The organism is Streptomyces chisholmiae, from assembly GCF_031845445.1.
Lineage (GTDB): Bacteria > Actinomycetota > Actinomycetes > Streptomycetales > Streptomycetaceae > Streptomyces > Streptomyces chisholmiae.
Window position 1 is genome coordinate 115,344 of sequence record NZ_JAVREO010000005.1, and the last position, 57,671, is coordinate 173,014.

The following is a 57,671-nucleotide window of genomic DNA, read 5'->3' on the forward strand; positions in this document are numbered from 1 at the left end:
GCTAGGCCACTTTTTGACGTGGAAGCCCATGGCTTCTCGTCATCCGTCCGATGGGGCCTGAAGGTGACCGCTAGAGATTCACCCTCTGCACTATTATCGGAATTCAGCTCCTGTTCAATAGATCCGGCCAAGCTTTGAGCCGCCGCTACAGAGTCTTCATCCACCCAGACGAGAAGCCATCGTTCCCCAGGGAATGACCTCTCCTCGACGCGCACAATACGAATGTCCGCATCATTAAGCACGCGAGCGATACGCGCCTCATAGTCGCTTGCCGACATCAGATATATCCGTTCACTAGAGCGAAAGACTCGCACGCCTGGACGAAATTGGCTGCCGTTGCCGAAAGGGTCCTGGCGTCACCTTCCCAATCGGCCTCATTAATCGGGTAAACATCGTAGTCAGCCTGATTTCGCAGCAGGCGAGCATCTACGAGTTCAGCCTCACGCGCAGCCGAGTCAACCATGCCAGTCGGAAGTTTCCGCGGTAGAACGTTGTGGCGCTCGTGATCATCCCCCTGAGTCGCCGCGAAGGTGACAGCACGCGCAGCTTGATACATTGCATAGTAGAATCGACTAATGGCCGACCTGTATTGTGAAGCGAAAAGAAGGGCATCACCTGCTCGAAAGTGCCCTCCCGCTAGAAAGAGACGATCGGAGACAACCTGCCGCAGTAGCTGTGCTGTCGGGAACGGATATCTACCCCCGCCTGCAGGGAGAGCAGATATCGCCGCATTCTTGCTTGTAGAAATATGCAACAGCATTTGATCAGTAAGCGTGACTGACGGCATGCTATAACTCGCCCCCTACATAACTCTCTACTTTGCAAGGAGTAGCCCTCCACCGCGCCCTGCACAAGCCAGCGTGGTTGCTTCGATGTGTCTCCCTGACCATCGACGGAGTCTACGCCCAGGTTTTCATAATCACCAAATCATGCGCGCGCCCGGCGCACTTGAGGCACACCACCCGTGGCGAGAAAAGCTGCCGGAGCGATATCTGAGCGAATATTACCGACGGAGCGTCAGGCGAAGTCTCGCCCATTTCAGGCAAGCGTCATCTTCAGATGATCTATTATCCCCCAAGCTGAAGCCTCAACCTACGTCAAAACGTAACGCCCTCTTCATGTCTCGCTCCGGTCGACGCCCCTAGCAGCGCACTGAATGCCTGCAGGGGAGCAAGGTACATGTGCACGCCTGGGGATCCTAGCGCGGCCGCCATCGCGACTACCCGTTGGCGATCGAGGTTGACTCGAAAGCGTGCAGGTGCATGTTTTCAGCCACGGTCAACTTCTGCACTCCTGTGTTCGTGAATCTCGGTCGCCAGTTCAAAAATTCGTGCGATTCGACCGCCCACCCCCCGCAACCCCAACTCGCCGTGGGCGGCTGCCGCGCCCCCGGGAGGGTCACGCTGCGCATACCGCAACCCCCGCCTCCGTGAACCTTCGTCGGGGGCCTTGACGGCCTCCCGGCCGCAGCGCGAAAGTGCTCGTTAATCCGCATTAGCTCGCCGCCTCGCTGGCGCGCTCGCGGAAACTAATACGCATTAGCAGCGCGACCGGCACGCACGGCACAGCACGGTTCAGGGCGGAAGCGGAGTACTCAGGTGACCGAGAAGAAGAGGCGGGGGCGGCCGCGGCAGGCTGAGGTGGCACGGTTGGCCGGGGTGTCGCAGACGACGGTCTCGTTGGTCCTCGGCGGCAACAAGCAGGGCATCGTGATCCACGAGGACACCCGGCGGCGGGTGTTGGAGGCCGCGCGCACCCTCGGCTATGTGCCGGACCCGGCCGCCCGGCGGTTGGCCGCCGCGCAGAACAACCTGTTGGGCGTGTTCAGCTTCACCGCCACCTTCCCGACCGATCCGGCGCACTCGTACTACCCGTTCCTGGTGGGCGTGGAGCGGGAGGCCGCCGCGCGGGGCTTTGACCTGGTGCTCTTCACCGGTTCCAGCACCGGAGGTGCCGGCGCCGAGGCGCCGGGGGCACTGGAGCGGGTGCGGTTGGCGGACGGCTGTCTGCTGTTCGGCCGGCACGTGCCGACCGGGCCGCTGCGTCGGCTGGTCGAGGACGGTTTCCCGTTGGTGCACGTGGGCCGGCGGGACGAGGTGGAAGGGCTGACCTGGGTCGGCGCCGACTACGTCGCGGCCAGCGCCGAGGTGGTGCGGCACCTGGTGGCGGCCGGTCACCGCCGGGTGGTGCTGGTGCGGGAGGACGACGACGCGCCGGCCTCGACCGACCGGGAGGCCGGCTTCCGGCAGGGCCTGGCGGCGGCCGCGGGCGGCGAAGGAGCCGGGGGCGACCAGGGCGTCGAGGGCGACCAGGGCGCCGGGGGCGAAAAGGGCGTCGAGGGCGCGGTGGTCCGACTGCGGGCGCCGGCCGAGGAGTTGACGGCGGACTGGGTGGTCGCCCAACGCGCCGCCGGCGTCACGGCGTTCGTCGCCGAGGAGACCGACACCGGCGCCGCCTGGCGGGCGTTGCGCGGGGCGGTGGCGAGGGCCGGGCTGCGGGCGCCGGACGAGGTGTCGTTGGCGTTGCTCGGTTCGCCGCCGCCGGATCTGCCGGCGGACGGGGAGGCGACCGGCTTCGACATCCCGCGGGCCGAGTTGGGGGCGGCCGCGGTGCGCGCGTTGACCGATCTGTTGGCCGGGCGGCGGCCCGGCGGGACGTTGGCCCGCTGCGCGTTCCGGCCGGGCAGCACGACCGGGCCCCCGCCGACAGCCACCACCTGAGCCGACCAGCCCGCACCGCGGAGCGAACCAGCGGGCACCGCAGAGCGAACCAGAGAGAAAGGGCACCATGCCGACAGTGACCACCCCCACGCCCTCGACGCCGGCCGCCGGCACCGAGGCCAGGACGGACGTGTTGATCGTCGGCGGCGGCCTCGGCGGGGTCGCCGCGGCGCTCGCCGTCTGCCGGGCGGGGCACCGCGCCGTGCTGACCGAGGAGACCGACTGGATCGGCGGCCAGTCGACCGCCCAGGCCGTGCCGCCGGACGAGCACCCGTGGGTCGAGCAGTTCGGCGTCACCGCCAGCTACCGCGCGCTGCGCGAAGGGATCAGGGACTACTACCGCCGGTGGTATCCGCTGCGCGCCGAGGCGCGGGAGTTGACCGACCTCAACCCGGGCGCCGGCCGGGTCAGCAAGCTCTGTCACGAACCGCGGGCCGCGCTGGCCGTGTTGGAGGGCATGCTCGCGCCGCACCGGGCGGCCGGGCGGCTGACCGTGTTGACCGAGCACCGGCCGGTGGCGGCACACACCGACGGCGACCGGGTGCGCGCGGTGACGCTGCGCGACCTGCGGACCGGGGAGCGGCACACGGTCGGCGCGCCGTTCGTGCTGGACGCGACGGAGACCGGTGAGCTGCTCGAACTGGCCGGTGTGGAGCACGCGTTGGGTGCGGAGGCGCGGGCGGAGCACGACGAGCCGCACGCGCCGGAGCAGGCCGACCCGCTCAACCAGCAGGGCATCACGGTGTGTTTCGCGCTCTCCCACCACGAGGGTGAGGACCACACCATCGAGCGGCCGGCGGACTACGCCTACTGGCGGGCGTACCGGCCGGCGTTCTGGCCGGGTCCGCTGCTGGGCTTCGACGCGCCGGACCCGCGCACCCTGGAGCCGGTGGGCCGGACGTTCGTGCCCAACCCGGCGGCCGACCCGTTGGCGGTCGCGGCGGACCAGAGCGCGGACGCCGGCGACAAGGAGCTGTGGGGGTTCCGCCGCATCCTGGCCCGCGGGATGCACCGGCCGGGCGCGTTCGACTCGGACGTCACGCTGGTCAACTGGCCGCTGAACGACTACTGGGACGCGCCGCTGGTCGGGCTCGGCGAGGAGGGTGAGCGGCGGGCCGTCGCGGGGGCGCGGGAGTTGTCCCGTTCGCTGCTGTACTGGTTGCAGACGGAGGCGCCGCGGCCGGACGGCGGCACCGGCTTCCCGGGGCTGCGGCCGCGTGGCGATGTCACGGGCACGGCGGACGGGTTGGCGAAGGCCGCGTACGTGCGGGAGGCGCGGCGGATCAAGGCGGTCACCACGGTCACCGAGCGGGACGTGGCGATGGACCTGGTGGGCCCGTACGGCGGCACCCGCTACCCGGACTCGGTGGGGGTCGGCGCCTACCGGATCGACCTGCACCCTTCGACCGGCGGCGACAACTACGTGGACATCGCGTCGGTGCCGTTCGAGATCCCGCTGGGGGCGCTGCTGCCGCGGCGGGTGACCAACCTGCTGCCGGCCGGCAAGAACCTCGGCACCACCCATGTCACCAACGGCTGCTACCGGCTCCACCCGGTGGAGTGGAACGTGGGCGAGGCCGCGGGGGCGCTGGCCGCGTACTGCCTGGCGGCGGGCGTCACCCCGCACCAGGTGCGCGAGGAGGAGAAGCAACTGTCGGACTTCCTGCGGCGGTTGGACCGCCAGGGTGTCCAGCGGCACTGGCCGGACGTGCGGGGCTACTGACCCGAACGGCCGGCCGGCCCGGGGCTGTTGACCGGGCGCGCGTCGGGGCCCGGGCCCCGGCGCGACCGGGTGTCCTGCCGGGCGAGGTAGCTCCACCTGCCCCGCCCGGCCGTTTCCACCCACCACCACAACGCGACGACACAAGGAGGTGTCCAGACGATGACCTCTCACCGGCCGACTCATCCACACAGCCGCCAGATCCGCGTCGGCATCGACGTGGGCGGAACCTTCACCGACGCCGTGGCGGTCGACGCCACGACGCTCGAACTGATCGGCCAGGTCAAGGTGCCCACCAGCCACCACCACGAGGACGGGGTGGCGCACGGGATCGTGACCGCGCTGGAGCGGCTGCTGGCCGAGACCGGGCACCGCGCCACCGAGGTGTCCTTCCTGGCCCACGGCACCACCCAGGCTACCAACGCCCTGCTGGAGGGGGATGTCTCCCCCGTCGGTCTGCTGGGGATCGGCACCGGTCCCGGGGCCGCGTTGACCCGCCGGCTCCGGGCGCTCGGCAAGCTGCCGCTGACCGAGCACCACCCGTTCCCGCTGCGCTACGCGCACGTGCCGGACCCGGACGACGCCGAGCAGGTGCGGGCGGCCGTGCGGGGGTTGGTCGACGAGGGTGTCGGGGTGCTGGTGGTGAGCGAGCCGTTCAGCGTGGACGATCCGGCCGGCGAGCGCGCGGTGTTGGCGGTGGCCGGCGAGTTCGGGCTGCCGATGACGGCGGCGCACGAGATCACCTCGCTGTACGGGCTGCGCAAGCGCACCAGGACGGCGGTGGTCAACGCGGCGATCCTGCCGCGGATGCTGGCCACCGCCGACCTGGTGGACGGCAGCATCACCAAGGCCGGCATCACCGCGCCGCTGATGGTGATGCGCTGCGACGGCGGCGTGATGTCGCTGGACGAGATGCGCCGCCGGCCGCTGCTGACGGTGCTGTCCGGGCCGGCGGCCGGGGTGGCCGGGGCGCTGATGCGGGAGCGGGTCAGCGAGGGGGTGTTCCTGGAGACGGGGGGCACCTCGACGGACATCAGCGTGATCCGGCGGGGCCGGGTGGCGGTGCGGCACGCGACGCTGCTGGGCCGCTCGTCCTACCTGCCGGCGCTGGACGTGCGGACGGTGGGGGTGGGTGGCGGCTCCATGGTGCGGGTGGCCGGCGGGAAGGTGGTCGCCGCCGGGCCGCGCAGCGCGCACATAGCGGGCCTGCCGTACGCCTGTTTCGCGGAGTTGGCGGAGCTGCGCGACGCGCGGCTGGTGACGGTCGCGCCGATGCCGGGCGACCCGGCGGACCACGTGGTGCTGGAGGCGGCCGGCGGCCGGTTCGCGGTGACCATGACGTGCGCGGCCAACGCGCTGGGCCGGGTGCCGGCGGGCGACTTCGCGCGGGCCGAACCGGCGACGGCGCGGGCCGCGCTGGCGCCGCTGGCGGCGGCGCTCGGCACGGACGTGGCGGGCGCGGCGGCGGCGGTGTTGGACGCCGGCGTCCGGGAGGTGCGGAAGGTGGTGGACGCGATGCTCTCCGACTACCGGCTGGACCGGGACGCGGTGGTGCTGGTCGGCGGCGGGGGCGGCGCGGCCAGCGTCACGCCGCACCTGGCGGCGGCGACCGGGCTGCCCGGCTCGATCGCCGAGCACAGCGAGGTGATCAGCCCGATCGGGGTGGCGCTGGCGCTGGTGCGGGAGCAGATCGAGCGGATCATTCCGGGGGCGAGCCAGGAGCAGATCCTGGCGGTGCGGGCGGAGGCCGAGGAGGCGGTGGTGGCGCAGGGCGCCGCGCCGGCCGGGGTCGAGGTGGAGGTGACGGTCGATCCGCAGACCAACACGGTGCGGGCGGTGGCCACCGGCGCGACGGAGCTGCGCACCCAGGACCGGGCGCACCGGGCGGACGAGGACGAGCGGTTGGCGACGGCGGCGCGCAGCCTGAAGACGGCGACCGACCAGGTGCGGGTGTTGGGCCGGACGGCCAGCCACACGGTCTTCGGCACCACCAGGCGGCGCCGGTTCCGGCGGGCGACGCGGCCGGTGCGGGTGGTGGACGGCGACGGTGTGGTGCGGCTGCACGCGGCGGACGCGACGGTGGCGACCACCACGGTGGGCGAGGCACCCGAGGTGCTGGCCACGTTGGTGCGGGACACCACCGCCTACGGCGACGGCGGGGTGCGGGCGCCGGCGGTGCGGCTGCTGCTGGGGTCCAGGATCGCGGACCTGTCAGGGGTGTTGGACGCGGCGCCGCTGTTGGCGCTGGCCCGCAGCGAGTTGCGCGCCAGGTCGGCGCAGGAGCCGGTGATCGCCGTGGTGGAGGCCAGGTCGTGAGCGCGCCGACGAGGTCGGCCGCGACGCGGGCGTTGCGCGCGCACGGCGCGGAGCTGGCCGCGCGGGAGGACGTCGAGTTCGCCCAACTGCTGCTGGCCAACGTGCCGTTGCACGCCGGCCGGGACGCCGGGCGGCTGCGCGGCTGGGCCGAGTCGGCGTGGGGCTTCGGCGTCGAGCTGGCCGCCGCGCACCCGGAGGTCACCGGCGACGGGGCGCGGGTGCGGGTGGTGGAGCGGGCCGACGGGCTGGCCGACGGCCGGCTGCTGCTGGCCCGTTACCGCTCGCGGCCGACGGAGACCGTCGAACTGTTCACCGACACGCTGGCGTTGGCCGAGGAGGTCGTCGAACTGCTGGGCTGGCGCGCCTGGTTCCCCGAGGGTGCGGCCCGCCGGGCCGCGCTGGTCCACGAGGAGGGCCACCGGCTGCTCGGCGAGCGCCGGCACCGCCGGGAGCTGCGCCGCCGGCTGGACCACCAGGTGCTGCGGCTGGGCCGCCGCCGGGTGCTGGGCCATGTGGCCGGCGCCGACGAGCTGGCCGCGCACGCCTTCGCGCACACCATCTGCGGCCTGGGCCGCAGCCCCCTGCTGCTGACCGCCGCGCTGACCCACGCGGTGTCGTGGAGAGAGAGCTGACCGTCATGGGCGTCGTCATTCTGTTGATCATGCTGGTGGGCGTCGGGCTGATGCTCACCAACAAACTGCCCACGGCCTTCGCCCTGGTGCTGCTCGGCGTCTCCATCGCGCTGGTCACCGGGGCACCGTTGACCGGTGAGGCGAGTGTGCTGGACACGGTGCTCCAGGAGGGCGCCGGCGGGCTGGCGGCCACCATGATCGCCATCCTGCTGGGTTCCTGGCTGGGCAAACTGCTGGACGAGACGGGCATCGCCGGCACCCTGGTGCGCAAGATCGTGGAGTTCGGCGGGGACCGGCCCACCGTGGTGGCGCTGGGCGTGCTCGCCGTCTCGGCACTGGTCGGCACGGTCACCGGCTCGGCGCCGGCGGCGATGCTGGCCGGCATCATCGGCATCCCGGCGATGATCGCGGTGGGCGTGCCGAAGGTGACCGCGGCCGGCACCATCCTGATGGGGCTGGCCGCCGGCCTGCCGTTCGAGCTGCCGGTCTGGCAGTTCTTCTCCACGGCGCTGGACCTGCCGATCGAGACGGTGCGCGGCTTCATGGTGAAGCTGTTCCCGTTCGCCGCGTTCTTCGCGGTGCTGTTCGTGCTGGTCGAGACGCGGCGGCGCGGCGTGGAGCACGCCTGGTCGCTGCGGTCGGTGGACCCGTCGGCCGAGCGCCGGCCGTCCCGCCGGCAGCGGCTGGGCGACGCGCCCTGGTACGCGCTGTTCACGCCGGTGGTGCCGCTGGTGCTGGCGCTCGGTCTTGAGGTGGCGATCATCCCGTCGCTGCTGGCCGGCGTGCTCTTCGCGCTGGTCACCACGACCAGGCCACGGGAGATGAACCGCCGGCTGCTGCGCACCCTGTACGCGTCGTTCGACGTGGCGGCGGCCCCGATCGTGCTGTTCGTGGCCATCGGCATCCTGCTGGCGGCGGTGAGACTGCCGGGCGCGGTCGAGGCGTTGGAGCCGCTGGTGCGGAACGTCAGCCCGCAGAACCCGGTGCTGTTCGTGCTGGTCTTCACCGCGCTGGTGCCGCTGTGCCTCTACCGGGGCCCGTTGAACGTGTACGGCCTGGGCGCCGGGATCGCCGGGGTGCTGATCGCCGCCGGCATCTACCCGGCCATCGCGGTGCTCGGCCTGACCACCTCCTACAACCAGGTGTTCGGCGTGGCCGACCCGACTAGCACCCAGACGGTGTGGAGCGCGCAGTACTCGGGGGTCAGCCCGCAGCAGGTGATGCTGCGCACCCTGCCGTACGTCTGGGCGGTGGCGCTGGGCGGGCTCACGGTCACCGCCGCGCTCTACCTCTGAGGACCGGCGAACGGTGCGGGCCCGGGGGCGTCGTCCCCCGGGCCCGCCGGGCGTCCGTCGCGAGGTCGCGCGCGGTTCAGAAGCGGGCGCCGATCCCGGTGCCGTCGGCCGGCACCAGGAAGTCGGACGCGGGGATCGCGCCGTCCGCGCCGCGCGGCCCGGTGATCACCGAGGGGTCGGTGCTCAGCACCGAGTCCTCGTCCCAGTCGCCGCCCAGGTCCCAGGAGTTGCCGTCCGAGGTGCCGCCGCCCGGCTCGACCGGCGACCCGTCCAGCACCGACAGGTTGGCGGTCAGCGTGGAACGCGAGTCGGCCAGGTCGAAGCCGGTGCCGCCGTTGCCGAAGGTGGTGCTGCGGGTGACGGTCAGCGCCCCCGGGTTGCCGTTGTCGGTGACGCCGTCCACGGCGTTGTCGAACGCGACGGAGTTGCGCAGCACGTGGTCGGCGGCCGGATCGACGTCGCCCCCGCCGCCCATCTTGAAGCCGTTGCCGTCGCCCTGGAAGTCGGGGAAGTCCCAGCGGTTGACGCCGTTCCCCCAGGCCACCGCGGACTCCACGGTGATCGCCGAGGTGAACATCCAGGCGTCGAAGCCGTCGTCCGCGTTGTGCCAGAGCCGGGCGCCGACCACCCGGTTGCCCTCGCCGCCACCCTCCTTGATGCCGAGGCCGTCGGCGCTCTCGCCGTTCTTCCGCGGGTCGTGGTTGCCGTACGAGTCGAGGTTCAGAATCAGGTTCCGGCTGGAGGCGCCCTGGAGTTGGAAGCCCGTCTCGTAGTTGTCCCGGGTGGTCAGGTCGAGGAACTCGTTGTCGTCGCAGCCGTCGCAGTAGACGCCGTACGGGCCGCGGACCAGCTCCAGGCCCTGGATGCGCCAGTGCGACGCCTCCTGGTGGATCGAGCCGCGCTCGGCGCGCGGGATGCTGCCGCCGATCGGGGTGTGGCTGGCGGGCAGTTCGTCGCCGTCGATCACCACCTCCTCGCCCGGGTACTCGGTCAGGGTGATCGGGTTGCCCGGCTCGCCGGAGGTGGCGATGGTGATGTTCTCGGTCAACACGTAGGTGCCGCCGCGCACCTGGATGGTGTCCCCCGGGCCTGCCCGGTCCACGGCCGCCTGGATGGTCGCCAACGGGTCGGCCTCGGTGCCGGCCCCGCCGTCGTCGCCGTCGAGCGCCACCACGATCAGCGCCGCGGCGGGCTCGGTCCCGGTCGCCGTGCCCACCGCCGGCACCGCCAGCGCGAGCACCGCCGCGGCGGCGCCGACCGCCCACTTCGCCTTGCTCCGGTCCATGTCGTCCGTCCTCCCTGGGCCACTGCCTTCCGCCGACCGGTTGCCGCCGGCCGGCGAGAGGTTGCCGCGCGACGCGAGGTTGTCGGCGGGCGCCAGGTTGCCGCACGGCGGGAGGTCGCCGGGGCGCGGCCGCGCCCCGGCTCAGTCCGGCGGGCGGAGCGCGGCGAACAGGGTGCGTTCGGCGCCGCCCTGCTCGGTGACCGTGCTGACCCGGAACCCGGCCTCGGCCAGCCAGCCCTGCCACTGCGCGACCGCGAACAGGCCGTGCCGGTGCGCCTCGTGCACCAACCGGACCTCGCCTGCCGCGTCCCGCAGCGTGAACGTGTAGTCGGTGCGCACGGTGTGCGCCCCCGGCGCGACCGGCAGACTCCACGCCAGGTAACGCGCCCCGCTGCCGTCCGGCGCGTCCTCGCCGCCGCACTCGGTGGCCGGCTCGTAGGTGTCGGCGACCCGGTCGGGGAAGAAGACCGCGACCCCGCCCGGCCGCAGATGCGCCCGGGCGGTGCGGAACGCGGCCGCCAGGTCGGCGGGGGTCGTCATGTAGTCGATGGCGTCGTGCACCAGCACCGCGTCGAACTCCCGGCCCAGCCGCACCTCCCGCATGTCGCCGGCCAGGTGCTCGACCCCCGGGTTCACCTCCCGGGAGACGGCCAGCATCTCGGGCGAGAGGTCCAGCAGCGTCATGGTGTACCGGTCCCGCAGGTGCCGCGCCAGATGACCGCCGCCGCTGCCCAGCTCCAGCACCTCGCGCACCGGCCGGGCCGCCAGCCCGAACAGCTCGACGGCGATCGTCGCGTCGTCCTCGTAGACCTCGACCGGCGAGATCAGCGGCCACCAGGGGGCCAGTTCGCCGTAGAGCCGCGTCGCCGGACCAGCGCTCGTCACGTGTTCGTTCCCCACCTCGGCCGCCGCGATCCCTACCATCCTGGGCGGGCACCCGGAGCCGGGTGCCCGCCCAGGATGGTAGCCGGCGCGGCCAAACCGCCGCGGCCCGACGCCCCCGGCGGGGCCGGGGACGTCGGGGCGGCGGCTCGGGCGCGGCGACTCGGGCGCGCTGACTCGGGCGCGGTGGCCGGTCAGCGCGGGCGGCCGGTCAGGAGAGGAAGCCGGCCAGGTCGGAGCCGACCGCCCGGACCAGCGAGACCGCCTGCTGGGAGACGCTGGTCACCGCGGAGGTCTGGGCCTCGGCGCCGTGCCCGGCGTGCTCGTTGTGCAGGGCGTGGCTGGCCTGCATGGCCTCGGTCGCCGCCTCGTCGTAGGCAGCGGCCACCTGGTCCGCCGACAGCTCGTTGCCGTTCCCGAAGGTCACCTCGCCGTTGCCGCCGTCGAAGACGACGTCGGAGCAGGAGTAGAAGTTCTCCTGGCTGTCGGACCGAATCCAGTGCACGTAGATGATGTGCTCACCGGAGCGCTCCGGCAGCTGCACGTCCCAGTAGTAGTGCCCGTCCTCGGTGCCGACGCCACCGCGCTGCGGCGGGTTGGTGACGGTGCTGATCTGCTCCAGGTCACCCCAGCCGAGCGGCTGGCCGGACGACCAGTTCTCGTTGGTGATGTAGACGTTGAACTCGCCTGGGTGGTGGGCCCAGTTGCTGTGCTTCAGCTCGATGTTCGAGCCGGAGGTGAGGTGCGTGGTGGGCCAGTCGGTCCGCGCCGCGTCGTAGGCGCCGAAGTCGAACGGGCCGTTGTTGCCACCGCTGCACAGCTCGCCGTCCGGGATGTAGCCCTCGGTCCGGCCGGCGCCGTTGGAGTCGAGCACGGCGAACCAGTTGTACAGCGGGCCGGTGCCGCTCTGCGCGACCGCGTCGGCACAGGCCGGGTTGGCCGGCATCTGGGTGCTGCTGTTCTCCTGGAGGTCGAGGTAGCACAGGTAGGTGCGGGCCCCGGGCAGGGTGGTCGAGCCGTGGGCCGAGGCCGGCGTGGGGAGGGAGGCCAGCAGCAGGGCCGAGGCGCTGGCCCCGAGCACGCCGGCGAGGCGCAGCTTCCCGAACTTGCCCGTCGTCGTGGTCTCCCGGCCGGTCGGTGCGTTGGACACGGATGCTCCTTAAGAGAAGAGTCGTCTCCCGAGAGGGCAGCCGAGACGCACCGGCTGACTGATCCGGTGGCACCGACGGCCCGTCGTCGGTGTTGCCAAACCGCGCATGGGAGCGCTCCCGCAACGCAAGGTAGTGCCGTCCGGCGCGTTCCGGAAGCACTGCTTCCGGCCGTTACCGGCCTGCTGGCGCCTACTTTCAGCCAATTTCGCCCCGGCGCACCCCAAGGATTTCCCAAACCGGCCCCGCACGGGGTGCCGCGGCGCGCCGGGCGGACGTCCGCCGGACGGGTGCCCGCGTGGCGGGAGCCGGTGCCATCGCGAGCCCGCCACGGAGCCCCTGAACGCGGCCGCGGGCGCCGCCGGCCGTCGCTTCCTGGCGGTCACCTCGACCGGTCGGTCACCTTGGCCAGGAAGGCGGTCAGATTGGTCATCATCCGATCGATCTTCTCCTCGACCGTGATCGATTCGCGCAGCCGAGCGTCCGATCCGGTCTCCTTCCGACCGCGCACATAGAGCGGGCAGCAGAGGTCGTCGCAGACGTAGGCGCCCACCGAGTTGCCCTGCTGGCCGGCCCGGCCGGCCCGGGGGGCGACCAACAGCGAGACCCCGCCGGTGTGCGCGGTCAGGCACAGCGAGCACATCCCCCGCCTGGTCCCCCAGGCCCCCCGCCCCTGGCCGCGCAGCGCGACCGCCCGGGGGCGCCCGTCCAGCTCGGCGACCAGGTAGGCGCGGTCCGGCGCCTGCGGGTCACGCCAGCCGAGGAAGTCCAGGTCGTCCCAGGGCCGCTCGGCCAGGTCGTGCGGCACGAACAGGCGCTTCGCCGCGCCCTTCGAGCAGTTGACGAAGGACGCGCGGATCTCTGGTTCGCTGAGCGGCTTCATAAAACGCAGGCTAATTTGCCTAAAGGTTTTAGGCAAACGCATAATCTGTGATGGTAGCGAGGAGGCAGACCATGGCCCGAGCGGGACTGAGCACGGAACGACTGACGCTGGCCGGCGCCGAGCTGGCCGACGAGGTCGGCTTCGACCAGGTGACCGTCTCGGCGCTCGCCCGGCGCTTCGACGTCCGGGTGGCGAGCCTCTACTCCCACCTGCGGAACTCCCAGGACCTGCGGACCCGGATCGCCCTGCTCGCGCTCGCCGAGCTGGCCGACCTGGCCGGCGAGGCGGTCGCCGGCCGCGCCGGCCGGGACGCGCTGGTCGCGCTCGCCAACGTCTACCGCGACTACGCCCGCGCGCACCCCGGCCGCTACGCCGCGGCCCAGCTGCGGCTCGACGCCGAGACGGCCCGGGCCAGCGCCGGCGTCCGGCACGCCCAGCTGACCCGGGCGATCCTCCGCGGCTACCAGCTCTCCGAAGCGGAGCAGACGCACGCCGTCCGGCTGCTCGGCAGCGTCTTCCACGGCTACGTCAGCCTGGAGCTGGGCGGCGGCTTCAGCCACAGCGCCCCCGACACCCAGGAGACCTGGGAGCGCACCCTCGACGCCCTCGACGCGCTGCTCCGCAACTGGCCGGCGCCCGAGCCGGACTGACCGCCGGACCGCAACCGCCGGACCGCAACCGCCGGACGGCGGGCTGACCGGGAACGGGACCGGCAGCGGGAGCAGGGACGTGAGCAGGGCCGAGGACGGAAACCGGAACGGGAACCAGGAAGGGGGGAGGGACGGGGGCGGGAACGGAACGGGAACGAGGGCGGGGGCAGGGGGCGGCCCCGACGCGGGAAGGGTCTCCGGCCCCGCCGCCCGCGCCGGCCATCCGGACCCCCGGCGAAACGCGAGCAGGTCGCCGACGCGGCCACCCGGGCCGCCGCCTCAGCCGCCGGAGTCGCCCCCGCGGGTGGCCTCTCCCCCCGGCGCCGCGTCGGCCGGGGGCAGCTCCGCGTGGACCTCGCCGGCCACCCGCCCGTCGCTGAACGTCGCGCCGCTCCGGCGGAGGACGGCGACGGCCGCCGCGTTCCGCGCCGTGGTGTCGGCGCGGACCACCCGCGCCCCGACCCTCGTCGCCTCGACCAGGATCGCGCCGAGCGCCGCGCCGCCGACGCCCCGCCCGCGCCAGGAGCGGGCGAGCCAGAGGCCGGTCTCCCACTCTCCCCGCTCGCCACGGCGCGCCAGCCGGGCCGACCCGACGACCTCACCGTCCCGGGTGACCGCGAAGGTCATCTCGGCGAGCGGGCCGGCTGGGCCGGCGCGCCGGGCGCGGTGCCAGGCGAGGAAGGCCGCCCGCCGGCGCGGCGTCCAGCCCGGCGGGCCGGCGACCGGCGGCATGACCTCCCCCGGGTCCGCGTCCCGGACCGCCACCGCGAGGAGCGCGCGCAGCGTCTCCTCGTCGACCTCGCGCAGCGTCACCCGGCCCTCCATGGCCACCTCCGTCCTTCGCCTCGCGGCGGGACCATCCTCGGGCGACGGCGTCAGCCGGCGCCAGCGGTTTCGGCGCCCCGCTCCCCGCCCGCCCGCGACCGCCCCTGACGCCCCGTCAATAACCGGAAGGGAACTGAAAGTTTTTCGGAAAATCGCTCGGTGACCGGGAGGAAATCAGGGGTCAGGATCGACCAACTCCAAACTGCCTCGACCAGCAAACCGCGTTGAACAGAGAAAACGCGAAAAGCACTTCTCGACGGCCGCGCCAGACCTTCCGGAATTCTTGCGGGAACCGTTGACACCTTGAGGTGCTCAGATCAACCTGTTGGCCATCGGCAGCCCCGAGAGTGCTGCCGGTCCGGGCCGCCCTCGTGGTCCGGTCTCTCCGGTCGCGGGCCGCACGACGACCGGCCGCGGGCCAACCGCGCGTGGTGGGACGCCACCGCGCGGGCGCATGCCGCCACCGGCCGACCGGCGGGCCCCGCCGGATCCACACCGCGCTGTCTGGCCTCTCCCGCCAGCCTGTACGAGGAGGAGCATTGAACAAGGACGACGCCGGCCGCCGGCAGACGCCCTCGCTGAGCCGTCGGGGCTTTATCGGCGGGGCCGGCGCGCTGACGCTGGCCACCTCGGCGGTGGTGATGCTGCCCACCACCGCGCACGCCCAGACGGTCACCGACAACCAGGAGGGCACCCACAACGGCTACTACTACTCGTTCTGGACCGACGCCAACGGCACCGTCTCGATGACCATGGGCAACGGCGGCCAGTACAGCACCCAGTGGCGCAACACCGGCAACTTCGTCTGCGGCAAGGGCTGGAGCAACGGCAGCCGGCGGACGGTGAACTACTCCGGCAGCTTCAGCCCGTCCGGCAACGGCTACCTGTGTCTCTACGGCTGGACGTCGAACCCGCTGGTCGAGTACTACATCGTGGACGCGTTCGGCACCTACCGGCCCACCGGTGAGTACCGGGGCTCGGTGAACAGCGACGGCGGCCAGTACGACCTGTACCACACCATGCGGTACAACGCCCCGTCCGTGGAGGGCACCAGGACGTTCCCGCAGTACTGGAGCGTCCGCCAGTCGCCCCGGGTGGGCGGCAGCATCAACACCGGCACGCACTTCGACGCCTGGGCCAACGCGGGCATGAACCTGGGCGAGTTCCGCTACTACATGATCATGGCGACCGAGGGCTACCAGAGCAGCGGCAGCTCGAACATCACCGTGTACTGACCGACGGGGGCACGGGGACGGCGGGCCGGCGACCCGGTGGAGTGGTCGCCGGCCCGCCGACACGCGGGCGGTAATTCCCTACCGCCGCGGCCCGAACGCGCCCACACTCACCCCATGGCGGACATGGGGGCGTTCCGGGACGCGGTCACCGACTGGGCGGCGGGGGGCGGCCGGGCCGCCGGCGGCGCGGCGCGCGCGCTGGCGGCCCGGCTGCCGGTCAGGACGGTGGTCCTGCTGGAGGGGCCGAGCGACGCGGCGGCCGTCAACGCGCTGGCCGCGCGCCACGGCCGGGACCTGGCCGCCGAGGGGGTCTGCGTGCTGCCGATGGGCGGCGCGATGAGCGTCGGCCGGTTCGCCGGGCTGCTCGGGCCACCGGGGCTCGACCTGCCGCTGACCGGGCTGTGCGACGTGGCGGAGGCCGACTTCTACCGCCGGGGGCTGGAACGGGCCGGCGCGGCCCGGGAGTTCTTCGTCTGCGCGGCCGACCTGGAGGACGAGCTGATCCGCGCGCTCGGCGTGCCACGGGTGACGGAGCTGGTCGAGGCGGAGGGCGACCTGCGGGCGTGGGAGACCTTCCTGCGGCAGCCCGCCCAGCGGGACCGCGCCGCGGGGCAGCAGGTGCGGCGCTTCCTCGGCACCAAGAAGGGCCGCAAGATCCACTACGGCCGGGTGCTGGTCGAGGCGCTGCCGCCGGGCCGGGTGCCCGCCCCGCTGGACGCCCTGCTCGCCAGCCTCTGAACCGGCCGGTCGGCCGCCCCCGGGGAACAGCCCGCCCAGGGCGGCTGTTGGGGCTGGTGTGGCGGCCGGCGAACGGCGCCGGCCCGGGCGAAGGAGCGCACGTGATCCTCAAGACCTACGCGCGGCTGTGGGTGGACGACCTGGACGTCTCGCTGCCGCTGCTGGAAGCGCTGACCGGGGCGCGGCCGGTGCTGCGGTTCGCGTTCGACGCCATCGAACTGGCCGCCGTGGGCGACTTCCTGGTGATCGCCGGCCCGGAGGCGGAGCGCGCCAGGTACGCGCACGCCTCCGCGACGGTGGTGGTCTCCGACCTGGACGCGCTGGTCGCCGAAGTGGCGGCGGCGGGCGGCGAGATCACCCAGCCGGTGGCGAACAGCCCCACCGGCCGCTTCCTCTACGCCCGGCACGCGGGCGGCGCGCGGGTGGAGTACGTGGAGTGGAACGAGGAGACCCGCCGCCTGGTGCTGGGCTGAGCCGACCCGCCCCGGCCGGGTTGTCGGGGGCGCGGGGCGGGGCGGGCGTCACCCTTCGCCGACCGCGGAGAGGGCGTCGGGGGTGCCCGGCTCGCCGGTCAGCATCTTGGCGCCCGAGGACCAGGTGACGAGGAGCCGGTCGCCCTCCAGGGCCAGCGTCGCCTCGGTGTCGGTCCAGGCCGGTGCGCCCTCCCGCAGACGCTCGGTCAGACTCAGCGCGTCGCCGGTGACGCTGCCCGCCCACTGGTCGCCGGACTCGGTGACGGCGTCCATGGTGAGCACCGCCTCGCCGTCGGTGATCCGCAACTCGGCGGTGCCGGCCCCGGCCAGCCACACCCCGTCGTACGGGGTGACGGCGGCGGCCGCTTCCGGGTCGTCGGCCGGCTCGGCGTCCTGCCCGACCGACTCGGTGGGGCCGGCCTCCTCGGCGGCGCCGGCGTCGTCCGCCGCGGCCTCTCCGTCCTCCTCGTCCGCCGCGTCCTGGCTTTCCCCACCGCCGGTCTCCTGAACGTCGCGGCTCCGGTCGGCTGACTCGTCCTCGCCGCCGCCGCAACCTCCCACCAGGAGCGCCGTCGTGATCAGGAACGCGGGAAGTGCGCGACGCGCTGTCCTCTGCACAGTGCTGAACCCTGCCTCGTGTCTGTTGGCGTTCGACTACCGCCCGGATGCTAGGGGTTCGCGAAGCGAAATTCCAGCAAAGGTTGCGGTACGGCGAAGGAGGAGGGCGGCCCACACAACTGCCCTGTGAAACAGCCACATCGGGTCCACATCGAGGTGGCGGAAGAGAGCGCCGCGCTCGCCGAGCGAACGTCGCGTGGCACGCTCGCTCCGCCCGTCGCCGAGCCGGACCGGCCGCCCCGGCCGGATTGTCAGTGGCGTGGTGTTCACTGACGTTCGTGGATGACGAGGAACGCGTGTGGATCACGGCCGTGCCGCCCTTCGGCCCGGCGGAGGTGGGGGTGCTGCTGGCGGTGGACGTCGGCACGGCCGATGTCGGCGAGCGGCTGACGCACCGCCTGCTGAACCGGGGGCACGAGGGCGAGGAGGGCGTCTTCTACCTGCTGGCGGACGATCTGGCCGCCCGGTACGAGCGGGCCGGTGGCCGGCTGGCGGTGTCGCTGCTCGCCCACCGGTCCTCGCTCGCCGCCGAGTTGGCGGCGGACGGCGACGCGGAGCTGGCGGCCGGGCTGGCCGCGCTGCCGACCGACCCGGTCGATCCGGCGCGGGTGCGGCTGCTGCGCCGGGAGATAACCACCGACTTCGACCCCGCGGGGCCGGACGCCGAGCCGAGCCCGGTCCTGCTGATCGACCATCTGGGGCCGGCCCCGCTGCCCGAGCTGTTCGCCGCCTTCGGCCGGGGCGAGGCGAGCCTCGCGGTGCTGCCGGCGGAGGGCCCCTGACGGACGGACTCCTGGCGGACGCCCCCTGACGGACGGGCCGATCCGGGCCGGGGAGGGCCGCCGGCCGGTCGCCCGCGCCCCTGACCACCGCACACCGGCCCCGGGTCCCCTCTCCGGAGCCGCCGTTATCGTGCAACTCCCTGCGGACCGAGGGCGGTTCGGGTCACACTTGGACGGTGCCGTGGCCACGGGGGCGTGACGGCGCGCGGAGGGGGAGCAACGCATGCAGCGCGGACAGGACATCCGCGGCCACCGGTTCCTGCTGTCCGAGAGCCCCGCGTCCCAGCCGGACCCGGTGCTGGCCGCCCAGGTCGCGCGCACGGCGCCCGCGCCCGGCGACTCCTCCCTGGCGCACGCCCGCCTGCCGGGTGGCACCGCGCTGCTGTGCCACACGCCCCGGGCCGGCGTGGTGCACGCGCTGCTGGTGCCGTCCGGCGCGCTGCGCCGGATGTGGGCCATCGACCTGTGGCGTGCCCCGGTGTGGCAGGGCTCCTGGGAGGGTGCGGACGGGGTGCCGACGCTGGCGCCGGGGGCGGAGCCGGAGCCCGGCGCGCGGTTCTCCGCGCCGGAGCTGGTGGAGTTCGCCTCGCTGCACGCGGCGCGGGTGCGGCCCTTCCTGTCCGACGTGCGGCGGCTGTTCACCGACCCGGCCGGCCGTCAGGTGGTGGTCGCCGAGCGGGACCAGGCCACGGTCGCCCGGTGGATCGCGCTGGCCGCGTTCTTCCTCGACCACTGCCGGCCGGCGTCGCCGGGCCCGGCGCTGACGTTCACCACCGGCACCCGGCGCCCGTTGGACGCGCCGCAGCAGATCCTCGGGATCGGCCCGGACGCCGAGTTCGACCGGAGCGACATCGACCTGCTGAGCCACCGGTACCGGGTGCACGACGGCCTCGGCGGGCCGGGCAGCCCGCCGGAGGAGCACCAGGACCCGCTGGCGGCGCGCTTCGCGACCGACCGGCTGGGGCTGCCGCCGGAGCGGCCCGCCAGGCCGCGCCCAGCGCCGGACGGCGGGACGCCGAACACCGCGGCGCCGGACGACGCGGCGCCGACCCCGGCCGCGCCCGGCCCCGCCGACCCGCTGGTGCGGACGCCCGCCTCGCCCGTCTCGCCCACCCCGCCCGCCCCGGCGCCGCCGGCCGACGAGCCGGCGCCCGCCGCCCGACCGCGCGCGGCGGACACGGGGCCGCCACCCGCCGCCGCCACCCGGTTCCAGGACCTGCTGGCCGCCCTGCCCGGTGGCCGCCCCGCCGACGCCGCCCAGTTGGAGGCCCTGTACCGCCGGGTCTGGGGCCGGTTCGACCCGGACCTCGCCGGCGCCCTGACGCTGGTCCGCGGCTGCGCGCCGGAGCTGTTGATCGCCGCCCGGATCCATCTGCGGATCGTCGGCCTGCTCACCCGCCCCGCCCGGGTCACCCGGGCGCACTATGACCTGGCCCGCGAACTGCTCGCCCGGCAGCCCGACTTCGACCTGCACGGCAACCACCTCGCGGCCGCCCGGCTGCTGATCGCCGGCCACGAGCTGTCCGCCGGCGGCGAGCGGGCGAAGCGCGCCGCCCGAGACCTCCAGCATCTGCTCCTCGGGGAGGCCCAGCCGCTCATCAACGAGGACCAGCGCGACTGGGCGCGGCGCCGGCTGAGCGAGTACGGCACCGACACCCTCCTCGGGCCGGGCCCCCACGCCTAACCCCCCGTTCCCCCACTTCCGAGAAGAAGGTTGTTCCGTGAGTGACATCCCCGGCGGCCCCATGGCCAGCCGCCCCCTGCACTTCATCTGGCTGCTCGACTGCTCGGGCTCCATGGGGGTCAACGGCAAGATCTCGCAGCTCAACTACGCGATCCGGGAGGCGATTCCGGAGATGCGCAAGGCCGCGGACGACAATCCAGGCGCCGAGCTGCTGGTCCGGGCCATCACGTTCAGCGCGGGCGCCGCCTGGCACCTGCCCGAGCCCACCCCGGTCGCCGACTTCGCCTGGGAGGACGTGCACGCCACCAGCACCACCGACCTGGGCGCGGCGCTCCGCCTGGTGACCGAGGCGCTGAAGACGCCCCCCATGCCGGGCCGGGCGCTGCGCCCGGTGCTGGCCCTGGTCTCCGACGGGCTGCCCACCGACGACTGGCGCTCCGCGCTGCGGGCCATGGACGCCACCCCGTGGGGCAAGCGGGCGGTCCGGGTCGCGATCGGCATCGGCGAGGACGCCGACAAGGACATGCTGAAGGAGTACCTCAACAACCCGGAGCAGGAGCCGCTGCGGGTGAAGAACCCGAAGCAGCTGGTCGCCGCGATCCGTTGGGCCTCGACCGTGGCGGTGGCCAACGCCTCGTCACCGCTGCTCGACAAGGACCAGCGGGTCGGTCCCTCGCCCGACCAGCAGACCACGATCACCAACACCGCGGTCGAGCCCGACGTCTGGTGACGGAGGACTGGCGGCTGCTGCGCGAGGGGGTCAAGGGCAGCGGCAAGGCGTACAGCCAGGACCGGCATCTGGCGTTCCTGGCGGAGGCGGGCCGGTGCGCCGTGCTCGCGGTGGCCGACGGGCACGGCTCGGCCGCGCACTTCCGCAGCGACCTCGGGGCACGCTGGGCCACCGAGGAGTTCGCCGCGTGTGCCCGGTACCTGACCGACCGGCTGGGCGAGACGGCCGGCGCGCCCGAGCGGACCGACGCGACCGGCGCGCCCGAGCGGGCCGCGGCGGCTGGCGGGGGCCGGGCCCCGGGCCCGGCCCTGCCCCGGTTGCACGCCCTGGCCCGGGACCTGCCCCGGCAGCTGGTGCACGGCTGGCGCGGCCGCGTCGCGCTGCACGAGGCGAACTCGCCGGCGCACGGCCGGCCCGACGAGCCGCCCCCGTTCGACGTGTACGGCAGCACGCTGCTGGGCGCCGTGGTGACGCCCGAGCTGCTGGTGTGCTGGCAGCTCGGGGACGGCGACATCACGCTGGTGGAGGCGGACGGCACCGTGCGGACCCCGCTGTACACCGGCCCCGACCTGGGCGACGAGACCGAGTCGCTGTGCCTGCCCGAGGCCTGGCGGCGGGCCCGGACGCACTGGCGCCCGCTGACCGGCGGGCCGCCGCCGGCCGTGCTGCTCTCCACCGACGGGCTGTCCAAGAGCTTCGCCGACCACGCCGGTTTCCTCGGCTTCGTCCGCGGGGTGCGGGAGCGCGCCGAGACCGAGGGCACCGAGCTGGTGCAGGGCAAGCTCGCCGACTGGCTCGGCCACGCGGCGACCCACTCGGGGGACGACACCACCCTGGTGGCAGCGTTGCCCGTCGCCCGACCCGGCTCCGACAGCGGAGCACGACCACTGACGAGGGGGACAACCCGTTGAACGACGCCTACGGCATGCTCAGCGCCGGTACCACGCTGCGGACCGAGCGGGGCGAGGAGATCACGGTACGGGGGCTGCTCGGCTCGGGCGGCCAGGGCGAGGTCTACGAGGTCACGACCGCGGCCGGGCCCCAGGCCCTGAAGTGGTACTTCCCGCAGCTCGCCGACGCCCAGCGGTGGCGGATCCTGGAGACGCTGGTGGACCGGTCGTGGGGCGACGACCGGTTCCTGTGGCCGCGGACCATCGTCTCCGATCCCGCGCTGAACAGCTTCGGCTACGTGATGGGGCTGCGCCCCGCCCGGTTCCACGACCTGCCGGCGCTGCTGCGCCGCGACCCCGCCGTCGCCGGCGCCACCCCCCGGTCGCTGATCACCACGGCGCTCAACACCGTGGAGGCCTACCGCACCCTGCACGCCCAGGGCATCGCCTACCGGGACATCAGCTGGGGCAACGTCTTCTTCGACCCGCTCACCGGGGACGTGCTGGTCTGTGACAACGACAACGCGGTGGTGGAGGGCGAGTTCGCCGGCATCGCCGGCACGATGAACTTCATGGCGCCCGAGCTGGTCCGCGCCGAGCCGGGCGCGCAGCCGTCCATCCAGACGGATCTGCACTCCCTCGCGGTGCTGCTCTTCTTCCTCCTGATGAACCACCACCCGTTCGACGGGGCGGAGGAGTTGCGGATCCACTGCATGGACGAGCAGGCGCAGCGGAAGCTCTACGGCTTCGACCCGGTCTTCATCTACGACCCGGCCCGCACCCGCAACCGCCCGGTGCCGGGGGAGCAGGACACGGTCATCGCGACCTGGGGCGCGCTGCCGCGGACGCTGCGCGACCTGTTCGTACGGACGTTCACCGAGGGGCTGGCGTCGCCCGCCCGCCGGATCGTCGAGTCGGAGTGGCGGGACGCGCTCAGCGCGGTGCGGGACGCCATCGTGCCGTGCGGCACCTGCGGCAAGCAGAACCTGACCGATCCCGGCGACACCGCCCCCACCTGCTGGTACTGCTCCAGGACCGTTGACCTGCCGCTGCGGCTTGAGCTGAGCTGCGGCACCGGCCGCCGCCGCACCCGCCGCGACCTCCGGCTGGTCCAGCACGCCCAGGTGCACGGGCACCACCTCGAAGAGGACCCCGAGCGCCACGACTTCAGCGACCCGATCGGTGAGGTCACGGCCCACCCGACGGTGGCCGGCCGGCTCGGGCTGACCAACCGCTCGACCACCGCCTGGCGGATGCGCCGGCCGGACGGCACCGAGTTGGAGGTGCCGCCCGGGCGCACCGCGGCGCTGCGCCCGGGCGTGCTGCTCGAACTGGGCGACGGCGCGGAGGCGGTGGTGCGGGAGCGCTGACCGGCGGCCGGAGCGCGCCCGCGCTTGCCTGGCGGGAGACCGGGCGCGCTCAGGCCCGGCGGGTGAGCCGGCGCAGGGCGCGGCGCACGGCGTCCGACAGGGTGCGCCGCGCCGGGCCGAACACGCCCTGGGCCCGGTGCAGCGCGAGGCGGGGCAGCGGCACGGCGGGGAGTTCGACCCGGACGTCGGTGCCGAAGGCCAGCGTCGCGTCCGGCCGGGCGACCGGCGCCGCGGTGACCGTGCACCGGCCGGGGCCGACCGGCAGCTCGACGGGCCCGGCGCGGTGCCGGCTGCGGGCCACCCGCAGCTCGCCGCGCCCGCCGTCGCCGTCGCCGGCCCAGGCGAGCAGCACCAGCACCGCCGGCTCGGGCCACCGGAACGCCACCACGGCCCGGTCGGGGGCGACCCTGGTGACCGCGAACTCCTGGACCGCGCCCGGGCGTTCGAGCAGCACCGAGGGGCCGGCCACGGCCCGGTCGCCGAGCACGCTGAGCACGGTCAGCCGCAGCGCGCCGCCCAGCGGCGGCAGCACGGTGACGGTGCCGGTGTCGTCGCCGTGCACGGCCGACAGCCGGCCGAGCGCGTCCGACACGTCGCTGCCGGGCTCCGGCGCGCGATCCCGCCACACCACCAGCCGGCTCTCGCCACGGGCCGGCGGCGGCCAGCTCACCCGGACCTGGCCGGCCGTCCCCGCCGGGCGGGCGTCGATCCCGGCGACCGGCCCCGGCCAGTCGGCGGCGACCGCGGCGACCCGCACCCCGGGCGACCAGACCAGGTCGCCCGCCGGGTCCCGGTAGCCGCAGCTGACCCGGTAGACGTACTCCCCCGGCGGCAGCGGCCGTTCCATGAACCCGTGCGGCCCGCACGGCACGTCGGCCCCGTCGGCGCGCACCGCGCGCACGGCGGCGGCGGCCGGGTGCGCGCGCCAGGCGCACGCGACCCCGCCCGGCACCGCGCGCCCCACCGCCCCTGACACCTCGGGCAGCACGGTGACCGGCCCGCAGGCCAGGGCCGCGCCGGCGGGCCGGTCGCCCTCCAACGGCAGCACGGCGTAGCGCGACGGCCGGCCGGTCAGCGGCTCCGGATCGACCACGGTCTGCCCGGCGTCGGCCGGCACGTCGAGGGCGACGGCCTCCTCGGGCACGCCGTCGGGGAAGCGCACCACCAGGCAGCGCACCGGCCGGGACGGCGTCGGCCAGGACACCACGACCGGTCCGGCCGGGGTCGGCGCGGCGGTGACCCGGCCCTGGCCGTCCCCGGCGACCGCGGCGGCCACGGTGAACAGCAGGGTCCGCGCGGCGGGATCGTCGAGCGCCCGGCGGGCGGCGCGCAGCGCGACGGCGGTGGCGGTGGCGTGCTCCCCGGCGGCGGCCAGCCGCTCGGCCTCGGCCAACTCGGCGGTGAGGGTGGCGAGTTCGGCGGTCAGCTCGGCGAGCAGCGCGGCGAGCCGCTGGTCCGCCGGGGCGGCCGGCAGCAGCGCCGCCAGCCCGGCGGCGGTCCGCAGCCGCCGTTGCCGCCGGACGTCGAGCAGCCGCTCGGCCGCCTCCCGGACCGGCCCCGCGGCCGGGAACCCGGCGGCGACGGCCGCGGCCAACTCCCCCGCCTCGGACCGGTCGACGCCGAGCGCCACGGCCCGGGCCGCGTCGGCTCCGCCGCCGGCGTCGGTCAGTAGGACGCACAGCTGGTACAGCACGATGCGGCGGACGGCCATCGGCTCGGCCCGTTCCGCCGCCGCCAGCCGCCGCAGCACCTCCCGGGCGGCCCCGACCCGTGGGTCGCCGGACACCGCCCAGCGTTCGGCCGCGGCGTCGCAGGCTGCGGCGTCCACCCGGCGCAGATCGCTGCCGCGTTCGGGCGGCAGCAGCAGCCCGTCCAGGATCCGGAAGCCGGCGTCGGCCCGGTCGTCGCCGCGCAGCGTGGGCCGGTAGCCGCCGGTCGCCGGCTCGGCGGGCGGGAACAGCGCGTCGGCGGCGTGCCGGAAGCCGGCGTCACGCTGGGCGCGGAGCAGCGCCGGGTAGTCCGGGACCCCGGGGAAGAGCGGCAGCACGGGCAGGGGTGGCCGGGCGGCCGCGGTGGCCGGCCGCCCGGGGCGCCAGGCCGCCGTGCGCGCGTCGGTCATCCGGTCACCTCGGCGCGGTGTAGAAGTACACCCACAGCCGGGCGGTGTTGCCCGGCTCCCCGAGGTCGTGGAAGTCCTCGCGGGTGATGCCCTCGGCGAACATGTCGGGCCTGGCCCGGTGCAGCAGCGCGTTGACCTCCCCGGCGTACCGGGTGCCGCCCTGGCCGCCGCCGAAGGTCAGCACGAACGCGGCCTCCCGCCCGGCCCACCGCTCGGTGGCCGCCGCGAGTTGCTCGACCAGCTCGCCGGCGTCCCCGCCGCTCACCCCGAACTCGACGGGGTCGCGCTCCACGCCCCGTGGGCCCTCGTCCTCGGTCGGCTCCGGCTCCGGTTCCGGCGACTCGGTGGCGGACTCCTCGGGCACCGCGGGGTCGGCGGCGGCCAGTGGGTCGGGCTGGCCGCTCATCGAGACCAGGGCGAGCACCAGCAGCAGGTCGGCGAAGAGCCAACCGGCCAGCGCGGCGAGCCCCAGCCGGCGACGCCGGCGCCGCACCGGGGGCCGGGCGCCGCTCACCGGCCGTCCACCGGCGGCTGGGGCGCGGGCGCGGAGGTGGACACGGGCGCCGGCGCGGGAGCGGGCGCCGGCGCGGGAGCGGGCGCCGGCGCGGGCGGGGTGGCGGGCGGCGGGGTGCCGTGGCCGGGCGCCGGGGCGGCAGCGGGCCGTGCCGGCTCGGCGGCGTACGTGGGCGCGTTCGGCGCGTATCCGGGCGGGCCGGGATCGGCGGCGTAGCCGGCCACCGGCGGCTCGCCGCCGTACCCGTACCCGTACGCCGGGCCGGCCGGCTCCGGCACCGCGCCCGCACCCGCGCCCGCGCCCGCGCCGAACGCCCCGAGCGCCCCGACGCCCACCCGGACCCGGGCGGCGGCGTCCTCCCAGTGCGCCGCCGCGGCGTCCCAGCGCTCGGTCGCGTCCCGCATGCCGGCCACCGCCTCCTCGGTGCGCCGCGCGGTCCGGCTGACCGCCTCGGCCGCCCGGTCGCCGGCGGCCACCGCGCTGCGCGAACTGGCCAGCAACTCCCGCTGCACCGTGGTCAGTTCGGCGAGCGCGGTCTCGATGCCACGCCCCATGCCGGTGATCCGGTCGCCGACCTCGCGCACCCCGGCCGCGCTCTCCCGGCCGGCCTTGGCCGCCTCGGCCTGCCCGGTCTGCACGGCCGCCTCAAGCCGGCTGGTCGCTGCGCCGAACGGGCCGGCCGCGCCGGCGAGTTGTTGAGCGGCGGCCTCGATGCTGTCGGTGGCGCGGCGCGCGGCGTCGAGCGCTTTGGCGAGCGCCCGCTGCCCTTCGGCGGCCCGGCGGACCAACCCGTCCAGCCGGGTCGCGGCCTTGGACAGCTCCCCGGTGAACCGCTGCGGGGCGCTGAGCCGTTGCTGGTTCAGCACGAGCTGGGTCCGGGTCAGCACCGAGGTCAGCCGGGTGAGCAGCCGCTCCCGCGCCGCCTCCCGCCGCGCCTCCTCGCGCTCGGCGCGCCCGCGCGCGCCGGCGTGCCAGACGGCGATCAGCACGATCAGGCCGATCAGGAGCAGCGCGGTCAGCGCGACGTTGTCGAAGCGGCCGAGGGCCGAGACGCGGCCGTCGAAGCCGGACTGCCACAGTTGGAGGAACGGGCGGGTGGCGGCCTCGGGGTCCTCGGCGCTCAGCTCCCGGTAGGCGCTGCTGGCCTCCCGCAGCCCGAACCAGGTGACCAGCAGCGGCACGAAGACCAGGATGCCGAGCGCCGCCTCCAACAGATCGGCGCCGGCGAACCGGCCGCGCAGCGCCGCGGCCACCCGCCCGGCCGCCCCCCGTGCCCCGCCGGCCCGTAACGCCTGCCAGCCCGCGCGCCAGGCGCCGGTGTCGGGGGGCTCGGGCGGTGGCGCCAGACTCTCCGGCCGGGCGAAGGACCCCACCAGGTCCAACTCCGCCCACTCGGCCAGCCGCGTGCCGGACCGCAGATCGGCCGCGAGGGCGACCAGCTCCGCCCGCCGCGGCTCCAGGGCCTCCTCGCCGGCCAGCTCGTCGATGTCCTTCGCGAGCGCACCGGTTCCCGTCAACGGCGAGTGCTGCACAGCCAGTTACCCCCCTGGGCCGAAATGGTGAGGACCCTACCGCACCACCGCGTGACCGGTCCCCGCCTTCTCCGACGCGCCCCGGCCGGTGGCTGGTTGCACGCCGGATCGCCCAGGGTGATCGCCCACACGGCGGAGCGTGGTCGGCCGAACCCGGCGACTTCGGCTGGCCCGGGGCACGCCCCATGACCTGGCGGGACGCCACCCCACGGCGGTCCGGCTGCCGCGCCGCGCGGCCTCAGCCGCGGCCTCTCCCCGACGGTCCGCCACCTCGGGGGAACGGGTGTCCGACACGGCCGCCGGTGCCGGTGGCGGCAAAGGCGCGGCGACTCGCTACCCCGGGGGTGCCGGGCGGTGACGGCCTCCCGCACCCGCCGTCGCGCCACGCGCACGCCGGCAGCCGCACGCCGCCCGAGGGCGAGGAGCCCTCGCACCCCGCACCGCCCCGCGGGGCGGCCGGCAGCCGATGGTCGGCCCGCGTCCCGCTCGGCGCGGGCGGCACTGCGCACCGCCCCGCTTCCGAAACCCCCGCCGAAGCACCTCGGCGATCACGGTCGGGCGGGTCAGTGCTTCCCCCACCGGTCGACCACACCGGTTGACCACCGTCCGACCCCGCCCGCCTCCCGGGGCGGGGCGGGGCGGGCGCGGCCGGGTCGGGTCGGGGAGGCCCGCAGGGACGTCCCCGACCCGGTTCGCCGGTCAGGCCGCGGCGGTGTCGCCCTTCGGACGACCGCCCAGGTACAGCTCGGAGAGCTGTGGGTCGGCCAGCAACTCCGGCGCGGGGCCGGAGATGTGGACCCGGCCGAGGTCCAGCACGCAGCCGATGTCGGCCGTCTCCAGCGCGCGGCGGGCGTTCTGCTCCACCAGCAGCACGGCGGTGCCCGCGTCCCGCATCCGGACGATCTGCTCGAAGACGGTCGCCGTCGTCTTGGGGTCGAGCCCCATGGACGGCTCGTCCAGCAGGACGACCTTGGGGTCGACCATCAACGAGCGGGCGAACTCGACCTGCTTCTGCTGCCCGCCGGAGAGCAGCCCGGCCAGCTGCTTCCAGCGCTCCCCCACGATGGGGAACAGCTCCTGGACGAACGCCACCCGCTCGGCGACGCGTTCCCGGTCGCGCAGCGTGTACGCGCCCAGCAGCACGTTCTCCTCGACGGTCATCTCGCGGAAGACGCTGTGCCCCTGGAGGACATGGGCGAGCCCGGAGCGCAGCATCTGCTGCGGGCCCTGCCCGGTGACGTCGGCGCCGTCCACCAGGACGCGCCCCTCGCGGGGCCGCAGCAGGCCGCTGGCGACCTTCAGCACCGTGGACTTGCCGGCGCCGTTGGGTCCGACGAGGCAGACCACGGTGCGCGGCGGCACCCTGATGGACAGGCCGCGCAGCACCATGGCCGCCCGGCCGTAGCCGGCCTGCACCTCGTCCAGCACCAGCAGCGGCTGGTCCGCCGCCTTCTTCTCCGACACCTCAGACTCCAAGGTAGGCCTCCAGCACTCTGGGGTCCGACTGGACGACGGACGGGGGTCCCTCCGCGATGGGGCGGCCCCGGTCGAAGACCACGACGTGGTGGGACAGGCTCATCACCATGTCCATGTTGTGCTCGACGATCAGGAAGGTCTTGCCCTCGGCGTTCAACTCCCGCACCAGCGTGCCGATGCGGCCGATCAGGGCCGGGTTCACGCCGCCGGCCGGCTCGTCCAGCATGATGGTGTCCGGGTCGGACATCAGCACCCCGGCGAGTTCCAGCAGCTTCTGCTGCCCGTAGGAGATGTTGCCGGCCTCGGCGTTCTCCAGGTGGTCGAGGCCGACCCGGACCAGCAGTTCCCTGGCCCGGTCGACCGCCTCCGGCTGCCGGGAGCCGGCCATCAGCTCGCGGAGGTTGCGGGCGCGGACGGCGACCAGCAGGTTCTCCAGCAGGGTCATCCGGGGGAAGATCCGGCACAGCTGGAAGCTGCGGCCGATACCGCCCCGGGCGATCCGGTGCGGCGCCCGGCCGGTGATCTCCTTGTCCCGGAAGATGACCGAACCCGAGTCGGGTTTGATCATTCCGGTCACGCAGTTGAAGAAGGTGGTCTTGCCGGAGCCGTTGGGCCCGATCAACGCGTTGATCTGGCCGTCCCGGAACGAGACCGTGGCCTCGTTCACCGCCCGGACGCCGCCGAAGGACTTGGTCAGGCCCTCGGTGCGCAGGCCGGCGGGCGCCGCCGTGCGCTGGCCGCCGTCGGCCGTGGTCGCGTCACCGCTCACCGGTCAGCCCTCCTTTCGCTGGTTGCCGGGGCCGGCGGGGTCACTGTCCCCGGCCCCCTCGGTCGGCAAGGGGTCCGCCGGGTCCGCGGACCCGCCGGACGCCGCCCGGTTCCTGGCCAGCAGCTCCTCCGCGGTGATCTCCCGGATCGAGGAGGCCTGCGGCCCAAGCCGGCGCAGCAGCGCGGTGGCCGCCGGGATGACCCCGTCCGGCATGAAGAGCACCACCACGCCCAGCAGCAACGCCGTGGCGACCAGGTGCAGTTGGGTGTCGCCGAACTCCAGCTTGAAGTACTCCAGCGCGGAGCCGACCACCACCGCGCCGACCAGCGGCCCGAAGAGGTGGCGCGCACCGCCGAGCAGCGCCATCAGCACCATGTAGGCGCCCAGCAGGATGGAGAACTGGAAGATCGGGTCCAGGTCGCCGAACCAGAGCGCGTACATGCCGCCGGCCAGCGCGGTGAAGGTGGCCGAGACCAGGTAGGCGGCCAGCTTGTAGTCGCGGGTCGGCACGCCGAGGGCCTCGGCCTTGTCCTCGTCCTCCCGGATCGCCTTGAGCCCGGCCCCGAACCGCGAACGGTCGATGGCCCACCAGCTGACCAGCATGGCGGCCAGCAGCGCGACGAACAGGTAGTAGAAGATCCGGTGGTGGTCAGGCCGGTAGAGGTCGGCGAACGGCCGGGGCACGTTCAGCCCGTTGGCGCCGCCGGTGAAGCCCTCCCACGCCTGGAAGACCAGGAGCAGGATCAGCACGAACGAGATGGAGACGATCACGAAGGAGGCGCCCCGCACCCGCAGCGCGGCGATCCCGATCGGGACCGTGATCACCAGCACGATCAGGCCGGACAGCAGCCAGGCCAGGAACGGCTGGAGGTCGAGGTCGCGGATCAGGATGCCGGTGCCGTAGGCGCCGAGCCCGAAGAACGCGGCGTGGCCCAGCGAGACGTAGCCGGTGAAGCCGCCCATGAAGCTCCAGGCGGTGGCCGTGCACGCGTACGAGGCGACGATCACGCCGGCGGACAGGACGTAGGCGTTGGGGGACAGTTCGGGGAAGAGCAGGACCAGGGCGGCGCCCAGGGCGAGCCCGGCCCAGCGGGCCCACGGCGGGAGGAGGAACCCGCCCCGGCCGGCCCGGGCGGACCCGGCGGCCGCCGGCCGGGCCCCGGGGGCCCGGACGGTCTCGGTGTCAGAAGCGTTGGGCAAGGCGACCTCCGAAGAATCCCTGGGGGCGGAGCATCAGCGTCGCGAACAGGGCCACGTAGAACAGGGTCTGTGCCCAGGTGGTGCCCAGTTCGACCTGGAGCAGGCTCTGGCCGATGCCGAGGACCAGCGCGGCGATCGCCGTGCCCGGAATGGAGCCGAGGCCGCCGACCACGATGATCGCCATCAGCGGGCCGATCCAACTCCAGTGCAGCGAGGGGTAGATGGTGGCGTCGAGGGAGAGCGCGGTGCCACCGACCGCGGCGGTCGCCAGACCGATGCCGAAGCCGATGCCGGCCACCCGGTCGGTCTTGATGCCGACCAGCTGGGCGGCCTCCTTGTGCTGGATGGTGGCCCGCAGCGCCTGCCCGAACCTGGTCTTCTTCATCAGCAGGAAGAGCAGTGCCAGGGCGACCACGGCGAGACCGAAGGCGATCAGCTTCACCACCGCGACCCGGGCGCCGAAGAACTCGAAGTTGGCGCCGGAGTACGACAGCTGGATACGGCGCTGGGTGCCGCTCCAGAACAGGCCGAGCAGGCCCTCGATCAGCAACGCGATAGCGAAGGTGAGCAGGACCGACATCATGGTCAGCGTCGCCGGGCGCAGCCGGGTGATCAGCAGCCGCTGCATCAGCACGCCGATCCCGAAGAACAGCGGCACGGTCAGCACCATCGAGAAGAGCGGGTCGAGCCCCGTCTCCTGGTGGAAGAACCAGGCCAGGTAGGCGGCCAGGATGACGAACGCCGAGTGGGCGATCATCACCACCCGCATCACGCCGAAGTAGAGCGTCAGCCCCGCGGCGAGGATGGCGTAGAGCCCGCCGAGCAGCACGCCCAGCACCAGGCTCTGGAAGAGAAGTGTTCCGTCCATACCCCGCTCACCACTCCGGCTTGGGGAAGACGAAGTCGGCCTCCCGGGTCTCTTCGGGCAGCACGATGCGCACCTCGCCGTCCACGAACTGCTGGATCAGGTGCGCGCCCTCGGGCCGGCCGCGGTCGTCCCAGCTGAGCGGGCCGACGATGGTCTCGACCTCGTTCTCGCCCAGCCAGTCGACCAGCCGTTCCTGGCACTCGCCCTGCTCGGCGCAGCCGACCGCCTCGACCGCGGCGGCCACCACCTGGCCGGTGGTGTAGGCGTTGGCCTCGTCCTCGGACGGCAGGGTGCCGAACATCTCCTGGTACAGCTCGACGAACTCGACGTTGGAGGGGTAGGTCGCGTCGGGGGTGTAGCCGGTGGGCGCCAGGATGCCCTCGGTCCGCGAGCCGATCGCCGCGGTGAACTCGGGGTTGGTCGGCGCCGTGGAGAACGCGGCCAACTGCGGCTGGTAGTCCAGCTGTTGGAGCTGGACGATGATGTTGACCGCGTCCTGGTACTGGGTGCCGCCGATCACCATGTCGGCGTCCGAGGCGTTGATCTTGGCCGCGATGCTGGAGAAGTCCGTGGTGTTGGGCGGGTACTCCTCGTCCACCACGATCTCCAGCCCGCCCTCCGCCAACCGGTCACGCAGACCGTAGGCGGTGGCCTGGGCGAACGGGTCGTCCATGGAGGCGACGGCGACCGTCTGCGGCCGTTCGCCCTCCGGGAGGGACAGAATGTGGTCGGCCAGATTGTTGTAGTGGTCGTTCGCCACCGCCGGGGCGGCGTAGAAGAGGTTCTCAAAGCCCTGCTCGAAAACCTCGTTGGCGGCGCCCGCCGGCTCGACAAACAACATTCCGTACTCTTCGGCGACCCGGGCGCTCGGTATCACCAGCCGGGTGGAGAACGGCCCGAAGACCAGGTCCACCTCGTGCAGGGCGATGAGCGCCTCGTAGTCCTGGACCACCCGGTCGGCGGCCGACTGGTCGTCGAGGATCAACAACTCGACCCGCCGGCCCAGCAGACCACCGTTGGCGTTGACGGCTTCCACCCACGCCTCGTACCCGCGCTGAACCCCTTTGCCCGGCTCTGAGAAATCCCCGGTCAGCGGGAGGGAGACACCGATCAGCACGGTGTCCTCCTGGCCGCCACGGGGGTCGCCGGCACAAGCGGTCAGCAGGAGCGCGGACGCCGAAAGCGCCGCCGCCCACGAAAGGGCTCTCCTTTGCCGCATGCCCATGGAAGGTGGCTCTCCTTGCTTCGTTGCAGGGAAACGCGACCGCGTCGCGTCGAGACGGGAACGTGCGCGGAACCGCTTTTCGGGCGGCTGAGTAAGCGCTTTCCGTCTCGCGTCGGTACCGTACGTCCAGGAACTCAAAGGAAGCAATATCTTGACAAGGGAGACTTCTCCAGCATCAGTCTCTGAACTTATCTGGATACGGTCCGAAACCAACGGCGGCCATCAACCGGTGTGAAATCGAGACCGCCGCGTGCTCGCCAGAACGGCCGGGCCCCGGGCCGTGACCACGCCGCCACCGGCCGTCGCGACCGCCCGCGGCGGGGGCGAGCGGGCGAGGCGGGGGCGAGCGGGCGAAGGGCCGGGACCGGCGGGGCGGTCAGGCCGCGGGCGGCACCGGCCGCCGCGCCAGGTGCAGGTCGACGGGGTCCTCGGCGACCAGCCGGAAGCCGTGCCGCTCGTAGAGCCGGCCGGCGGCGCTGCCGCGCAGCACCGTCAGCCGCACCGGCACGCCCGCGGCGTCGGCGGCCGACAGCACCGCACCCAGCACGGCCGAGCCGAGCCCGCGCCCCTGCCGGTGCGGCACCAGGTAGAAGTGCTCCAGGAGCCAGCCGTCCGCGACCGGGCGGACCGTGAGACAGCCGGCCAACTCGCCGTCCACCAGGACGACGTGGCTGTGCCGTGGGGCGAAGGAGTCCCGCAGCCGCTGCCGCACCCGGTGCTCGTCGTAGCGGCCGAGCCGCTCCAGGTCGGGGCGGAGCACGACGGCCCGCAGCTCGGCGAGCGGCTCGACGTCCGCGGCGCGGGCGGCGCGCCAGCGCCAGGCGGCGCCGGGGCGGGGGGCGGGGAGCCGCGGCGGCGGGTAGGCCGCCGGCGCGGCGCCCGACGTGTCCGTCGCGCCTGCCGCGCCTGCCGTGCCTGCCGTGCCTGGCTCCGTGGTCGCCGCCATGGGCGCAGTATCGCAGCCGGCCGGCCAGCCGAGCCCGGCCGGGGCGCCCGTGACCTGCGGCGACGCCCGGCGGACCGGGCTCAGGCGCTCAGCCGCCTCACTCCGTGCCGTAGCGGGCCAGCATGGTGGCCACCGCCTCCTCGACGGCGCCCGCCACCGCCTTCGCCCCCGGGTCCCAGCCCACCAGCAACATCCGGGGCCAGAAGACGTAGTTGGAGATCATCCCGAGGAACTGGGTGGCCGCCATCCGGCCGTCGGCGAAGTGGGCGGTGCCGGCCGCGCGCTCCGCCTCCAGATAGGCCCGCACGGAGTCGAAGTAGGGCATCTTGCCGAGCCGGAACTGGGTCTCCCCCAACTCGGGGAAGCGTGGCGCCTCGGCGATCACGATCCGGAAGAGCCCGGCCATGCCGGGCCGGGTGAGCAGCGAGACATAGCGGTGGCCGATGGCCGTCAGGCCGGCCCGCAGATCGCCGGGGTGTGGGTGCGGGTTCCCGTCGTCCTCGATCCGCCAGTACTCGGTCACGATCGCTTCGAAGAGGGCGGCCTTGGTCGGGAACTGCTTGAACAGCGTCGCCTTCGAAACCCCCGCCGCCTCGGCGATCTTGGCCAGCGAGGTGCCGTCGTAGCCCGCGTCCAGGAAGAGCCGGGTGGCCGCGTCGATGATGGCCGACCGCTTCTCGGCGGCGACGCGCTGGTGGTAGGTGGCGGGCTCGCTGCTCATGCCGCCAGTATGCCGCAGGGGCAAGGTGAGTCACTTGACTCACCTTGTGGGGGATCGTAACGTGACCGAGGTGAGTCACTCGGCTCACCTTAGGCTGTGGTGGAGGGAGAGCGTCATGGGACGCTTCACAGGCCAGACCGTCCTGGTCACGGGCGGCAGCGGCGGGCAGGGATCGAGCCATGTCCGCGGGTATCACGCCGAGGGTGCCAACGTGGTGATCGCCGGCCTGTCGGACGCCGCCGGCCAGGCGCTCGCCAGCGAGTTGGGCGAGCGCGCGCACGCCACGCACCTCGACGTCACCAGCGAGACCGACTGGGCCACGGCGGTCCGGGAGACGGTGGACCGGTTCGGCGCCCTGACCGTCCTGGTGAACAACGCCGGCGTGCAGAACCCGGCGGCGCCCGTCGAGCACACCACGCTCCAGGACTGGGAGCGAACCCTGGCGATCAACCTCACCGGCCAGTTCCTCGGCATCAGGGCGGTGACCCCGGCCCTGCGGGCCGCCGGCGGCGGGGTGATCGTCACCATCGGCTCCACCATGGCGGAGGTCGGCACGCCGTACTACGCCCCCTACACCGCCAGCAAGTGGGCCCTGCGCGGGCTGACCAGGACCGCCGCGCTGGAGTTGGGACGGGACAACATCCGGGTGAACGCCATCCACCCGGGGGTGATCTCCACCCCGTTGATCAACGAGCCCACGGCCGAGGGGCAGCCGCCCATCGCCGACCTCTACTCCCCCGCGCCCTACGCCGTGCCGCGGCTGGGCGAACCGGCGGACGTCACCCGGCTGTTGCTCTTCCTCACCGACCCGGAGACCACCTTCGCCACCGGCTCGGAGATCGTCCTGGACGGCGGGCTGCTGCTCGGCCCGGCCCTCAAGTACGAGACCGCCGGCGCGGGTTGACCGGCGGCGGGCCGGTCGGGGCCGGCCCGCCGGCGGCGGCCGGCCCGCGACGACCCGGCGCGGCCGCGCGTCAGGGTTCGGCGTGCGCGATGTCCACGACGATCCGCTGGTCCTCGGTGCTGACCCGGTAGGGCAGCGGCTCGCCCGCCGGGCTCTCGATCCCGAGGCCGACGCCCAGTTCGCCCTCGAAGATGCCCAGTCCCCGTACCTCGGGCACCAGCGCGGTGGGCTCCGAGGCGACGTTGACGGTCTCCTCCACCATGCCCACCAGCACGACCTTCAGCGCCTGGTCGCCGGCCAGCTCCACCGGGGTGCCGAGGCCGCCGTGCGCGAGCGGGTCCATGTAGGTCGTGATGTGGTCGGGGACCGCGCCGGTGAACTCCAGGGCGACGCGGTCGAACCCGTCGTCCTCCGTCACCGTCACCTCGGCCAGCTCCGACGGCCCGGCCGCGCCGTCGCCGTCGCCGTCGCCGTGGACCACGTCGGTGCCCCACTCCGTACCCGGAGCGTCGTCCGCCGGCGCCCCGTCGCCGGCCGGGGTGGACTCGGGCTCCTCGACCTCCTCCGTCGGGGAGGCGGAGGCGTCCTCCCGGCCGCCGGCCGCGTCCTCGTCCCCACCGCACCCGCTGACCAGCAGCAGCGCGGCACCGGCCGCCGCCACCACCCGACCGGCCCCGCTCCGGACCGACTGCACCCGTGTCACGTCCACAACTCCCCTGCCTCGCCTCGCACTCCGCATGATCACGCGCGCCCAGGCTCTCACGCCGCCCGGCACCGCCCACCGGCGGCCGTGGGGCCTTACCCGCCGTGACCGGCCGGGGAGAAGGAGCGCCACGGTGGCACCAGGTCATCGTCAAGTCCGGGTCGGCGCACGGCGGATGTGCCGTTCCCGGCCGGCGTGTGCCGCCCGGGTGGTGGGCGTCGGCTTCGCCTCGCTCCCGCTGAGCGTCGCCGCGCCGCCGACCGCCCGGGAGGCGGCGGCGGTCGCCCGGGAGGCGGCGCGGCGGTCGCCGCCGAGCGCTTCGCCTGCTGCCCGGACCACGTCCGGCAGGGCACCCCGCCGCACACGCCGACCGCCTACGCGGAGCGGCTGGTGGCCGGCGACGCCCGGTACTTCTGGTGGGACTGAGCGGCCCGGCGGAGGTCAGGCGGGCGAGCCCGTGACCTGGGAGCCGGAGGTGGTGAGCGTGTAGTTGACGGTGCTGCCGCTCCAGAAGTGGAACGTCAGCTCGACGGTGGCACCGTCCCGCACGCCCGCGAAGAACTCCGCGGTCAGCGCGATGGTGCCGGCCTCGTAGTCCGGGTCGAAGGTGTAGCCGAACTCCTTGTACGAGGTCCAGTCCTGCGGGCCGGCGTTGCCGCCCTCCGCGTAGACGGCCTCCATGGTGGCCAGCTGGTCACCGAGGAAGGCCGCCGGGATGACCAGCTCGTCGGTGGTGCCCGAGGCCGCCTCCAGGGTCGGGGCCTCGTAGGTGAGGACCCGCACGTCCCACGGCGCCCCGGCGGAGAACTCCAGCGTCAGCTGGGCGTTGACACCGTGCTCCTGGGAGGCGGTGAGTTCGGCCAGCAGGTCGGCGGTGAGCGTCAACTGGTCGCCGCTGAGCGTGTAGTCGGTGCCCTCGACCAGCGGCGCGCCGTCCTGGGTGACGGCGGTCAGGGTGGTGCCGTTGGGGTTGAGGGTGAGGGTGGCCGGCGCCGGGTCGCTGCCGCGCGCCACGAAGACCTGGTCGCTGGAGGCGGTGCCGGAGCGCCCGGTCCAGCTGGCCGCGATCTGCCGGAACAGCGCCGGGTCCTGCCAGTCGAGCCCGGTGCGGTCCAGGTGCTGGCCGTTGTCCCAGAGCATGGTGGTGACGCCGTGCTCCCTGGCCTCGGCGCCGAACGCCTCGAAGAACTTCAGCTTCTCGCCCTGCTGCACGGTGCCGGTGTGCTGGTCGAAGCCCAGCAGCCCGAACTCGCCCAGGATCACCGGGATGCCCTGGGAGACGAAGGTCTGGTCGACCCGCTCGAACATGCCCTCCAAGTCGGCGCGGGTCTCGTCGTCGAAGTGCGTGTAGCCGGCGATGTTCACGCTGAACGGCCAGAAGCCGTAGTAGTGCACGGTGGCGGCCAGGTTGGGGTCGTTCAGCTCGGCGAAGGTGGCGGCCAGCTCGTCCAGCCGCGGCTGCTCGGAGGCGGTGTGCAGGGTGGGCAGCACCAGCACCCGGTCCACGTTGCCGCCGCCGGAGCCGCGGACGATCTCGTGGAAGGTGGCGTTCAGCTCGTGCAGCAGCTCGGCGTTCTGGGCGTCGCCGGAACTGCCCTCGAAGAAGGGCTCGTTGATGCTCTCGAAGAGCACCTCGTCGGGGGCGTCGGCGAAGGTCTCGGCGAGCTGGTCCCAGGTGGCGGTGTAGCGGGCGAGCACCTCGTCGTGCTGGGTGGGGAGGTTCATCACCCACTGCCAGGAGTCGTGGTGGATGTTGATCAGGACGTAGAGGTCCTCGGCCAGCGCCATGTCGACGACTTCCTGGACCCGGGCCAGGTGGTCGGCGTCGATGGCGTAGTCCGGCGCGGCGCCCTGGTGCTGGGACCAGGTCACCGGGATCCGGACGCTGTTGAAGCCCTCCGACTTGATGGCGGCGAACAGCTCCTGTTCCACCCGGGGGTTGCCCCAGGAGGTCTCGTCGTCGCCGGTGGCGTCCAGGGTGTTGCCGAGGTTCCAGCCGGGTTCCATCGCGGCCACGACCTCCTCGGCGGAGGCCGGTTCGGGCGCGGTGGTCGGCTCGGTGAGCGGGTCGGCGGCCTGGGCGCCGCCGGGCAGGGCGGCCAGCCCGAAGGCGGCGAGGATCAGGGTGGTGACGGCGAACGAGGGTCGTGCGCGGCTCTTCACGTGCGCCCCTTCCGTTGCGTTGTGTTGGGGGGTGGGGGCGGAGGGGTGCGGATCGTCTCCCCGGCCGGGCGGTTGCGGAACAGCGGCCGAACGACGCGCGGGAGCGCTCCCATCCGTGACATCGGGGATGCTAGCTGTCGAACGGCGTTCGCTGAACAGGTCGTTCACGAACCTCGCGATCGACCGGCGGCCGGGGCCGGCCGGCGGGTCCGCAGCAGCCGGACGGCGGTCGGGAGGCGGAAGGACTGGGGACGGGTGCGGCCGTCGCCCAACTCCAGGTAGCTGCCGGTCTCGTTGAGGCCGAGCCCGCCGGTCAGGTCGGTGAAGGCGTCGGTGACCAGCACCGGGTAGCGGGCGAAGACCTCGGCCAGCCGCCGACGCGCGGGCGCGGCGATGCGGAAGTCGGGGTCCAGCACCGACTCCAGCTCCACCGCGAGGTAGTGCGCCCCGGCCGCCACCAGGCGCGCCAGGTGCGCCTCCTCGGCAAGCAGCCGCACATCGTCCTTGAGCACCGCGCCGACGGTGGCGATCAGCGGAACGTCGAGCGCGGTCAGGGTGGCGAGCTGGGCGGCGAGCGGCTCGGTCTTGGCGGCGTCCACCGCCGTGAACTCGACGTAGTCGGGCGCCAGCCGGCGCACGGTGTCGGCGAGCGGCCCGGGGGTTTCGGCGCGCAGCGCGACGACGGCGCCGGTGGCGGCCCGGACGGCGGCGAAGGTCGCCTCGCTGATCGTGCGCGACGCCCGGTCGTCGGCGACGCCCAACCGCATCACGATGATGTCCACCGCGCCGACCAGTTCGGCTTCGCGCACCGAGCAGACGGGCCCGATCTTGATCACCATGTGATCAGTCTGGCCGATCCCCCCGCCCGTCGCGCCCGGCCCCCGGTCCGGGGGATACGGTGGCCGTCGACCGAAGTTCTACACTTCTGTAGATCGCAAGCGGGCCCCCGGGCCCGCGCCGTCCCCCGAACACCCAGACACACAACCGGAGTTGGCATGGCCCTGTGGGACCGCGTCAAGGAGTCCGCCGCATCGATGCAGACTCAGCTGAACGCCAAGAAGAACGACCTGAAGAGCGGCGCCTTCCGGGAGGCCAGCCTGGCGATGTGCGCGCTGGTGGCCGCCGCCGACGGCTCGATCGACGCGGCCGAGCGCCACCGCGTCGGCCAGTTGATCACCACCAACGAGGTGCTGCGCAACTTCCCGCCGGAGGACCTCAAGCGCCGGTTCGAGGAGAAGGTGAACGTGCTGGTCACCGACTTCGAGCTGGGCAAGGTGAGCCTGCTCCAGGAGATCGGCAAGGCCGCCAAGAAGCCGGCCGAGGCGCGCGCGGTGGTCCAGATCGGCATCGTCATCGGCGGCGCGGACGGCTCGTTCGACGCGGCGGAGCGCGCGGTGGTCCGGGAGGCCTGCTTCGCGCTGGGCCTGAACCCGACCGAGTTCGACCTCTAGCCACCGCCGGCCCCGGCCGCCGGCCCCGCGGGGACGGCGGCCGGGGCCGGTGTGGTCGCGTGCTGGCGCCGGTCGGGCGTGACGGCGGCCGCCCGGCGGCCGGGAGCCGGTCAGCCGGTGGCGCTGCGCAGCACCAGGAAGAGGGCGGTCGCCGCGTCCAGCGAGGAGAGGGCGGAGGCGGCGACCCCGCCGGCCGCCACCCAGGCGGCCAGCCCCGCCGTGGTCCGCGCCGGCGGCCAGCCGCGCGCCGGGGGCGCCGGCGCGAGCAGCGCGGCGACCCGGCGCGGCACCGGCCCCGGAGCCGCCACCCCGGCCAGCGGCAGCGCCGGCGCCGGCCCGGAGACCAGGGCGGCCCGGCCCACCGCGCGGGCCATCAGCACCCGGTCCCCCACCGCGCGGGCCGCCGTCTCGTCGGCCCACCGCTCCACGCTGTAGGCGACGGCCCGGCGCAGCGGGCGCAGCAGCGGGTGGGCGCAGGCGGCGAGTTGGGTGAGCAGCAGGAAGCGGTGGTGGCGGCCGGCGAGGTGGGCGCGCTCGTGGGCGAAGAGCGCGCGCCGCTCGGGCGAGCTGAGCGAGTCCAGCATCGCGGTGGAGACCACGATCCGGGCCCGCCCGGCGCGGTGTCCCGGCGCGGTGTAGGCGTAGGGCGTGGCGTCCGGCAGCACGGCGACCTCGGACGGGGGCAGGCCGGTCAGCGCGTGGGCGACCGCGCGCCGCACCCGGTGCTGGCGCCACAGCGCGAGGCCGCAGGCCACGGCGACGACGAGGAGCGCCGGGATGGCGGCCCGGCCGACCACGCCGTCGTAGGGCAGCGCGGCCCGCACCTCCGGGTCGGACCAGCCGTCCGGCAACGGGTTGCCCGGGAGTTGGGCGGTGCCGACGATCATGATCAGCACCAGGCACATGGTGCTGCACAGGGCGAGCAGGCAGGCCACCCCGGTCAGCAGCCGGGTGGCGGCCCTGGGGTGCAGGTGCTGCTCGGCGTACCGGGCGATGGGCCAGGCGGTCAGCGGCAGCACCAGGGGCAGGAAGACGAAGACGCCCACCGGTCAGCCCTCCGCCTCGGGGGGCCCGGTGGAGCCGAGCAGGTCGCGCAGCAGCCGCTCGTCGTGCGGGGAGAGCGCGCTGACGAAGCTGGCGAGCACCGCCTCCCGGTCCCGCTGGCCGTCCAGCACCCGGCGCATCCGCAGCGCGGCCAGCCCCGGCACGTCGGCGGCGGCCCGCCACAGGTAGGCGCGGCCGACCCGCTCCCGGGTCACGGCGCGCTTGGTCAGCAGCCGGGAGAGGATGGTCATCACCGTGCTGTAGGCGAGGTCGCCGTCCAGCCGCTCCTGCAGCTCGACGGCGGTCAACGGCCCGGCCGCGCGTAGCGCGGAGAGCACCAGCGCCTCCAACTCGCCCTGGCCGCGCCGGGGCAGGGAAGCGCCCGGCGGGCTGTCGCGTTCTGCCACCCTGCCTTCTCCCTTCAGCGGGCCCGGTCCATCGTACTGAGCGCCGAACCAAACCCTAGTTCTACAGTGTTGTAGATTTCAGCTCCCGGGCATCCCTCCGCCGGGGGCCGCTTTCGCGCGGCCCGCCGGTGCCCATCTGGCAAGAACGACGAACGGGGAGACTTCGTGCCCGGTACGCACCGCTCCGCACGGCCCCGCCGGGCCGGCCGCGCCCGCACCAGGACCCGCCGGATCCTGCTCTGGACAGCCGGCACGCTGGCGCTGCTGGTGCTGGTCGCCGCCGGGGCCGGCGCCTGGCTCTACTACCGGCTCAACGGCAACATCACCGCGGCCGAGGTCGACGACAAGCTGGGCGAGGACCGGCCCGAGGACCTCAGCCCGGGCGCCAAGACCATCCTGGTCGCCGGCTCCGACACCCGGGAGGACACCGACGGGAGCTACGGGCACACGGAGGGGATGCGTTCGGACACCCTGATGGTGGTGCACGTGGCGGAGAACCGCGAGTGGGCCACCGTGCTCTCGCTGCCCCGGGACTCCTGGGTGGAGATACCCGCCTGCCAGCTCGACGACGGCTCCAGCACCGAGCCGCACTTCGGCAAGATCAACGAGTCGTTCGCGCTGGGCGGCATGCACGGCGACGCGGGCTCGGCCGCCGCCTGCACGATCCGGACGCTGGAGCACAACACGGGGCTGCGGATCGACAACTTCGTCTCGCTGGACTTCCTCGGCTTCAAGGACATGGTGGACGCGCTCGGCGGCGTGGAGGTCTGCCCCGAGGAGCCGATCGACGACGACAAGGCGCACATACAGCTGGAGGCCGGCTGCCAGATGCTCGACGGGGAGCAGGCGCTGGGCTATGTCCGGGTCCGCTACAGCGTGGGGGACGGCAGCGACATCGGGCGGATAAGCCGGCAGCAGGAGTTCATGCGCTCGCTGGCCGAACGGGCACAGGACCGGCTGACCAGCCCCACCTCGATGTACGACTTCCTGGACGCCGTCACCAGGTCGCTGACCACCGATCCCGAACTGGCCGGCCTGCAACCGCTGTACGACCTGGCCAGCGACCTCCAGTCGGTGCCGGAGGAGAACCTGACCTTCCTCACCGTCCCCAACTACCCGCGCGAGCTGGACGTGCCCGAGGACACCGCCAACGTGGTGTGGCAGTACCCGCACACGGACCTGCTCTTCGACGCGCTGGCCCACGACCGGTTCCTCTCCGAGGACGAGTTGGCGGCGGCGGCCGAGGAGCTGCTGGCGATGGACCCGGCCGAGATCCGGGTGCGGGTGCTCAACGGCACGGACGTCCCGGGCCGGGCCGCCGAGGTCGCGGACGAGCTGCGGGCGGCCGGTTTCCAGGTCACGGAGACGGACAACGCGCCCGCGCCGGTCCCCACGACCGTGATCAGCCACCCCGAGGCGCTGGCCGGCCAGGCCAGGGCGCTCGCCGCGCGGCTGCCGGGCAGCGCGGTCGAGACGGCCGCCGCCGGGGACGGGGAAGGGGCGGGCGGCGGGGAGTTGACGTTGACCCTCGGCCCGGACTACCCGGGGCTGCGGGCCCCGCGCTGACCGCGGCCCGGCGGGTCGTCAGTGCTGGTGCACGACGCCGCTGATCTCGTTCGGGGCCTGCGGCAGTTCGGCGGTGGTGAGGATCTCGCCGGACTCGATGTCGATCGCGTGGATCTCCCGCTCCTCCGGGTCGGTCACGAAGGCCGTGTGGTCACGGACGAAGAGCGCGGGGCGCGGCTGCTGCCACTCCAGCGGCTCCTGCCACTCCCCCAGCACCTCGATCCGCTCGGTCACCTCGGCGGTCTCCGGGTCGATGACGTGCAGCGCGCCGTCCGTGCCGAGCACCAGCGCCTCCCCGTGCGGGCCCCTGGCCAGCGAGCGGAAGGTGTAGCTGGTGCCCAGGTCGACCAGTTCCAGCTCGCCGGTCGCGGTGTTGACCAGGGAGACCTGCTCGGGCCGCTCCAGTTCGGCGTCCGGGTCCTGCTTGTAGTCGCCGAGCACGATCGGCGACTCCTCGCTGCCGGCGACGTTGCCGATCCGGCCGTAGTCGGTGGGGCTGGTCACCTTGGTGAACTCGCCGTCCTGGTAGATCAGCGCGCCGTTCTCGCAGCCGACCAGGACGGCCTCGTTCTGGGCGACGGTCTCGCCGTGCACGCCGGGGCACTCCTCGTTGCGGGCGATCTCCTCCGTCCAGTCCTCGGCCAGCACGACGGCCCCGCTGCGGGACTCCTCGGTGCCGAGGGTGACCAGGAGTTCGCCGGAGTCGAGGGTGACCGCGACGCCGTGGTGCGCCTCGGCGGCCTGGTAGGTCTCGGTCGCCGGCAGGCCGTCGCCGAGGCCGTGCGGGTCGAAGGCGGTGACCTCGCCGGTGCCGTCGGCGAAGAGCACCGTGTTGCCGCCGTGCCGGACCACGTGGCCGGGCTTCTCGCCGGGGAACTCGTCCTCGGTCAGCTCGGCGCCGGTGGCGTCCAGCACCCGGAAGCCGGTGGCGGTGGAGACCAGCAGGTGGTCGTCGTCGCCGGCCGGGTTGATCCGGTTGAAGCCGTCGAGCGGGATGTCCTCGGCCACCTCCAGGGTCTCGCCGTCGAGCACGAGGAGGCCGCCGTCGTAGGTGAGGACCAGCGGGTGGTCCACCGTCGTGCCGGTGGAGCCGGCCGCGTCCTCGGCGGCGGCGTTGCTGTCGGCCGGCTGGTCGGCGGACTCGTCGGTGTCGTCGGAGCCGCAGGCGGTGAGGGCGAGCGCGAGCGCGGCGAACGCCGCTCCGCCGCGCAGCAGGTGTGAGGTGCGCATGATGGGTGGGTCTTCCTTCCGTGGGGACAGGGTTCTTCGGGCAGGCTTGGGGAACCGGCGGCGCGTCGGGCGCCGACGGGTCGTGGATCGGTCGTGGCGGGTCGTGGTGGGTCGTGGATCGGTCGCCGGGTCGGCGGGGTGGTCAGCGGTCGGCGGTGAGGGCGGTGACGATGGCCTCGGTGTTGGCGCGGGCCATCTCCAGGTAGGTCGCGGCGCCGCCGCCCTCGGCGGTGAGCGACTCCGAGTGCAGCTCGACCACCTGGACGTCGACGCCGGCCTCCTCGGCGAGCACCTGGGCGAGCCGGTCCGGTTGGGAGGAGTCGGCGAAGATCGCCGGCACCCCGTGTTCCCGAACGGCGCCGGCCAGCGACTCCAGGTCGGAGGCGCTGGGCGAGGCCAGCGTGGTGCCGGACGGGATGACCGCGCCGACCACCTGGTAGCCGTAGCGGTCGGCGAGGTAGCCGAAGACGTGGTGGTTGGTGACCAGCGCGCGCCGTTCGGCCGGCACGCTCGCCAGCTCCCCGGTCATCCAGGTGTCAAGCGCGTCGAGTTCCGCCAGGTAGGCCTCGGTGTTGGCGCGCACCGCCGCGGCGTCCACCCCGGCCACGTGCTCGATGACGGCCGCCGAGACCAACTCGGTGGCGGTCCGCACGCGTCGCGGGTCGGTCCAGAAGTGCGGGTCGAGCTGGCCGGCCGACTCGTCCGAGGTGTAGGGCAGCGGGTCCACCTCCTCGCCGACGGCCAGGGTGGGCACGCCGGCCTCGGCGGCGGCCTCGACGTTGCGCGCCACCCCCTCCTCCAGGCCGAGCCCGTTGTGCACGACGAGACCGGCCCGTTCGATGGTGGCGGCCTGCTGGGCGGAGACGCCGAACGAGTGCGGGTCGGCGTCCGGCTTCATCAGCACCGTGACGTCGGCCTCATCGCCGACCACCTCGCGGGTGATGTCGCCCAGGATGTTGGTGGTGACCACCACGCCGTCGCCGCCGTCCGCCGCCGATCCGGTGCAGGCCGACAGCAGGGCCGCCCCCAGCAGCGCGCCGAGCAGCGCCGGCGCGAGGCGCCGCGGGCGGCTCATCGGCCGGTCTCCACCATGAGGTCGGGCGTGATGCCCGGGGTGAGGGTGCGGGCCAGCCGCAGCTCGTCCTGGTAGTCCACCTCGTGGACCACCCCGGCCGCCGGGTCGTTGACGTAGGCCCGGCTGGTGTCGATCTCGATCACCGGCGGGGCCGAGCCCTCGGCCGGCGGCTCCGCCAACAACTCGGTGCTGGCCAGGAGTTGGCCGTCGGTGAGGTCGTGGGCGCGCAGCGTGCCGTCGGCGGTGAGGGTGAGCAGCGTCACCCCGTCGCCGACCGCGTTGGCGGCCACCACGGGGCCGGTCGCCACCAGCGTCCAGGCGCGGTCGGCCAGGTTCAGGGCGAGGACGCCGGCCTCGCCGGCCGGGGCGGTCAGGGTGTCGCCGCCCGGGCGGAGGGTGAACTCGCGGGCCACGTCGGCGGCCGGCACCCCCGCCGGGTAGGCGATCTTCTCGCCGCTGAACGTGTCGCCCTCGGCGGTCACCAGCAGCGCGCCGTCGGCGCAGGAGAAGACCGCGCCGCGCCGGGTCACCGCGGCGCCGCCGGGCTCCGGGCAGGACGCGTCCACGGTGGCCACCGGCTGCCCGTCGGCGTCCCACACGCTCACCGTGTCGGGTGCCTCGGCGCCGGGCACCAGCAGGTGCTCCTCGTAGGGCACAGCGGCGCCCAACGCGCCGTCGCCGGACAGCACTTCGGGATCGGAGAGGGTGCCGGCGGCCAACTCCTCCCGGTCCAGCAGCCGGACGGTGCCGTCGGCCAGCGACAGCGCGGCCCGGCCGGAGTCGGCGTGCGCGGCGCGCACCTCGGCGGCGGCCACGGTGCCGAGCGCGGCCGGCTCGGTCCGGTAGTAGTGCACGTGGTCGCCGTGGTCCACGGTCCAGGCACCGGAGTCCAGCACGTGGGTGGTGCCGTCGCCCGTGGTGAGGTAGCCGAACCGGCCGTCGCCGCGCAGGCCGGTCGGCTCCGGCGCCCGGCCCACCTCGGTGATCTCCTCGGTGGTCAGGTCGAACACCACCGTCTCGCCGGTCTCGGCGTCGGCCAGCAGCAGCCGGGACTGGGCCTCGGCCGTCTCCTCGGCGCCCGGCACGTAGCCGTGCGGGGTCGCCTCCTCGGTGGGTTCGGGCGCGGCGTCCGCCGGTTCGTCGGCCGTGCCGCCGCAGCCGGCCAGCAGCGCGGCCAGCGCGGCGACGGCCGCCGTGGCGCGCGCGGTTGTTCCCGCCTTCACGTCGTGGTTTCCCTTCTCGTTCCTGTCGGTGGTCGGTGGTCGGTGGTCGTGCCTGGTTTCCGCCGGTGCCCGGGCGGTGCGGGTCGCTCGCGCGGCGGTGGCGCGGGCGGGAGTTCTCAGGTGCCGGCGGTGCCGGCCTCGGGAAGCGGCACGTCCCTGGCCCGGCCGCCGCGGGTGCGCCACGCGGTGCGCAGCCGGAAGGCGCCGGCCGAGACGAAGAACGCGGCCACCGCGACGGCCGCGATCGTCGCCCCCGCCGCCGTGCCCAGGTGCCAGGACAGCAACAGCCCCAGCGCCGTGGAGCCGGCGCCGACCAGGGCGGCGCCGAGCATGATCAGCGGGATCCGGCCGGCCCACAGGGCGGCGGTGGCCGGCGGCGCGATCAGCAGTCCGAAGACCAGCAGCGTGCCGACCACGTGGAAGGACGCGACGATGGCGAGCGTCATCAGGCCGAGCAGCGCCAGGTGCGCCAGGCCGGGACGGAGCCCCAGGGTGTGCGCCTTCCGCGCGTCGAAGACCAGCGCCACGAAGGCGCGGTGCCCCACCACCGCCACCAGGGCGGCGACGGCGAGCGCCAGCGAGAGATAGACCAGGTCGCGGTCGCGCACCGCCAGCACGTCGCCGAACAGGAAGCCGGTCAGGTCCACGGCGAACGACTCCGAGTGGGAGACGATGATCACCCCGAGGGAGAGCATCCCGACGAAGAGCAGCCCGATCCCGGCGTCCCCGGAGATCCTGGGCAGCCGGTCGACCGCCGTCACGCCCAGGGCCATCGCGCTGGCGCTGGCCGCCGCGCCCAACAGCGGGTTGGCGCCGAGCAGCGAGGCGATCGCGACACCGGGCAGCATGCCGTGCGCCATGGCGTCCCCGAGGAACGCCATGCCGCGCAGCACGACCCAGGTACCGGCGAGCGCGCAGATCGCCGAGACGAGCACGCCACCCCACAGGGCACGTTGGACGAAGGACACCTCGAACGGGTCCAGGAACCATTCCATAGCTCGCACTTTATAATGAAAACGATTATCGGATGCAAGGAGGGGTGTTGTGAGGAAGACCTCGGCCGCGGCGGGTGTGGCCGGCGGCCACGACGCGTCGGACGCCGTCGAGTTGCGCGCCGTCTCGGCCGGCTACGCCGGACGTCAGGCGCTGCGGGAGATCACCGCGCGGCTGCCGCGGGGCCGGGTCACCGCGCTGGTCGGCGCGAACGGTGCCGGGAAGTCCTCGCTGCTCAGCGTGCTGGCCGGCGTGCTCAGACCCACCGCGGGCACGGTCGGCGGGCTCGGCGGGCGCCGGCCGGCGCTGGTGGTGCAACGCAGCGCGGTCTCCGACGCGTTGCCGATCACCGTGCGGGAGACCGTCGCCATGGGCCGCTGGGCTGACCTGGGCCCGTGGCGCCGGCCGCGCCGCGCGGACCGCGAGCTGGTCGAGACCTGCCTGGACCGGCTCGGCATCCAGGACCTGGCCCGCCGGCAGTTGGGCGACCTCTCCGGCGGGCAGCGCCAACGCGCCCTGATAGCCCAGGGGTTGGCCCAACGCCCGGAGCTGCTGCTGCTCGACGAGCCGACGACCGGGCTGGACGCCGAGGCGCACCGGCTGATCACCGACGCCCTCGACCGGGCGTGGGCCGAGGACGGCACCACGGTGGTGCACGCCACCCACGACCTGGAGCTGGCGCTCCGCGCCCACCACTGTCTGCTGCTGGCCCACGGCCGGCTCCTCGCGGCGGGCCCACCGGCCGAGGTCCTCACCCAGGACGCGCTCCGCCGGGCCTGGGGCACCCCGGACCTCACCCCGTGGCCGCCGGCGGAGCCGGCGGCCACGCACGGGACGGCCTCGGTGCCTGACCGGGGCGGGCACCGGTAACGGAGCCGGCGCGCCGCGCCGACGGCCAACGCCGGGCGGGCCGCGGCCGCTTGCGGCGGGCGCCGGCTACCGGCGGCGGTCGGCGACGGAACGGCCATGCCGGGCCGGCATGGTCCGGCCGGAGGCCGGCCGCCGACACGGCGCGGGCGGGCGCGCCGGGTGCTCCGGGGCCGGCCAGCACCGCACGCGCGCCGAGATCGGGGCGAGGGCCCGCCGGCAAGGCCGGGCAGCGGAGGGCGAGTCGCGGCGCGTCCGCCGAACCGGCCACCGGCACCACCGGAGCCGGGCGGGCGCGGCCCGCGCCGCCCATCGGCCCCGGTCGGTCACCGCACGCGCGCTGGGGCCGAGGCCGGGCCGCCGGCGGGCGGCGGGCCGGCACCCCGCTCCGCTTCTGCGCGCGGGCGGTCGCGCCCCGGTCAGGGGAGGGTGGCGAGCCAGTCCAGGAGGAGGCTGGTCACCTCGGCCGGGCGTTCCTGCTGGATCCAGTGGCCGGCGCCGTCCAGGAGGTGCGCGGCGGACAGCGCGGGCATCGTGGTCGGGTAGGCCGCGATCGCCTCGGCGAGCCAGGTCGTCGAGGCGTCCCTGGTGCCACCGATGAAGAGGGACGGCTGGGTGATGGGCGCGCCGTCCTGGTCCGCGAGGTCGGCCCAGTCCCGGTCCACGCAGCGGTAGCGGCTCAGCGCCCCGGTCAGCCCGGTGCGTTCGAACTCGCCCGCGTAGTAGTCGAGTTCGGTCTCGGTGAGCCAGTCGGGGCGGGCCCCCTGGGGGAACCGGTCGCGCAGCAGCCCGCCCCGGCGCAGGAAGTGCGGGTCGGGCGCGTCGGGGCCCGGCATGGTGTCGGCGGAGAGCGCCGCGTAGAAGCCGGCGAGCCAGCCGCGCACGTCGGGCTCGATCTCGGCCTCGGCGCGGCCCGGCTCCTGGAAGTAGGAGACGTAGAACTCCTCGTCGGGGCCGCCCAGTTGGCTGAAGATCTCGCTGGGGCGCGGGCCGCCGCGCGGGCTGTAGGGGACGCTGAGCAGCGCCACCGCGGCGCACCGGTCGGGCCGCAGCAGCGCCGCGTTGGCGGCGATGTTGGCGCCCCAGTCGTGGCCGACCAGCACCGCGGACCGTTCCCCCAGGGCCTCGACCACGGCCGCGACATCGGCGACCAACTCGACCATCCGGTAGGCGTCGGGGTCTGCCGGCCTGCTGGAGCGGCCGTAGCCGCGGACGTCGACCGCGACCGCCCGGTAGCCGGCCGCGGCCAGCGCCGGCAGCTGGTGGCGCCAGGAGTACCAGGACTCGGGGAAGCCGTGCAGCAGCAGTACCAGCGGGCCGCTGCCCTGCTCGACCAGGTGGACACGGCCGGCCGGGGCGGGCACCAGCCGGTGGACGGGGGCGGGGACGCGGTCTCCCATGAGGGCCTCCGGGGGGTTGCGGCGCCGGCGGTTCTCCGCCGGGTGCCACGATCATCACCAGCGGGCGAGCGGCCGGGCCAGCACCGTTGCCGGTTCGGCAAGCCGGGCGGCGGGAACGACCCGATCAGCCCTCGTCGTCGTCCAGCTCGGCCAGCCGGGCCCTGACCTCGTCGGCCTGCGGCAGGTCGAGCGCCGTGTAGTGGGCCAGGGCCTGCCGCAGGTGGTCGCGGGCCGCCGCGCGGTCGCCCAGCGCCAGGTGCACGGCGGCGGCGCCGGCCTGGCTCTCGGCCACGTGGGCGCGCAGCCGGGCGGTCCGGGTGGCCAACTCCAGGCTCTCCCGGTAGTGGCGCAGCGCGGCCTCGTGCTGGCCGGCCGCGGCCAGGCTGGCGGCCAGTTCGTTGCGGGCCTCGGCGACGACGTGCACCGCGCCCGCGCGCTGGCTGACCGCCAGGGCCTCCTCGTGCAGCTCCAGCGCCGCCGCGTGGTCGCCGGCCAGCCGGCGCAGCCGGCCGAGCAGCCGCAGGCAGTCGCAGGCGACGGCCCGGTACCCGGTGCGCCGGGCCAGCTCCAGGCCCTGCTCGGCGTGCACCCGCGCCTGCTCGGGATCCCCGGTCCGCAGGTGCAACTCGGCGATGGCGCTCAGCGAGTTGGACTCGTTGGTGATGTCGCCCAGCGCGCGGGCGAGCGCCAGCGCCTGCTCCGCGTGGCCCAGCGCCTCCCGGTAACGCCCCAGGCCGGTGAGGCAGTTGCAGGCGTTGACCAGGGTGGAGCGGCGCACGGAGCGCGGCACCACCGTCTCGTCGAGCGCCAGCACCGCCTCGAACTGCGGTAGCGCCTGGGCGAGCTGGCCGGCGCGCCCGTAGGCGATGCCCAGGTTGTTGAGCGCGCTGGCGTGGTAGTCGAGCTGGCCGGCGCGCAGGTATCCGTCCCTGGCCCGTTCCAGGTGGCCGATCGACTCCTGGAAGTCGCCGCCCAGCAGGGTGACGGCCTGGCCGATGCTGCTCTCGGCCCGGGCCTCGGCGAACAGGTCGCCGACCGCGCGCGCCGCCCGCAGCTTCCACTCGCTCAGGGTCAGCAGGGCGTCGCACCGGCCGATCCGGTCGAGTTGCCGCTCGACGGTGTCCGACAGGGTGATGGTGAACGCGGCGTCGCTGTCCCGGGTGACCGCCAGCAGGTTGTCCAGCTCCGCGATGAGCCAGCGGGCGGCGTGCTCCTCGGAGGCGAGCCCGGGCGCCTCGCCCGGCCAGGCCGGCACCCGGGGGCGGCGGTCCTGGTCGTAGGGCACCAGGACGCCCATCGCGGCCGAGGCGGTGGCCAGGTAGAAGGCGCGCAGCCGGGCCAGGGCCGCCGCGCGGTCCGCGGCCGGGTCGGTGGTGGCGGCCAGCTCGGCGGCGTAGGCGCGCAGCAGGTCGTGCGGCTGGTAGTGGCCGGCGGTCGGCTCGTCCAGCAGGTGGGCGCGGGTCAGGGTGGTCAACGCCCGGCGGGTGACGGCCAGTTCCTCGCCGACCAGGGCGGCGACGGCGTGCGCCTCGACCTCCTGGCCGGGGTGGGTGCCCAGCAGCCGGAAGACCCGGGCGGCCGTCGGGTCGAGCTGTCGGTAGGACCAGGAGAAGACGGCCCGGACGGCGGTGTACGGGTCGTTGTCCAGGTCCAGCAGGTCGAGCGCCCCCTGCTGGTCGGCCAACTCCGCGGCCAGGTCGGCCAGTCGGGCTCCGGGCCGGACGTCGGCAAGCTCGGCGGTGATGCGCAGCGCCAGCGGGAGCCGGGCGCAGCGTTCGATCAGCGCGTCCGTGGCGTCCGGTTCGGCCGTCGCCCGGGCGCCGAGCACCTCGTGCAGCAGGGCCCTGGCGTCCGCCCTGGACAGCCGGTCCAGCCGCAGCCGTCGGGCGCCCTCCCCGCTGACCAGCCCGGCGAGCGCGTCCCTGCTGGTCACCAGGGCGAAGCCGGCGGTGCCGCCGGGCAGCAGCGGCCGCACCTGGTCCGCGCTGCGGGCGTTGTCCAGCACCACCAGCAGCCGCCGGCCCGCGACGAGCGACCGGAACCGGGCGGCCCGCTCGTCCTGCCCCCTGGGGAGCGCCCCGCCGGTCAGCCCGAGCGCCCGCAGGAAGCCGCCCAACGCGTCCTGGGCGGTGACGGGTTGCTCGGGGCCGTAGCCGCGCAGGTCCACGTAGAGCTGCCCGTCGGGGAACCGGTCCCGCACCCGGTGCGCCCACCGGACGGCGAGCGCCGTCTTGCCGACGCCGGCCGTGCCGGCGACGGCGGAGACCACCACCGGCTGGTGGCCGGCCACCAGCCCGTCCAGCTCGGCCAGTTCCGCCTGGCGGCCGACGAAGCCGGCGATGTCCGCCGGGAGTTGGGCCGGCGGCACCTGGTCGGCGTCTGCCCTGGGCTCGTCCAGCGACTCACCGGCCCGGATGCGGCGCTCCAACTCCCGCAACTCGGAGCCGGGTTCCAGGCCCAGCTCGTCGACCATCAGCTGCCGGGCGCGGCGGTAGGCGGCCAGCGCCTCGCGCTGCCGCCCTGACCGGTGCAGGGCGGTCATCAACAGCCCGTGGAAACGTTCCCGCAGCGGGTGCTCGGCGACCAGCCCGGTCAACTCGCCGACCACGGCCGCGTGGTTGCCGCGGGCCAACTCGGCCTGGTAGAGCGCCTCCCGTCCGGCGAGCCGGCGTTCGGCCAGCCGGCGGCCCCAGTCGCGGAGCGCCGGGACGTGGTCGAGGCCGGCGAGCGGGGTGCCGTGCCACCGGTCCAGCGCGGCGCGCAGCGTGGTCACCGCCTCGGCCGGGGCGTCCCGCAGCCGGCTGGTGCCCAGCCCGACCAGCTCCTCGAACCGCTCGGCGTCCAGCTCCCCCGGCGCCACCCGCAGCCGGTAGCCGTCCGGGCCGAGGGACAGCCGCTCGGGGTCGTCCAACGCGGCGCGCAGCCGGTGCACATGGAGGTGCAGGCGCTGACCGGCCCGGTCGTCGGCCCGCTCGCCCCACAGCGCCTCGGTCAACTCGCCGACGGAGACCGGCCGGTTGGCGGCGGCCAGCAGCATGCCGAGGAGCACCCGGCGCAGCCGGCCGGGTACCGGCTCGGCCGCCGCTTCCCGCCGGATCGCCACCTGCCCCAACACCTGGAACTCCACCGAACGCTCCCCCGTCGTGCCGTGCCTCCCGGCGGCGGGTGCCGGTCCCGCGGGCGCCAGGAAAGCGCGAAGAAAGTGAGGCCACCATCATGGCTGACGAAAGGGGCACCGTCGGACGCTCGCCGTCGGACGGGGCACCCGCCGGGGGAGACGACTCCGCGGTGGCGACACCGGGGAACCGTCGCGTGGGCGAGATGCGAGAAGGACCATGAGTGTGGCAGCGCGGCGACGCCGCCTCCGAGCGGCCGTCCGTGGCACGCCCGACTCCCCGGTGCCCGGCCGCACCGCCGGCACCACCGGTGACCCCGCGCCCGCCGCGGTCTCCGACGGGGGAGAGACCACGGCGGCGTGGGGCGGCGCGGCCGGCCGAGCCGGCGCGCGGCGCCTCGCGTCGGCGCGCGGCCCGGCGACCGCCGTGGGGTGAGAGCCGGGGCGGGTCGACCGGGGCCGTCCCCACCGGGTCGGCCCGCCCCTCCCCCCGCGGCCACGCCACCGCACCGCCTCGGGCCGCGGCCCGACCGACCCCGTGGCCAGCCGCCACCGTTCCTCCGCGACCACCGCGCGCATCATCGAAAGGCACCACCATGTCAGGCGGATACCAGCCCCCCGCGGGGCAGTCCGGGCCTCCCCAGCCCCCGCCCCACCCGCAGCACGGCGCCCCGCCGCCCCCGGCGGCCGGCGGCTTCGGCCCGCCGCCGGGGGGCGGCGGCTTCGGCGCGCCGGGCGGCCAGGGCGGCTACGGCGGCCAGCCGCCCGGCGGTTACGGTCCGCCCCCGCCCGCCGGCCCCGCCAACCCCGGCGGCTACGGCGCGGCACCGCCGCCGCCCGGCGGCTACGGCGGCCCGCCCGGGATGCCGCCCGGCGGCCAGCCCGGCTACCCGGGCGGCCTGCCGCCGGTGCCGCCGGGCGGCGGGCGGAAGCGGTCGCCGTGGCCGGCGATCCTCGCGGTGGTCCTGGTGCTGGGGCTGGCCGGCGGCGGCTGGTTCCTCCTCGGCCCGTCGGACGACGACGGCGGCGGCGACGCCCGCCCGCCGGCGGTGAGCCCGGACACCCCGGGTGGCCAGGTGTGGTCGGTCGCCGAGGAGGTCGACGACGGCGCGCGGCCGAACGGCTTCTGGGTCGTCGGGGAGACCGTGGTGAAGTCCGTCGAGCAGCGGTTCACCGCCTACTCGGTGGCCGACGGCAGCGAGGTCTGGTCCCTGGAGCTGCCCGACACGGAACACGTCTGCGCCCCCACCACCGACAACGGGGAGGGCGTCATCGTCGTCGGGCACGGCGACTCCAACTGCGGGCAGAACATCACCCAGATCGACCTCACCACCGGCGAGCAGGGCTGGAGCCGGCCGCTGGACCCCGAGGACAACCCGCTCAGCTTCCAGATCGCGATGGCCGGCCCGTCCTACGCCATCCACACGCTCGGCGGCTGGAACCTGCACCGGGTCGCCGACGGCGAGCTGATCCACGCGGCCGGCGCGCTCTACGACTCGCTCAACCAGGACGTCAACCAGACCGACTTCGCGAACGAACACCAGCTGGTGGACGGCGAGGAGCTGTGCTCGGTGGACGCGGTCGCGGGCGGCGAGAAGCTGATCCGGCGGCGCACCTGCGCGACCGTGACCAGCGCGGCGTCCGGGAGCATCACGGAGCCGGTCTTCCGGATCGAGGAGATCGATCCGGCCAGCGGCGACACGCTCTGGAGCATGGACCTGCCGGAGGGCAGGTGGCTGAGCAACGTGCACAGCGTCTCACCGCTGATCGTCTCGCTGCGCGGCGAACAGTTCGGCACCACCAACGAGTTGGCCTTCATCGACCAGGGCGTGATCACCGCCCAGCTCCCCTTCGACCAGCTGGGGGTCGGCGCCGACGACCTCCACCTGGTGCGGGAGGGCGTCTGCCGGGGCGATGTCGTCTCCTACCACCGGGTGGACGACTGCGGCGGGATGGCCGTGGTGGGCGAGCGGGTCTACTTCTCCCCCGCCGGCTCGATAGCCGTCGGCACCCCGGTGACGGCGGTCGACGTCACCACCGGGGCCGTCGAGTGGATCCACCAGACGGAGGACTTCGCCGACCAGACGGTGCTGGCGGCGGACGAGAACGGGGTGATCGTGCACCAGACCGGCTTCGGTGACGAGCCGGGGCAGGTGATCCGGCTGTCCGCGGACGGGCAGACCGTCGAGCCGCTCTTCCGCACCGAGGGCCTCTATGTGAGCGCCACCAACTTCAACGCCTTCCTGGGCGACCACTTCGTGTTCAGCCAGGCCGACTACTCCTTCGACTTCGACCTGGCCTCCTACGGCGCCGACGGTCAGTCGACGGGTGGCACGGCGGACCCGGCGGAGGAGGACCCGGCCGCCGAGGACCCGGCCGCCGAGGCCTCGGGCGGGGGCGAGACGGACGGCGCGGCGGTCCCCTGACCGCCGCGCGGGGTGGGGGTGCCCGTCCCCCGGCGGCCACCCCCACCCGGTCCCGGTGCGCACGGGTCGTCGGGCGACCGCGCACCGGGACGGCCTCCGGCAGGTGCCGCCCCGCCACCGCGGGGCGGCACCGCGCCGTCACCGGCTGACGTAGCGTCAGCCGGTCGCCAAAACGGGCCAGTTCGGCCCGTACCCCAGCCGGCGTCGGCCGGTCCGCCGGCCCCTTCGCCCGCAGTTGGACGAGCAGTGTCCCCAACCGACGCCCGGCCACCCGGGGTTCGCGCGGCGCCTCGGCCAGCGCGGCGGTCAGCGCGGCGGTCGGCGTCGGGCCGCCGTCGAGCCGGGCGATGCCGACGTCCGCCGGCTGCACCGGACCGTCGTCGCCCGGCAGCGGGCTGGCCGGCTTGACGTCGCGGTCAACGATGCCGAGCGCATGCGCGGCGGTCGGCACCGCCGGCGGGTCGAGGCCGAGCGCGGCCACCCGGGCGGGCGGCAGCGGCCCGTCCCGCGCCACCGCCTGACGCGGCGTCACGGCCCGGACCGGCTCCCTCACGATCAGCACCGAGTCGTGCTCGACCAGCACGTCGTGCCCGGTCACCGCGTTCCGCCCATGCGGCTCCGGGCGGCGGCGCGCGCCCCGCGGGGCATCCGGGCCCGCGCGGTGGCCCGCGGCGGGCCGACCGGTCGGCCGTCGTCGGGGCGGTGCGGGTGGCGGCGGTCGGGGCGGCCCAGTCGACGGTGATCCGGGGGGCCGCCCCGGCGCGGCTCCTCGACCGGCGTGCACCCACCGCCGGCGAGGAGTCTCGCAGGCGGCGGGCGGCCGGCCGACGCCCGCCGCGCCCGGCCCGGCGCCCGCCGAATCCGGCCCCCCGGGCCGCAATCGTTTTCCGGAACGGGCCCGTCGGATATTCGGCGCGGAAAGTTCCCGACGATCCGTGAATTTATCCGCCCCCGCCGGTGAAAGCATCCAGGGGGCCGGCGAATTCCGGAATCGGGCCGACATCTTCCGCCGCGTTGGAAATGTGGTTACGCTGCCCGGCGGGAGCGCGAGACCATGGAAGTCACCACCGTATTCCTTTCCACCAGTGACCCGTCAGTGAGCCTTGTCGAAAGCGGAGTTGAGTGATGGCAGAGGTCTCGGATTCGACAGCGCCCACCGCCCCGCCGGACAGACCGGGGCGCGCGGGCCGGGCCGGCTTCGACTGGGCGGGGCTCCGCGCCGACCTGCGCGGCGCGGTGCCGGACGCCTCGCTGGCCCTGGTGATCACGCTGCTCATCTACTGGCTGCTCTACGCCCGGGTGGCGAACGGCACGTCGGCCACCATCGAGATCATGCCGATGCTGGAGGACGCCGACGCGTACTGGATGTACTGGATGTGCCAGGCGTTCGGCTGGTCGGCGATGCTGTGGGCCTACGTCACGGTGGTGTTCGGGCTGATGCGGTCCGGGCCCCGGCCGCGCTGGGGCTGGCTGCCGGCGGCCCGGCTGGAGAAATGGCACCGCACGACCAGCCTGACGACCATCGCGCTGATGTTCCTGCACGCCTTCTTCTTCTTCACCGAACAGCTCCGCACCAACCAGGAGAACTGGTCGTTCGGCCGCAGCCTGTGGACCGCGTTCGTGGATGTCTTCGTGCCGGGCGGATACGCCACCGGCACCGGCCGGGTCGCCATCCTGATCGGGCTGCTCGCGCTCTATCTGGCCATTCCACTGGGCCTGGCGTTCTATCTGCGGAGCCGGACCGGCGCGCGGCTGTGGCTGGCGCTGCACCGCTTCGTCATCGTGGTCTACATCCTCAGCGCCTGGCACACCCTGCTGTACAGCACCCAGGGATGGTTCGACGGCCCGTTCCGCACCTTCCTGTGGGCGACCCAACTGCCGATCGCCGGCCTGCTGTTGTGGCGGCTGCTGGCGCCGGCCCGGCCGGGCGAGCGGCTGCGGGCGCGCGGCGCCGGGCGCCGGGACGTGGCGGTGCCGTTCGCCGCGCGGCTGGCCGCCCGCCTGCTGGTGGGGGCCACGCTGGTCGGGCTGGTCCTGGTCATCGTGACCGGCGTGGACGGCGGGCGCCCCAGGGACGGGGCCTCCGCCGCGCCCTGGCCGGCGCAGTGGGTGATCTGGCTGGGCCTGGCGCTGTTCACGCTGGCCGTCGTCGCCGTCGTGCTGCGCCTGCGGCACCGGGCCGGCGGCCCCGGGGCCCGCCGGGAGCGGGAGCCAGCCGAGGAGCGGGCGCCCGCCCGGGAGGGCTGACCGGCGGGGCCGGCCGGCTCGGCACCGGCCGCCGTCAGGCCTCCTGGAACGCCCGGGACAGCTCCTCGTCCACCTCCCGGAAGCCCGCCAGCACCTCGTCCAGCGCGTCGGCCGCCGCGTCGGAGAACTCGGCGAGCTTGCCGATGCCGTACTCCCACTCGTCGCCGAAGTCGTCCATCTTCCGCTCCAGCCGGTGCACCCCCATCTCGGCTCCGTTGACGTTGGCCATCGACTGGCAGGGCCCGCGCAGCAGGTTGGCGATGTTGCGGATGTTGTCGCGGTTGGTGCTGAGCTGGTCGTAGTCGAGATAGACGTCGCTGTCGCTCATCCGGTCTCCCCCGGGTAGGTCGTGGTCACCGGGCCGCCGCCACCGGGACGGCGGCCCCTTCGGGCTGGTCGCTGAACGAGATGCCGCGCAACAGGCGCACCAGGGTGGGCATGTACCGGTCCCAGTGCCGCACGGCCGGGGTCGCGAAGGACACCGTCAGCAGGTACCGCTCCCGCAGGGACGGGCCGTCGGGCACCGGCACGTAGGCCTGGAGCTCCGCGAACGGCACGTCGGACGGTTCCAGTTGGGGCACCTGGTACACCCGGGGGCCGGTCACCACGGC

Annotated in this window: 51 protein-coding genes (2 of these 51 cut by a window edge); 21 read left to right on the forward strand and 30 right to left on the reverse strand. The window is 74.5% G+C overall.

The annotated features are described in order from the left end of the window. On the reverse strand, positions 1-278 hold the 5' end (the start) of the coding sequence (locus tag RM844_RS10100; protein ID WP_311666680.1) for a P-loop NTPase family protein. The gene continues 1,372 nt to the left of window position 1, outside the view; 278 of the gene's 1,650 nt are visible here — the first part of the coding sequence; its start codon is at positions 276-278; its stop codon lies off the left edge, out of view. A 1,320-nt stretch (positions 279-1,598) separates the two neighbouring features. On the opposite strand from RM844_RS10100, the gene RM844_RS10105 reads away from it, so the two are divergent. The 5 genes from RM844_RS10105 (at position 1,599) to RM844_RS10125 (ending at position 8,683) form a co-directional block, all read left to right on the forward strand. After that, positions 1,599-2,720 (forward strand): LacI family DNA-binding transcriptional regulator, encoded by a 1,122-nt coding sequence (locus tag RM844_RS10105; RefSeq protein WP_311666681.1) that lies wholly within the window; start codon positions 1,599-1,601, stop codon positions 2,718-2,720. Positions 2,721-2,796: 76 nt separating this feature from the next. Further along, positions 2,797-4,443 carry an FAD-dependent oxidoreductase gene (locus RM844_RS10110; RefSeq protein WP_311666682.1) on the forward strand — a complete coding sequence of 549 codons (1,647 nt, stop codon included), beginning with the start codon at positions 2,797-2,799 and terminating at the stop codon, positions 4,441-4,443. A 159-nt stretch (positions 4,444-4,602) separates the two neighbouring features. Next, positions 4,603-6,756 (forward strand): hydantoinase/oxoprolinase family protein, encoded by a 2,154-nt coding sequence (locus RM844_RS10115; protein WP_311666683.1) that lies wholly within the window; start codon positions 4,603-4,605, stop codon positions 6,754-6,756. Then, positions 6,753-7,388, forward strand: a complete 636-nt coding sequence (locus RM844_RS10120; protein WP_311666684.1) for a hypothetical protein — start codon at positions 6,753-6,755, stop codon at positions 7,386-7,388. The genes RM844_RS10115 and RM844_RS10120 overlap by 4 nt, the downstream gene beginning before the upstream one ends. A gap of 5 nt (positions 7,389-7,393) precedes the next feature. Continuing rightward, entirely contained in the window at positions 7,394-8,683 is a 1,290-nt protein-coding gene (locus RM844_RS10125; RefSeq protein ID WP_311666685.1) for a TRAP transporter large permease, read from the forward strand. A 76-nt stretch (positions 8,684-8,759) separates the two neighbouring features. On the opposite strand, the gene RM844_RS10130 is transcribed toward RM844_RS10125, so the two are convergent. From RM844_RS10130 to RM844_RS10145, 4 genes are all read right to left on the reverse strand, one after another. After that, positions 8,760-9,968: a right-handed parallel beta-helix repeat-containing protein gene (locus RM844_RS10130; RefSeq protein WP_311666686.1), complete on the reverse strand. Its 1,209-nt coding sequence runs from the start codon at positions 9,966-9,968 to the stop codon at positions 8,760-8,762. Positions 9,969-10,109: 141 nt separating this feature from the next. Further along, complete coding sequence (locus RM844_RS10135; RefSeq protein WP_311666687.1) at positions 10,110-10,853, reverse strand: class I SAM-dependent methyltransferase; 744 nt, start codon at positions 10,851-10,853, stop codon at positions 10,110-10,112. Between the two features lie 208 nt (positions 10,854-11,061). Further along, positions 11,062-12,000 carry a lytic polysaccharide monooxygenase auxiliary activity family 9 protein gene (locus RM844_RS10140; protein ID WP_394814474.1) on the reverse strand — a complete coding sequence of 313 codons (939 nt, stop codon included), beginning with the start codon at positions 11,998-12,000 and terminating at the stop codon, positions 11,062-11,064. 380 nt (positions 12,001-12,380) lie between these two features. Further along, positions 12,381-12,881, reverse strand: a complete 501-nt coding sequence (locus tag RM844_RS10145; protein ID WP_311666688.1) for an FBP domain-containing protein — start codon at positions 12,879-12,881, stop codon at positions 12,381-12,383. Between the two features lie 71 nt (positions 12,882-12,952). Between RM844_RS10145 and RM844_RS10150 the strand changes: the two genes are divergently transcribed. Continuing rightward, on the forward strand, positions 12,953-13,531 hold the full coding sequence (locus RM844_RS10150; protein ID WP_311666689.1) for a TetR/AcrR family transcriptional regulator: 579 nt from the start codon (positions 12,953-12,955) through the stop codon (positions 13,529-13,531). 279 nt (positions 13,532-13,810) lie between these two features. Here the strand turns inward: RM844_RS10150 and RM844_RS10155 are convergent, their stop codons facing one another. After that, positions 13,811-14,356 (reverse strand): GNAT family N-acetyltransferase, encoded by a 546-nt coding sequence (locus tag RM844_RS10155; RefSeq protein WP_311666690.1) that lies wholly within the window; start codon positions 14,354-14,356, stop codon positions 13,811-13,813. A gap of 539 nt (positions 14,357-14,895) precedes the next feature. Between RM844_RS10155 and RM844_RS10160 the strand changes: the two genes are divergently transcribed. From RM844_RS10160 to RM844_RS10170, 3 genes are all read left to right on the forward strand, one after another. After that, on the forward strand, positions 14,896-15,591 hold the full coding sequence (locus RM844_RS10160) for a glycoside hydrolase family 11 protein (protein WP_311666691.1): 696 nt from the start codon (positions 14,896-14,898) through the stop codon (positions 15,589-15,591). Positions 15,592-15,705: 114 nt separating this feature from the next. Then, positions 15,706-16,329, forward strand: coding sequence for a TOPRIM nucleotidyl transferase/hydrolase domain-containing protein (locus RM844_RS10165; RefSeq protein ID WP_311666692.1), 624 nt, complete (start codon positions 15,706-15,708; stop codon positions 16,327-16,329). 101 nt (positions 16,330-16,430) lie between these two features. Next, positions 16,431-16,802, forward strand: a complete 372-nt coding sequence (locus RM844_RS10170; protein ID WP_311666693.1) for a VOC family protein — start codon at positions 16,431-16,433, stop codon at positions 16,800-16,802. Positions 16,803-16,850: 48 nt separating this feature from the next. Here the strand turns inward: RM844_RS10170 and RM844_RS10175 are convergent, their stop codons facing one another. After that, positions 16,851-17,420 (reverse strand): hypothetical protein, encoded by a 570-nt coding sequence (locus RM844_RS10175; RefSeq protein ID WP_311666694.1) that lies wholly within the window; start codon positions 17,418-17,420, stop codon positions 16,851-16,853. A 278-nt stretch (positions 17,421-17,698) separates the two neighbouring features. On the opposite strand from RM844_RS10175, the gene RM844_RS10180 reads away from it, so the two are divergent. From RM844_RS10180 to RM844_RS10200, 5 genes are all read left to right on the forward strand, one after another. After that, positions 17,699-18,202 (forward strand): hypothetical protein, encoded by a 504-nt coding sequence (locus tag RM844_RS10180; protein WP_311666695.1) that lies wholly within the window; start codon positions 17,699-17,701, stop codon positions 18,200-18,202. Positions 18,203-18,425: 223 nt separating this feature from the next. Next, positions 18,426-19,886 carry a GAP1-M domain-containing protein gene (locus RM844_RS10185; RefSeq protein WP_311666696.1) on the forward strand — a complete coding sequence of 487 codons (1,461 nt, stop codon included), beginning with the start codon at positions 18,426-18,428 and terminating at the stop codon, positions 19,884-19,886. Positions 19,887-19,947: 61 nt separating this feature from the next. Further along, the gene (locus RM844_RS10190) at positions 19,948-20,616 is read left to right on the forward strand and encodes a vWA domain-containing protein (protein ID WP_311666943.1); all 669 of its coding nucleotides are present in this window, start codon (positions 19,948-19,950) and stop codon (positions 20,614-20,616) included. Further along, entirely contained in the window at positions 20,613-21,527 is a 915-nt protein-coding gene (locus RM844_RS10195) for a PP2C family serine/threonine-protein phosphatase (RefSeq protein WP_311666697.1), read from the forward strand. The genes RM844_RS10190 and RM844_RS10195 overlap by 4 nt, the downstream gene beginning before the upstream one ends. After that, a complete protein-coding gene (locus tag RM844_RS10200) occupies positions 21,524-22,876 on the forward strand; it encodes a protein kinase domain-containing protein (RefSeq protein WP_311666698.1) in 1,353 nt (450 codons plus the stop codon). The genes RM844_RS10195 and RM844_RS10200 overlap by 4 nt, the downstream gene beginning before the upstream one ends. A 49-nt stretch (positions 22,877-22,925) precedes the next feature. Here RM844_RS10200 and RM844_RS10205 read toward each other — a convergent pair whose 3' ends face one another. From RM844_RS10205 to RM844_RS10250, 10 genes are all read right to left on the reverse strand, one after another. After that, a complete protein-coding gene (locus RM844_RS10205; RefSeq protein ID WP_311666699.1) occupies positions 22,926-24,995 on the reverse strand; it encodes a hypothetical protein in 2,070 nt (689 codons plus the stop codon). 4 nt (positions 24,996-24,999) lie between these two features. Then, on the reverse strand, positions 25,000-25,509 hold the full coding sequence (locus tag RM844_RS10210) for a hypothetical protein (protein WP_311666700.1): 510 nt from the start codon (positions 25,507-25,509) through the stop codon (positions 25,000-25,002). Further along, on the reverse strand, positions 25,506-27,026 hold the full coding sequence (locus RM844_RS10215) for a hypothetical protein (protein WP_311666702.1): 1,521 nt from the start codon (positions 27,024-27,026) through the stop codon (positions 25,506-25,508). The genes RM844_RS10210 and RM844_RS10215 overlap by 4 nt, the downstream gene beginning before the upstream one ends. Before the next feature lie 714 nt (positions 27,027-27,740). Then, positions 27,741-28,505, reverse strand: a complete 765-nt coding sequence (locus tag RM844_RS10220; RefSeq protein WP_311666703.1) for an ABC transporter ATP-binding protein — start codon at positions 28,503-28,505, stop codon at positions 27,741-27,743. Between the two features lies 1 nt (position 28,506). Then, positions 28,507-29,286, reverse strand: coding sequence for an ABC transporter ATP-binding protein (locus RM844_RS10225; protein ID WP_311666704.1), 780 nt, complete (start codon positions 29,284-29,286; stop codon positions 28,507-28,509). A 3-nt stretch (positions 29,287-29,289) separates the two neighbouring features. Continuing rightward, positions 29,290-30,486, reverse strand: coding sequence for a branched-chain amino acid ABC transporter permease (locus RM844_RS10230; RefSeq protein WP_311666705.1), 1,197 nt, complete (start codon positions 30,484-30,486; stop codon positions 29,290-29,292). Next, a complete protein-coding gene (locus tag RM844_RS10235; protein WP_311666706.1) occupies positions 30,470-31,354 on the reverse strand; it encodes a branched-chain amino acid ABC transporter permease in 885 nt (294 codons plus the stop codon). Before RM844_RS10235 ends, RM844_RS10230 begins: the two co-directional genes overlap by 17 nt. A gap of 7 nt (positions 31,355-31,361) precedes the next feature. Then, positions 31,362-32,579, reverse strand: a complete 1,218-nt coding sequence (locus RM844_RS10240) for an amino acid ABC transporter substrate-binding protein (RefSeq protein WP_311666707.1) — start codon at positions 32,577-32,579, stop codon at positions 31,362-31,364. Between the two features lie 376 nt (positions 32,580-32,955). After that, positions 32,956-33,525 carry a GNAT family N-acetyltransferase gene (locus RM844_RS10245; protein ID WP_311666708.1) on the reverse strand — a complete coding sequence of 190 codons (570 nt, stop codon included), beginning with the start codon at positions 33,523-33,525 and terminating at the stop codon, positions 32,956-32,958. Positions 33,526-33,622: 97 nt separating this feature from the next. After that, positions 33,623-34,246 (reverse strand): TetR/AcrR family transcriptional regulator, encoded by a 624-nt coding sequence (locus tag RM844_RS10250; protein ID WP_311666709.1) that lies wholly within the window; start codon positions 34,244-34,246, stop codon positions 33,623-33,625. A 115-nt stretch (positions 34,247-34,361) separates the two neighbouring features. Here RM844_RS10250 and RM844_RS10255 point away from each other — a divergent pair, with 115 nt between their 5' ends. Further along, positions 34,362-35,150 (forward strand): SDR family oxidoreductase, encoded by a 789-nt coding sequence (locus RM844_RS10255; RefSeq protein ID WP_311666711.1) that lies wholly within the window; start codon positions 34,362-34,364, stop codon positions 35,148-35,150. Positions 35,151-35,220: 70 nt separating this feature from the next. Here the strand turns inward: RM844_RS10255 and RM844_RS10260 are convergent, their stop codons facing one another. Next, on the reverse strand, positions 35,221-35,853 hold the full coding sequence (locus RM844_RS10260; protein ID WP_311666712.1) for an AMIN-like domain-containing (lipo)protein: 633 nt from the start codon (positions 35,851-35,853) through the stop codon (positions 35,221-35,223). A 195-nt stretch (positions 35,854-36,048) separates the two neighbouring features. Here RM844_RS10260 and RM844_RS33530 point away from each other — a divergent pair, with 195 nt between their 5' ends. Then, positions 36,049-36,279, forward strand: coding sequence for a DUF4253 domain-containing protein (locus RM844_RS33530; RefSeq protein ID WP_394814475.1), 231 nt, complete (start codon positions 36,049-36,051; stop codon positions 36,277-36,279). A gap of 15 nt (positions 36,280-36,294) precedes the next feature. Here the strand turns inward: RM844_RS33530 and RM844_RS10265 are convergent, their stop codons facing one another. Both RM844_RS10265 and RM844_RS10270 read right to left on the reverse strand, forming a co-directional pair. Further along, a complete protein-coding gene (locus RM844_RS10265; RefSeq protein WP_311666713.1) occupies positions 36,295-38,016 on the reverse strand; it encodes a cellulase family glycosylhydrolase in 1,722 nt (573 codons plus the stop codon). 164 nt (positions 38,017-38,180) lie between these two features. Continuing rightward, entirely contained in the window at positions 38,181-38,855 is a 675-nt protein-coding gene (locus tag RM844_RS10270; protein WP_311666714.1) for a hypothetical protein, read from the reverse strand. A gap of 156 nt (positions 38,856-39,011) precedes the next feature. Between RM844_RS10270 and RM844_RS10275 the strand changes: the two genes are divergently transcribed. After that, on the forward strand, positions 39,012-39,467 hold the full coding sequence (locus RM844_RS10275; protein ID WP_311666715.1) for a tellurite resistance TerB family protein: 456 nt from the start codon (positions 39,012-39,014) through the stop codon (positions 39,465-39,467). 110 nt (positions 39,468-39,577) lie between these two features. On the opposite strand, the gene RM844_RS10280 is transcribed toward RM844_RS10275, so the two are convergent. Both RM844_RS10280 and RM844_RS10285 read right to left on the reverse strand, forming a co-directional pair. Continuing rightward, positions 39,578-40,513 (reverse strand): M56 family metallopeptidase, encoded by a 936-nt coding sequence (locus RM844_RS10280; RefSeq protein ID WP_311666716.1) that lies wholly within the window; start codon positions 40,511-40,513, stop codon positions 39,578-39,580. A 3-nt stretch (positions 40,514-40,516) separates the two neighbouring features. After that, on the reverse strand, positions 40,517-40,918 hold the full coding sequence (locus RM844_RS10285; protein WP_311666717.1) for a BlaI/MecI/CopY family transcriptional regulator: 402 nt from the start codon (positions 40,916-40,918) through the stop codon (positions 40,517-40,519). Positions 40,919-41,083: 165 nt separating this feature from the next. Between RM844_RS10285 and RM844_RS10290 the strand changes: the two genes are divergently transcribed. Beyond that, a complete protein-coding gene (locus RM844_RS10290) occupies positions 41,084-42,484 on the forward strand; it encodes an LCP family protein (RefSeq protein WP_311666718.1) in 1,401 nt (466 codons plus the stop codon). An 18-nt stretch (positions 42,485-42,502) separates the two neighbouring features. Here RM844_RS10290 and aztD read toward each other — a convergent pair whose 3' ends face one another. From aztD to aztB, 4 genes are all read right to left on the reverse strand, one after another. Continuing rightward, the gene (gene aztD, locus RM844_RS10295; protein WP_311666719.1) at positions 42,503-43,714 is read right to left on the reverse strand and encodes a zinc metallochaperone AztD; all 1,212 of its coding nucleotides are present in this window, start codon (positions 43,712-43,714) and stop codon (positions 42,503-42,505) included. A 142-nt stretch (positions 43,715-43,856) separates the two neighbouring features. Beyond that, positions 43,857-44,789 carry a zinc ABC transporter substrate-binding protein AztC gene (aztC, locus tag RM844_RS10300; RefSeq protein ID WP_311666720.1) on the reverse strand — a complete coding sequence of 311 codons (933 nt, stop codon included), beginning with the start codon at positions 44,787-44,789 and terminating at the stop codon, positions 43,857-43,859. Further along, positions 44,786-46,012: a WD40 repeat domain-containing protein gene (locus tag RM844_RS10305; protein WP_311666721.1), complete on the reverse strand. Its 1,227-nt coding sequence runs from the start codon at positions 46,010-46,012 to the stop codon at positions 44,786-44,788. The genes aztC and RM844_RS10305 overlap by 4 nt, the downstream gene beginning before the upstream one ends. A 116-nt stretch (positions 46,013-46,128) precedes the next feature. Continuing rightward, positions 46,129-47,007, reverse strand: coding sequence for a zinc ABC transporter permease AztB (gene aztB / locus RM844_RS10310; protein ID WP_311666722.1), 879 nt, complete (start codon positions 47,005-47,007; stop codon positions 46,129-46,131). A gap of 49 nt (positions 47,008-47,056) precedes the next feature. Here aztB and aztA point away from each other — a divergent pair, with 49 nt between their 5' ends. Further along, positions 47,057-47,875 (forward strand): zinc ABC transporter ATP-binding protein AztA, encoded by an 819-nt coding sequence (gene aztA / locus RM844_RS10315; protein WP_394814476.1) that lies wholly within the window; start codon positions 47,057-47,059, stop codon positions 47,873-47,875. A 416-nt stretch (positions 47,876-48,291) separates the two neighbouring features. Here aztA and RM844_RS10320 read toward each other — a convergent pair whose 3' ends face one another. Then, complete coding sequence (locus RM844_RS10320; RefSeq protein ID WP_311666723.1) at positions 48,292-49,272, reverse strand: alpha/beta fold hydrolase; 981 nt, start codon at positions 49,270-49,272, stop codon at positions 48,292-48,294. 124 nt (positions 49,273-49,396) lie between these two features. Further along, positions 49,397-52,399 carry an AfsR/SARP family transcriptional regulator gene (locus RM844_RS10325; protein WP_311666724.1) on the reverse strand — a complete coding sequence of 1,001 codons (3,003 nt, stop codon included), beginning with the start codon at positions 52,397-52,399 and terminating at the stop codon, positions 49,397-49,399. A 584-nt stretch (positions 52,400-52,983) separates the two neighbouring features. Here RM844_RS10325 and RM844_RS10330 point away from each other — a divergent pair. Continuing rightward, on the forward strand, positions 52,984-54,813 hold the full coding sequence (locus RM844_RS10330; protein ID WP_311666725.1) for an outer membrane protein assembly factor BamB family protein: 1,830 nt from the start codon (positions 52,984-52,986) through the stop codon (positions 54,811-54,813). 1,125 nt (positions 54,814-55,938) lie between these two features. After that, the gene (locus tag RM844_RS10335; RefSeq protein WP_311666726.1) at positions 55,939-57,060 is read left to right on the forward strand and encodes a ferric reductase-like transmembrane domain-containing protein; all 1,122 of its coding nucleotides are present in this window, start codon (positions 55,939-55,941) and stop codon (positions 57,058-57,060) included. A gap of 34 nt (positions 57,061-57,094) precedes the next feature. Here RM844_RS10335 and RM844_RS10340 read toward each other — a convergent pair whose 3' ends face one another. Further along, positions 57,095-57,388 (reverse strand): hypothetical protein, encoded by a 294-nt coding sequence (locus RM844_RS10340; protein WP_311666727.1) that lies wholly within the window; start codon positions 57,386-57,388, stop codon positions 57,095-57,097. A 25-nt stretch (positions 57,389-57,413) separates the two neighbouring features. Further along, positions 57,414-57,671: the 3' portion of a hypothetical protein gene (locus RM844_RS10345; protein ID WP_311666728.1), read on the reverse strand. It continues 375 nt past the right edge of the window; 258 of the gene's 633 nt are visible here — the last part of the coding sequence; its start codon lies off the right edge, out of view; its stop codon occupies positions 57,414-57,416.

Coding starts and splice junctions, on each gene's coding strand:
- RM844_RS10275 (WP_311666715.1), top strand. CDS start 39,012: ATGGCCCTGTGGGACCGCGTCAAGGAGTCCGCCGCATCGATGCAGACT.
- RM844_RS10335 (WP_311666726.1), top strand. CDS start 55,939: ATGGCAGAGGTCTCGGATTCGACAGCGCCCACCGCCCCGCCGGACAGA.
- RM844_RS10150 (WP_311666689.1), top strand. CDS start 12,953: ATGGCCCGAGCGGGACTGAGCACGGAACGACTGACGCTGGCCGGCGCC.
- RM844_RS10185 (WP_311666696.1), top strand. CDS start 18,426: ATGCAGCGCGGACAGGACATCCGCGGCCACCGGTTCCTGCTGTCCGAG.
- RM844_RS10245 (WP_311666708.1), bottom strand. CDS start 33,525: ATGGCGGCGACCACGGAGCCAGGCACGGCAGGCACGGCAGGCGCGGCA.
- RM844_RS10155 (WP_311666690.1), bottom strand. CDS start 14,356: ATGGAGGGCCGGGTGACGCTGCGCGAGGTCGACGAGGAGACGCTGCGC.
- RM844_RS10205 (WP_311666699.1), bottom strand. CDS start 24,995: ATGACCGACGCGCGCACGGCGGCCTGGCGCCCCGGGCGGCCGGCCACC.
- RM844_RS10115 (WP_311666683.1), top strand. CDS start 4,603: ATGACCTCTCACCGGCCGACTCATCCACACAGCCGCCAGATCCGCGTC.
- RM844_RS10320 (WP_311666723.1), bottom strand. CDS start 49,272: ATGGGAGACCGCGTCCCCGCCCCCGTCCACCGGCTGGTGCCCGCCCCG.
- RM844_RS10165 (WP_311666692.1), top strand. CDS start 15,706: ATGGCGGACATGGGGGCGTTCCGGGACGCGGTCACCGACTGGGCGGCG.
- RM844_RS10250 (WP_311666709.1), bottom strand. CDS start 34,246: ATGAGCAGCGAGCCCGCCACCTACCACCAGCGCGTCGCCGCCGAGAAG.
- RM844_RS10145 (WP_311666688.1), bottom strand. CDS start 12,881: ATGAAGCCGCTCAGCGAACCAGAGATCCGCGCGTCCTTCGTCAACTGC.
- RM844_RS10340 (WP_311666727.1), bottom strand. CDS start 57,388: ATGAGCGACAGCGACGTCTATCTCGACTACGACCAGCTCAGCACCAAC.
- aztD (WP_311666719.1), bottom strand. CDS start 43,714: ATGCGCACCTCACACCTGCTGCGCGGCGGAGCGGCGTTCGCCGCGCTC.
- aztB (WP_311666722.1), bottom strand. CDS start 47,007: ATGGAATGGTTCCTGGACCCGTTCGAGGTGTCCTTCGTCCAACGTGCC.
- RM844_RS10240 (WP_311666707.1), bottom strand. CDS start 32,579: ATGGGCATGCGGCAAAGGAGAGCCCTTTCGTGGGCGGCGGCGCTTTCG.
- RM844_RS10255 (WP_311666711.1), top strand. CDS start 34,362: ATGGGACGCTTCACAGGCCAGACCGTCCTGGTCACGGGCGGCAGCGGC.
- RM844_RS10235 (WP_311666706.1), bottom strand. CDS start 31,354: ATGGACGGAACACTTCTCTTCCAGAGCCTGGTGCTGGGCGTGCTGCTC.
- RM844_RS10125 (WP_311666685.1), top strand. CDS start 7,394: ATGGGCGTCGTCATTCTGTTGATCATGCTGGTGGGCGTCGGGCTGATG.
- RM844_RS10270 (WP_311666714.1), bottom strand. CDS start 38,855: ATGGTGATCAAGATCGGGCCCGTCTGCTCGGTGCGCGAAGCCGAACTG.
- RM844_RS10130 (WP_311666686.1), bottom strand. CDS start 9,968: ATGGACCGGAGCAAGGCGAAGTGGGCGGTCGGCGCCGCCGCGGCGGTG.
- RM844_RS10330 (WP_311666725.1), top strand. CDS start 52,984: ATGTCAGGCGGATACCAGCCCCCCGCGGGGCAGTCCGGGCCTCCCCAG.
- aztC (WP_311666720.1), bottom strand. CDS start 44,789: ATGAGCCGCCCGCGGCGCCTCGCGCCGGCGCTGCTCGGCGCGCTGCTG.
- RM844_RS10190 (WP_311666943.1), top strand. CDS start 19,948: ATGGCCAGCCGCCCCCTGCACTTCATCTGGCTGCTCGACTGCTCGGGC.